General features: G+C 60.5%; 52 protein-coding genes and 1 pseudogene (2 of these 53 running past the window's edge). 18 read left to right on the top strand and 35 right to left on the bottom strand.

Annotated elements, in window-relative coordinates:
* The 5 genes from C4J91_RS01200 to C4J91_RS01220 form a co-directional block, all read right to left on the bottom strand.
* Positions 1-177, bottom strand: the beginning of a protein-coding gene (locus C4J91_RS01200; RefSeq protein ID WP_124360780.1) for a hypothetical protein. It extends 600 nt beyond the left edge of the window; only the first 177 of its 777 coding nucleotides appear in the window; it begins with the start codon at positions 175-177; its stop codon lies off the left edge, out of view.
* A gap of 310 nt (positions 178-487) precedes the next feature.
* Complete coding sequence (gene tcyN, locus C4J91_RS01205; protein WP_124360781.1) at positions 488-1,234, bottom strand: L-cystine ABC transporter ATP-binding protein TcyN; 747 nt, start codon at positions 1,232-1,234, stop codon at positions 488-490.
* A 3-nt stretch (positions 1,235-1,237) separates the two neighbouring features.
* A complete protein-coding gene (gene tcyL, locus C4J91_RS01210) occupies positions 1,238-1,903 on the bottom strand; it encodes a cystine ABC transporter permease (protein WP_124360782.1) in 666 nt (221 codons plus the stop codon).
* Positions 1,903-2,697, bottom strand: a complete 795-nt coding sequence (gene tcyJ / locus C4J91_RS01215) for a cystine ABC transporter substrate-binding protein (RefSeq protein ID WP_124360783.1) — start codon at positions 2,695-2,697, stop codon at positions 1,903-1,905. Before tcyJ ends, tcyL begins: the two co-directional genes overlap by 1 nt.
* Before the next feature lie 277 nt (positions 2,698-2,974).
* Entirely contained in the window at positions 2,975-3,970 is a 996-nt protein-coding gene (locus C4J91_RS01220) for a D-cysteine desulfhydrase (RefSeq protein WP_124360784.1), read from the bottom strand.
* A gap of 165 nt (positions 3,971-4,135) precedes the next feature.
* Here C4J91_RS01220 and epsC point away from each other — a divergent pair, with 165 nt between their 5' ends.
* The 3 genes from epsC to mgrA all read left to right on the top strand — a co-directional run bounded on the left by epsC (position 4,136) and on the right by mgrA (position 8,604).
* Entirely contained in the window at positions 4,136-5,062 is a 927-nt protein-coding gene (epsC, locus tag C4J91_RS01225; RefSeq protein WP_124360785.1) for a serine O-acetyltransferase EpsC, read from the top strand.
* A 401-nt stretch (positions 5,063-5,463) separates the two neighbouring features.
* Positions 5,464-7,425, top strand: a complete 1,962-nt coding sequence (betT, locus tag C4J91_RS01230; protein ID WP_164487677.1) for a choline transporter BetT — start codon at positions 5,464-5,466, stop codon at positions 7,423-7,425.
* A 141-nt stretch (positions 7,426-7,566) separates the two neighbouring features.
* A complete protein-coding gene (gene mgrA / locus C4J91_RS01235; RefSeq protein WP_124360787.1) occupies positions 7,567-8,604 on the top strand; it encodes an L-glyceraldehyde 3-phosphate reductase in 1,038 nt (345 codons plus the stop codon).
* A 146-nt stretch (positions 8,605-8,750) separates the two neighbouring features.
* On the opposite strand, the gene tauD is transcribed toward mgrA, so the two are convergent.
* The 7 genes from tauD to C4J91_RS01270 all read right to left on the bottom strand — a co-directional run bounded on the left by tauD (position 8,751) and on the right by C4J91_RS01270 (position 16,957).
* Positions 8,751-9,587: a taurine dioxygenase gene (gene tauD / locus C4J91_RS01240; RefSeq protein WP_124360788.1), complete on the bottom strand. Its 837-nt coding sequence runs from the start codon at positions 9,585-9,587 to the stop codon at positions 8,751-8,753.
* Positions 9,588-9,601: 14 nt separating this feature from the next.
* Positions 9,602-10,438: a taurine ABC transporter permease TauC gene (gene tauC / locus C4J91_RS01245; protein WP_124360789.1), complete on the bottom strand. Its 837-nt coding sequence runs from the start codon at positions 10,436-10,438 to the stop codon at positions 9,602-9,604.
* Positions 10,435-11,214: a taurine ABC transporter ATP-binding subunit gene (gene tauB, locus C4J91_RS01250; protein ID WP_124360790.1), complete on the bottom strand. Its 780-nt coding sequence runs from the start codon at positions 11,212-11,214 to the stop codon at positions 10,435-10,437. The genes tauC and tauB overlap by 4 nt, the downstream gene beginning before the upstream one ends.
* Before the next feature lie 13 nt (positions 11,215-11,227).
* Positions 11,228-12,205: a taurine ABC transporter substrate-binding protein gene (gene tauA, locus C4J91_RS01255; RefSeq protein ID WP_124360791.1), complete on the bottom strand. Its 978-nt coding sequence runs from the start codon at positions 12,203-12,205 to the stop codon at positions 11,228-11,230.
* Positions 12,206-12,451: 246 nt separating this feature from the next.
* A complete protein-coding gene (gene gshA, locus C4J91_RS01260; RefSeq protein ID WP_124360792.1) occupies positions 12,452-14,035 on the bottom strand; it encodes a glutamate--cysteine ligase in 1,584 nt (527 codons plus the stop codon).
* A gap of 214 nt (positions 14,036-14,249) precedes the next feature.
* A complete protein-coding gene (locus C4J91_RS01265) occupies positions 14,250-14,633 on the bottom strand; it encodes a PaaI family thioesterase (protein WP_124360793.1) in 384 nt (127 codons plus the stop codon).
* Complete coding sequence (locus C4J91_RS01270) at positions 14,633-16,957, bottom strand: Tex family protein (protein WP_124360794.1); 2,325 nt, start codon at positions 16,955-16,957, stop codon at positions 14,633-14,635. Before C4J91_RS01270 ends, C4J91_RS01265 begins: the two co-directional genes overlap by 1 nt.
* A 355-nt stretch (positions 16,958-17,312) precedes the next feature.
* Between C4J91_RS01270 and ompR the strand changes: the two genes are divergently transcribed.
* Positions 17,313-18,053 (top strand): two-component system response regulator OmpR, encoded by a 741-nt coding sequence (gene ompR, locus C4J91_RS01275; RefSeq protein ID WP_003236035.1) that lies wholly within the window; start codon positions 17,313-17,315, stop codon positions 18,051-18,053.
* A 117-nt stretch (positions 18,054-18,170) separates the two neighbouring features.
* On the top strand, positions 18,171-19,484 hold the full coding sequence (locus C4J91_RS01280) for an ATP-binding protein (protein WP_124360795.1): 1,314 nt from the start codon (positions 18,171-18,173) through the stop codon (positions 19,482-19,484).
* Between the two features lie 139 nt (positions 19,485-19,623).
* Here C4J91_RS01280 and rimK read toward each other — a convergent pair whose 3' ends face one another.
* The 3 genes from rimK to C4J91_RS01295 form a co-directional block, all read right to left on the bottom strand.
* On the bottom strand, positions 19,624-20,529 hold the full coding sequence (rimK, locus tag C4J91_RS01285) for a 30S ribosomal protein S6--L-glutamate ligase (RefSeq protein ID WP_057725432.1): 906 nt from the start codon (positions 20,527-20,529) through the stop codon (positions 19,624-19,626).
* The gene (locus C4J91_RS01290; protein WP_372238306.1) at positions 20,526-20,942 is read right to left on the bottom strand and encodes an ATP-dependent zinc protease; all 417 of its coding nucleotides are present in this window, start codon (positions 20,940-20,942) and stop codon (positions 20,526-20,528) included. The genes rimK and C4J91_RS01290 overlap by 4 nt, the downstream gene beginning before the upstream one ends.
* 78 nt (positions 20,943-21,020) lie before the next feature.
* On the bottom strand, positions 21,021-21,800 hold the full coding sequence (locus C4J91_RS01295; protein ID WP_124360797.1) for an EAL domain-containing protein: 780 nt from the start codon (positions 21,798-21,800) through the stop codon (positions 21,021-21,023).
* 116 nt (positions 21,801-21,916) lie between these two features.
* Between C4J91_RS01295 and C4J91_RS01300 the strand changes: the two genes are divergently transcribed.
* Positions 21,917-22,324, top strand: a complete 408-nt coding sequence (locus C4J91_RS01300) for an RNA-binding S4 domain-containing protein (RefSeq protein WP_124360798.1) — start codon at positions 21,917-21,919, stop codon at positions 22,322-22,324.
* Between the two features lie 137 nt (positions 22,325-22,461).
* Here the strand turns inward: C4J91_RS01300 and C4J91_RS01305 are convergent, their stop codons facing one another.
* Entirely contained in the window at positions 22,462-23,265 is an 804-nt protein-coding gene (locus tag C4J91_RS01305) for a phosphatase PAP2 family protein (protein ID WP_124360799.1), read from the bottom strand.
* Positions 23,266-23,388: 123 nt separating this feature from the next.
* Between C4J91_RS01305 and hslO the strand changes: the two genes are divergently transcribed.
* Positions 23,389-24,291: an Hsp33 family molecular chaperone HslO gene (hslO, locus tag C4J91_RS01310; protein WP_124360800.1), complete on the top strand. Its 903-nt coding sequence runs from the start codon at positions 23,389-23,391 to the stop codon at positions 24,289-24,291.
* 179 nt (positions 24,292-24,470) lie between these two features.
* Positions 24,471-26,012 (top strand): phosphoenolpyruvate carboxykinase, encoded by a 1,542-nt coding sequence (locus C4J91_RS01315; protein WP_124360801.1) that lies wholly within the window; start codon positions 24,471-24,473, stop codon positions 26,010-26,012.
* Between the two features lie 57 nt (positions 26,013-26,069).
* Here the strand turns inward: C4J91_RS01315 and C4J91_RS01320 are convergent, their stop codons facing one another.
* The 5 genes and pseudogenes from C4J91_RS01320 to C4J91_RS01340 all read right to left on the bottom strand — a co-directional run.
* On the bottom strand, positions 26,070-26,933 hold the full coding sequence (locus tag C4J91_RS01320; protein WP_256681640.1) for a DMT family transporter: 864 nt from the start codon (positions 26,931-26,933) through the stop codon (positions 26,070-26,072).
* A gap of 161 nt (positions 26,934-27,094) precedes the next feature.
* Entirely contained in the window at positions 27,095-27,451 is a 357-nt protein-coding gene (locus C4J91_RS01325) for a DUF1493 family protein (RefSeq protein WP_124360802.1), read from the bottom strand.
* Between the two features lie 286 nt (positions 27,452-27,737).
* Positions 27,738-28,220, bottom strand: coding sequence for a hypothetical protein (locus C4J91_RS01330; protein ID WP_124360803.1), 483 nt, complete (start codon positions 28,218-28,220; stop codon positions 27,738-27,740).
* Positions 28,221-28,493: 273 nt separating this feature from the next.
* Complete coding sequence (locus C4J91_RS01335; RefSeq protein ID WP_124360804.1) at positions 28,494-28,817, bottom strand: hypothetical protein; 324 nt, start codon at positions 28,815-28,817, stop codon at positions 28,494-28,496.
* Positions 28,818-29,091: 274 nt separating this feature from the next.
* Positions 29,092-29,244 (bottom strand): annotated as a pseudogene (locus C4J91_RS01340) (YhfG family protein); the annotation flags it as partial.
* A 162-nt stretch (positions 29,245-29,406) separates the two neighbouring features.
* Here C4J91_RS01340 and C4J91_RS01345 point away from each other — a divergent pair.
* From C4J91_RS01345 to C4J91_RS01355, 3 genes are all read left to right on the top strand, one after another.
* Positions 29,407-30,582: a tetratricopeptide repeat protein gene (locus tag C4J91_RS01345; protein ID WP_124360805.1), complete on the top strand. Its 1,176-nt coding sequence runs from the start codon at positions 29,407-29,409 to the stop codon at positions 30,580-30,582.
* A 270-nt stretch (positions 30,583-30,852) separates the two neighbouring features.
* Positions 30,853-32,790, top strand: a complete 1,938-nt coding sequence (locus C4J91_RS01350) for an ATP-dependent DNA helicase RecQ (RefSeq protein ID WP_124360806.1) — start codon at positions 30,853-30,855, stop codon at positions 32,788-32,790.
* A 23-nt stretch (positions 32,791-32,813) separates the two neighbouring features.
* Complete coding sequence (locus C4J91_RS01355) at positions 32,814-33,245, top strand: thioesterase family protein (protein ID WP_124360807.1); 432 nt, start codon at positions 32,814-32,816, stop codon at positions 33,243-33,245.
* A gap of 144 nt (positions 33,246-33,389) precedes the next feature.
* Here the strand turns inward: C4J91_RS01355 and C4J91_RS01360 are convergent, their stop codons facing one another.
* The 3 genes from C4J91_RS01360 to fdhD form a co-directional block, all read right to left on the bottom strand.
* The gene (locus C4J91_RS01360; protein ID WP_124360808.1) at positions 33,390-33,878 is read right to left on the bottom strand and encodes a glycine zipper domain-containing protein; all 489 of its coding nucleotides are present in this window, start codon (positions 33,876-33,878) and stop codon (positions 33,390-33,392) included.
* A 216-nt stretch (positions 33,879-34,094) separates the two neighbouring features.
* Positions 34,095-36,443 carry an FdhF/YdeP family oxidoreductase gene (locus C4J91_RS01365; protein WP_124360809.1) on the bottom strand — a complete coding sequence of 783 codons (2,349 nt, stop codon included), beginning with the start codon at positions 36,441-36,443 and terminating at the stop codon, positions 34,095-34,097.
* Positions 36,440-37,279, bottom strand: coding sequence for a formate dehydrogenase accessory sulfurtransferase FdhD (gene fdhD, locus C4J91_RS01370; protein WP_124360810.1), 840 nt, complete (start codon positions 37,277-37,279; stop codon positions 36,440-36,442). The genes C4J91_RS01365 and fdhD overlap by 4 nt, the downstream gene beginning before the upstream one ends.
* A gap of 211 nt (positions 37,280-37,490) precedes the next feature.
* Here fdhD and lysM point away from each other — a divergent pair, with 211 nt between their 5' ends.
* A complete protein-coding gene (gene lysM, locus C4J91_RS01375; RefSeq protein WP_124360811.1) occupies positions 37,491-37,931 on the top strand; it encodes a peptidoglycan-binding protein LysM in 441 nt (146 codons plus the stop codon).
* Positions 37,932-38,040: 109 nt separating this feature from the next.
* Here lysM and yrfG read toward each other — a convergent pair whose 3' ends face one another.
* A complete protein-coding gene (gene yrfG, locus C4J91_RS01380; RefSeq protein WP_124360812.1) occupies positions 38,041-38,703 on the bottom strand; it encodes a GMP/IMP nucleotidase in 663 nt (220 codons plus the stop codon).
* A gap of 87 nt (positions 38,704-38,790) precedes the next feature.
* On the opposite strand from yrfG, the gene nudE reads away from it, so the two are divergent.
* Positions 38,791-39,357 carry an ADP compounds hydrolase NudE gene (gene nudE / locus C4J91_RS01385; protein WP_124360813.1) on the top strand — a complete coding sequence of 189 codons (567 nt, stop codon included), beginning with the start codon at positions 38,791-38,793 and terminating at the stop codon, positions 39,355-39,357.
* Positions 39,354-40,190, top strand: a complete 837-nt coding sequence (gene cysQ, locus C4J91_RS01390; protein ID WP_124360814.1) for a 3'(2'),5'-bisphosphate nucleotidase CysQ — start codon at positions 39,354-39,356, stop codon at positions 40,188-40,190. Before nudE ends, cysQ begins: the two co-directional genes overlap by 4 nt.
* 127 nt (positions 40,191-40,317) lie before the next feature.
* Here the strand turns inward: cysQ and C4J91_RS01395 are convergent, their stop codons facing one another.
* Genes C4J91_RS01395 through rfbB form a run of 7 tightly spaced genes read right to left on the bottom strand, consistent with a single transcriptional unit; the run spans position 40,318 to position 47,389 of the window.
* The gene (locus C4J91_RS01395) at positions 40,318-40,773 is read right to left on the bottom strand and encodes a thioesterase domain-containing protein (protein ID WP_124365090.1); all 456 of its coding nucleotides are present in this window, start codon (positions 40,771-40,773) and stop codon (positions 40,318-40,320) included.
* A gap of 26 nt (positions 40,774-40,799) precedes the next feature.
* Complete coding sequence (locus C4J91_RS01400) at positions 40,800-42,185, bottom strand: sigma-54 dependent transcriptional regulator (protein ID WP_124360815.1); 1,386 nt, start codon at positions 42,183-42,185, stop codon at positions 40,800-40,802.
* Positions 42,182-43,990: an ATP-binding protein gene (locus tag C4J91_RS01405; RefSeq protein ID WP_124360816.1), complete on the bottom strand. Its 1,809-nt coding sequence runs from the start codon at positions 43,988-43,990 to the stop codon at positions 42,182-42,184. Before C4J91_RS01405 ends, C4J91_RS01400 begins: the two co-directional genes overlap by 4 nt.
* Before the next feature lie 36 nt (positions 43,991-44,026).
* The gene (rfbD, locus tag C4J91_RS01410; protein ID WP_124360817.1) at positions 44,027-44,896 is read right to left on the bottom strand and encodes a dTDP-4-dehydrorhamnose reductase; all 870 of its coding nucleotides are present in this window, start codon (positions 44,894-44,896) and stop codon (positions 44,027-44,029) included.
* Positions 44,893-45,438 (bottom strand): dTDP-4-dehydrorhamnose 3,5-epimerase, encoded by a 546-nt coding sequence (gene rfbC / locus C4J91_RS01415; protein ID WP_124360818.1) that lies wholly within the window; start codon positions 45,436-45,438, stop codon positions 44,893-44,895. The genes rfbD and rfbC overlap by 4 nt, the downstream gene beginning before the upstream one ends.
* Positions 45,435-46,310 carry a glucose-1-phosphate thymidylyltransferase RfbA gene (rfbA, locus tag C4J91_RS01420; RefSeq protein ID WP_124360819.1) on the bottom strand — a complete coding sequence of 292 codons (876 nt, stop codon included), beginning with the start codon at positions 46,308-46,310 and terminating at the stop codon, positions 45,435-45,437. The genes rfbC and rfbA overlap by 4 nt, the downstream gene beginning before the upstream one ends.
* A complete protein-coding gene (rfbB, locus tag C4J91_RS01425) occupies positions 46,307-47,389 on the bottom strand; it encodes a dTDP-glucose 4,6-dehydratase (protein WP_124360820.1) in 1,083 nt (360 codons plus the stop codon). The genes rfbA and rfbB overlap by 4 nt, the downstream gene beginning before the upstream one ends.
* Before the next feature lie 168 nt (positions 47,390-47,557).
* On the opposite strand from rfbB, the gene C4J91_RS01430 reads away from it, so the two are divergent.
* The 4 genes from C4J91_RS01430 (at position 47,558) to C4J91_RS01445 (ending at position 53,762) form a co-directional block, all read left to right on the top strand.
* The gene (locus tag C4J91_RS01430; RefSeq protein WP_124360821.1) at positions 47,558-50,464 is read left to right on the top strand and encodes an aminotransferase; all 2,907 of its coding nucleotides are present in this window, start codon (positions 47,558-47,560) and stop codon (positions 50,462-50,464) included.
* 120 nt (positions 50,465-50,584) lie between these two features.
* Positions 50,585-51,691, top strand: a complete 1,107-nt coding sequence (aguA, locus tag C4J91_RS01435) for an agmatine deiminase (protein ID WP_124360822.1) — start codon at positions 50,585-50,587, stop codon at positions 51,689-51,691.
* A 237-nt stretch (positions 51,692-51,928) separates the two neighbouring features.
* Complete coding sequence (locus C4J91_RS01440) at positions 51,929-52,144, top strand: hypothetical protein (protein WP_124360823.1); 216 nt, start codon at positions 51,929-51,931, stop codon at positions 52,142-52,144.
* A gap of 301 nt (positions 52,145-52,445) precedes the next feature.
* Positions 52,446-53,762 carry an OprD family porin gene (locus C4J91_RS01445; RefSeq protein ID WP_124360824.1) on the top strand — a complete coding sequence of 439 codons (1,317 nt, stop codon included), beginning with the start codon at positions 52,446-52,448 and terminating at the stop codon, positions 53,760-53,762.
* Positions 53,763-53,868: 106 nt separating this feature from the next.
* On the opposite strand, the gene C4J91_RS01450 is transcribed toward C4J91_RS01445, so the two are convergent.
* The 3 genes in view from C4J91_RS01450 to C4J91_RS01460 are tightly spaced (at most 37 nt apart) and all read right to left on the bottom strand, a layout consistent with a single transcriptional unit that may run on beyond the window.
* Positions 53,869-55,446 (bottom strand): M48 family metallopeptidase, encoded by a 1,578-nt coding sequence (locus tag C4J91_RS01450; RefSeq protein ID WP_124360825.1) that lies wholly within the window; start codon positions 55,444-55,446, stop codon positions 53,869-53,871.
* Positions 55,447-55,459: 13 nt separating this feature from the next.
* Positions 55,460-55,825 (bottom strand): hypothetical protein, encoded by a 366-nt coding sequence (locus C4J91_RS01455; RefSeq protein WP_124360826.1) that lies wholly within the window; start codon positions 55,823-55,825, stop codon positions 55,460-55,462.
* Between the two features lie 37 nt (positions 55,826-55,862).
* Positions 55,863-56,845 carry the 3' portion of a CHASE2 domain-containing protein gene (locus C4J91_RS01460; protein WP_124360827.1) on the bottom strand. The gene runs 361 nt beyond the window's last position, so 983 of the gene's 1,344 nt are visible here — the last part of the coding sequence; its start codon lies beyond the right edge, outside the window — the gene reads right to left on this strand; it ends in the stop codon at positions 55,863-55,865.

Below are 56,845 nucleotides of genomic sequence, written 5' to 3' on the forward strand. Positions count from 1 at the left end.
GCGTGAGGCGGCAAAGCAGTTGTTCCAGAACAGCTCGATCAGGTCGCCTTCTTCCATGCCGGGGTAAGGTGCGATGTCGACCTGCAATTGGGCAGCCGCATGGGCACTGATACCGTTTCGAACGGCTTGGGGCAGGGTGGGTGCGGTCAGCATGGCCGGGGTTGTAGTGTGCGTCATAAGTGATCTCCTTGATGCAGCCAGCAGCAATCGTTCCGGGCCTGGGCGCGGGTGCGCAAAGGGGCCGAAAGAACGATTCAGTGAGTAGCCGGGATAGGATCCAATCCTCTGGACGCTAGATAAGAGGGTTGGGCCGGGGGCGTCAATGGCGGCAAAAGGCTAAACGGCGGGTTCGAGGATATTCAGAAGGGTCTGACTGGAAGGGGTATTTCAAGAGGGGCGCAGCGTGGTGTTTTACCGGCAGCAATGGCGATTCGGTGTAGGAGCGGCTTTTTGTGGCGAGCAAGCCCGCTCGCCACAAAAAGCCGGGTCAATGGGCGAGAAACTTGCTCAGGAACTGCTGGGTGCGTTCTTCCCTGGGATTGGCGAACAGCGCCTTGGCTTCACCCTGTTCGACGATCACGCCCTTGTCGAAAAAGATCACACGGTTGGCTACATCCCGGGCAAAGCTCATCTCGTGGGTGACGATCACCATGGTGCGGTTTTCTTCGGCCAGGCTGCGGATGGTCGCCAGCACTTCACCCACCAGTTCGGGGTCGAGGGCCGAGGTGGGTTCGTCGAACAGGATGACCTCCGGCTCCATGGCCAGCGCCCGAGCGATCGCCACACGCTGTTGCTGCCCACCGGACAAGCGCCGAGGATAAGCCGCCTCCTTGCCCGCCAGGCCCACTTTGGCCAGTAGCTTGCGACCCAGCTCGGTCGCCGCCTCGCGTGGCATCTTCTTGACCACGATCGGGCCTTCGATGACGTTTTCCAGCGCGGTGCGGTGGGGGAACAGGTTGAAGTTCTGGAAGACAAACCCGACGTGCTGGCGCAGGCGTCGCACCAGGCCCTGTTGCTGGTTGAGTGGCTTGCTGCTGTCGATCTCGATGTCGCCCACCTTGATGCGGCCGCTGGTGGGTTCTTCGAGAAAATTCAGGCAGCGCAGGAAGGTGGTCTTGCCGGAACCGCTGGGGCCGATGATGGCCACGACTTCGCCGGCCTTGACCTCCAGGTCGATGCCGTTGAGCACCACCTGGCCGTTGAATTGTTTGGTCAGCTTTTCAACCACGATCATGCTTCAAGACTCCAGGTCGTGCCGGTTGACCCGGTCTTCCAGACGATTTTGCAGATGCGCCAGGATGCTCGCCAGGACCCAATAGATCAGGGCTGCGGACAGATACATGGTGAAAATTTCGAAGGTGCGCGCCGAGACCAGTTGCGCCTGGCGGAACAGCTCGGGCACCTGGATAGTGGCGGCCAGCGCCGTGTCCTTGACCAGCGAAATGAAACTGTTGCCCAGCGGCGGCAAGGCCGTGCGCATGGCCTGCGGCAGGATGGCCCGGCGCAACGTCTGCGCGCGGGTCATGCCGATACTCGCGGCGGCTTCCCACTGGCCACGCTCGATGGACGCGATGGCGGCCCGCAGGATTTCACAGGCGTAGGCGGCCATGTTCAGCGAAAAGCCGATCATGGCGGCCGGGATCGGGTCCAGCTCGATGCCCACTTGCGGCAAGCCGTAGTAGATCAGGAACAATTGCACCAGCAAGGGCGTGCCGCGAAAGAACGACACGTAAACCCGCGCCGTCCAACTCAGCAGCTTGAAGCGCGACAGGCGCATCAACGCCAGGCCGAAGCCCAGCAGCAGGCCGAAAAACATCCCACCCAGGCTGAGGATCACCGTGTAATACGCGCCCTTGAGCAAAAAGGGCGCGGAGTCCAGCGCGAGTTGGAAACCTGCTTCCATTATTGAGTGACGTCAGCGTTGAAGTACTTCTCGGACAACTTCTTCAAGGTGCCGTCGGCGCGCAGCTTGTCGAGGGCCTTGTTTACCGCGTCGAGCAGTTCAGGCTCGCCCTTGCGCAGGGCAATACCGGCTTCCTGGCGGGAGAAGGCGTCGCCGGCAGCGGCGGTGTCCTTGGCTTTCTTGGCGTATTCCAGAGCGGCCAGGCGGTCGATCAGGATCGCGTCGATGCGGCCGATGCGCAGGTCCTGGAATTTGGTCGGGTCGTCGTTGTAGGTCTTGATGATGGCCTTGGGTTGGTTTTCCTTGAGCCATTGTTCGTAGTTGGTGCCCAGGCCCACCCCGACTTTCTTGCCGGCCAGGTCGTCGGCGGTCTTGATGCTGTCGACGTTCTTCGCCAGGGTCAGCGCCTGGATACCGGAAATGGTGTAGGGCTTGGAGAAGTCATACTTCTTCTTGCGCTCTTCGGAGATCGTCACCTGGTTGACCACGGCGTCCAGGCGCTTGGATTCCAGGGCGGCGAGGATGCCGTCCCATGGCGTGGCTTGCAGCTTGACCTTGACGCCCAGCTCCTTGGCCAGCGCCTCGGACAGCTCCACCTCGAAGCCGCTGAGCTTGCCGCTTTCATCGACAAAGCTGAACGGTGGGTAGGTGCCTTCCAGGCCGATCTTGATCTCGCCGGCTTTCTTGATGGTATCCAGTTGCTCGCCGGCAACCGCCTGGCCAAGCATGCCTGCGCCGAGCGCCAAGCCCAATGTGCCGACCAGCAATGTGCGACGCAATACAGAAATAGTCATGAAGAGCCCCTGTGGTTTTTTATGGTGAGCGAAGCCGGTGACGCAGTAGCCGTATCCTGCCTTAAAGCGCGGTGCGCGTCTTCGCCTTCGGCGTGATGATAAAGCCGGTTTTTAAGACTTGAAAATAATATAAATCATGTTTGATATTCGTTTTTGAAATATAAGCGAATCCAATGTGGGAGGGGGCTTGCTCCCGATAGCGGTATATCAGTCAACTCCTCGGACACTGACCCACCGCTATCGGGAGCAAGCCCCCTCCCACATTTACAGCGTTCGGTCAGTTGAACACCGAATCGTACGCAAACAACGCCGGCGCTCCGCCGGTATGCAGGAAAATGATCGGCCCGTCTGCGAAACGCTGACGCCCGATGCCGTCCAGCAGGCCGGCCATGGCCTTGCCCGTGTAGACCGGGTCGAGCAACAGACCTTCCTGACTGGCCAGAAGTTTGATCGCCGACAACGTACCCGCATTCGGTTCGCCATAGCGCGGGCCGAAGTATTCGTCCCACAGGATCACCTTGAACGCCTCGGGCACGTTCATGCCGAGCAGTTCGGCCGTACGCTCGGCCAGGCCTTGCACTTTCGGGCGTTGGGCTTCGTCGGTGCGCGACACGGTGACGCCGATCACCGGCAGGTTCGGCAGCGCTTCGCTCAACGCCAGTGCCAGGCCGCTGTGGGTGCCTGCGCTGCCGGAGGCCAGTACCACCGCCGCAAAGTCGAGGCCGCTGTCTTCGATCTGCGCCGCCAGCTCCAGGCCCGCGCGCACATACCCCAACGCGCCGAGGGCGTTCGAGCCGCCGATAGGCACCAGGTAGGGCTTCTTGCCGTTACTGCGCAGGCGATCGGCGAGGGCGTTGAGTTGGTCGTCGGCATTGTCGAGGTTTTCCACCCGCTCCACCTTGGCGTCGAACAGCTCCAGCAACAGGCGGTTGCCGTTGCCCAGGTAGTTGGGGTCTTCGGTGCCGGTGGGGTTTTCCAGCAGGGCGACGCAGCCCAGGCCGAGCCTGGCGGCCAGCGCGGCGGTCTGGCGCACATGGTTGGACTGGATAGCGCCGGCGGTGACCAGGGTATCGGCGCCCTGGGCGATGGCGTCAGCGGCGAGGTATTCAAGTTTGCGCAATTTATTGCCACCCATGGCCAGTGGGGTGGTGTCGTCGCGCTTGACGTAGATATCCCTGCCCAGCCAGGCCGACAGCCGCTCGAGTTTTTCCAGGGCGGTGGCGCCGCCCAACAGTTCCAGACGGTTAAAGCGGTCGAGCTGTTGTTTGATCATGGCTATGCACGGTGGCTGAGTGATGGGGCGACTATAGGCAGGCACTTTTCATCGGGCAACCGCCAATCGCTTATGTCAGATGGTTCTTAGCCTCGCACCATTGGTTCTTAAGCGCTGCCAGGGCCATACCGTAAAGTGAGGGCCATTTCGTCAGGAGTGAATACCGTGAGTGAGCGTTCCAGCCATTGGCAACTACAGACCATCGTCAGCCAACTGCGCAGCGCCCGGGACCAGTGGCGAACGCGCAATGGCCGCTTGAGTGGCGAACATGGTGGCCGCGAATTACCGTCTCGCCAGGCGGTGGCGCAGATTCTCGAAGCCTTGTGCGGCGCACTGTTCCCGATGCGCCTGGGCCCGGTGGACCTGCGCGAAGAAAGTGAAGACTTCTACGTCGGGCATACCCTCGATGTCGCCCTCAACGCCTTGCTCGCCCAGGCCCGCCTGGAGCTGCGCTACGCCGCGCGCCAGGGCGGCCAGGATGACCGTGAGGTCGACGCCCAGGCCATTCGCCTGATCCAGGATTTCGCCCTGGCCTTGCCGGCGTTGCGCAGCCTGCTGGACACCGACGTACTGGCCGCCTACCACGGAGACCCGGCCGCGCGCAGCGTGGATGAGGTGCTGCTGTGCTACCCCGGCATCCTGGCGGTGATTCACCACCGCCTGGCCCATCATCTGTACCGCGCCGGTTTGCCCTTACTGGCGCGGATCAGCGCGGAAATCGCTCATTCGGCCACCGGTATCGATATCCACCCCGGCGCGCAGATCGGCCCGAGTTTCTTCATCGACCATGGGACCGGCGTGGTGATTGGCGAGACGGCGATCATCGGTGAGCGAGTGCGCATCTACCAGGCGGTGACGCTGGGCGCCAAGCGCTTCCCGGCGGATGAAGATGGGCAATTGCAGAAAGGCCATCCGCGCCACCCTATTGTGGAGGACGATGTGGTGATCTACGCCGGCGCGACTATTCTGGGGCGGATTACCATCGGCCAGGGTTCGACCATTGGCGGTAATGTGTGGCTGACCCGCAGCGTGCCGGCCGGGGCGAATATTACCCAGGCCAATCTGCAGCATGATGATGGCGCGCAAAAGTAACGAACCTGCGCAAATCCCCTGTGGGAGGGGCTTGCCCCCGATAGCGGTGCACCAGCCAATACCTGTGCTGGCTGACCTGCTGCTATCGGGGGCAAGCCCCCTCCCACATTGTGACTGCATTCCAAAATCATCCCGTCATTGCTGAACGAATTCCGCCCCTCACGCGTCATACCAGTCCCTAAGCTAGTGTAGGAATCACCTACCACTCGGCCCCGAAATTAGTCCCAAACCGCCTATTCATGTTTAACTTGAACGTTCGTTCAAGTTAAACCGGTGGTTCGCTGCCCGCTCACAACAGGAGGCTTACCTTTGCTGAGTCCGTTATTGACAGCCACATTTCACACCTCGGGGGTGCATGGTTCATGAGTGCATCGTCTACCCCGTCCAGCGGTCAGGTGCGCATGAATGCGCCCGTCTTCTACTTTGCCGCCACGGCTATTCTGCTGTTCGGCATCACTGTCATCGCTATCCCGCAACAGGCCGGTGCCTGGCTGCTGGCGGCGCAGAACTGGGCGGCCAATACGGTCGGCTGGTACTACATGCTGGCGATGACCCTGTATCTGGTCTTCGTGGTGGTCACCGCGTTATCGGGCTACGGCAAGATAAAACTCGGTGCCGACCACGACGAGCCCGAATTCAGTTACCTGTCCTGGGCCGGCATGCTGTTCGCCGCCGGGATCAGCATCACGCTGTTCTTCTTTTGCGTGTCCGAGCCGTTGACCCACCTGGTGCAACCGCCCCAGGGCGAGGCGCTGAATGCCGATGCGGCGCGCCAGGCCATGCAGATCCTGTTCCTGCACTGGGGCCTGCACGGCTGGGGCGTGTTCGCGTTTGTCGGCATGGCCCTGGCGTACTTCGCCTACCGGCATAACCTGCCGCTGGCGCTGCGTTCGGCGCTGTACCCGTTGATCGGCAAGCGCATCAATGGCCCGATCGGTTACGCGGTGGATGGCTTCGGCATTATCGCCACGGTGTTCGGCCTGGGCGCCGACATGGGTTTTGGCGTGCTGCACCTCAATTCCGGCCTGGATTACCTGTTCGGTATTGCCCATACGCAGTGGATCCAGGTGGGCTTGATCACCTTGATGATGGGCGCGGCGATCATCGTCGCCGTGGCCGGTGTCGACAAGGGCGTGCGGGTGATGTCCGACATCAACATGTTGCTGGCCTGCGCGCTGCTGCTGTTTGTGTTGTTCGCCGGGCCCACCCAGCATTTGCTCAACACCCTGATCCAGAACATCGGGGACTACCTGGGCGCCTTGCCGACCAAGAGTTTCGATGTGTACGCCTACGACAAACCCAGCGACTGGCTGGGTGGCTGGACGGTGTTCTACTGGGCCTGGTGGATCGCATGGTCGCCGTTCGTGGGCCTGTTCATCGCACGCATTTCCCGTGGCCGCACCATCCGCGAATTCGTGTTCGGCGTGCTGCTGATCCCGCTGGGTTTCACCCTGGCGTGGATGTCGATCTTCGGCAACAGCGCCATCGACCAGGTGCTCAACCATGGCATGACCGCGCTGGGCCAGTCCGCCATCGATGAACCGTCGATGAGCCTGTACCTGCTGCTGGAAACCTACCCGTGGAGTAAAACCGTGATTGCGGTCACGGTGTTCATCAGCTTTGTGTTCTTCGTGACCTCGGCGGATTCCGGCACCGTGGTGCTGTCGACCTTGTCGTCCAAGGGCGGCAACGCCGATGAAGACGGACCGAAATGGCTGCGCGTGTTCTGGGGCGCGATGACCGCCCTGGTCACCAGCGCCTTGCTGTTTGCCGGCAGTATCGATTCGTTGAAATCAGCGGTGGTGCTGACTTCGCTGCCGTTCTCGCTGATCCTGTTGCTGATGATGTGGGGGCTGCACAAGGCGTTCTACCTCGAATCGCAAAAGCAGATCGCGCAGTTGCATTCGTTGGCGCCGGTGTCGGGCTCACGCAAGGGCACGGGCGGTTGGCGCCAGCGTTTGAGTCAGGCCGTGCATTTCCCGTCGCGGGATGAGGTGTACCGCTTCCTTGAGACCACGGTACGTCCGGCGATCGAAGAAGTGACGGCGGTGTTTGTCGAAAAAGGCCTCAACGTCGTCACCCAGCCCGACCCGTCCAACGACAGCGTCAGCCTGGAAATCGGCCACGGCGAAGAGCATCCGTTTGTTTACCAGGTGCAGATGCGCGGCTATTTCACGCCTTCATTTGCGCGCGGCGGCATGGGGTCCAAGCAGCTCAACAATCGCCGCTATTATCGGGCGGAAGTGCACTTGCGTGAGGGCAGCCAGGACTACGACCTGGTGGGCTATACCAAGGAGCAGATCATCAACGACATCCTCGACCAGTACGAGCGGCACCTGCAGTTCCTGCACCTGGTGCGCTGAGAAAACGTACGGCGCACCGTTCCTCTCAAGTAGGTCTTTGCTGTAAAAGGGAAAGGCAGACTTAAGCGATTCAGCGGGCTGAAAGGCCTGGGAATAACCCTATTCCCAGGCCTTGTTTGCCCCAAGCCTAGAGAGGATTCGATGACGTACATTGCTGCCGAAAACCGCTATGAATCTATCCCTTATCGCCGCGTAGGCCGCAGTGGATTGGTGCTGCCGGCACTGTCCCTGGGGTTGTGGCACAACTTTGGCGACAGCACCCCGATCGCCACCCAGCGCGCCCTGCTGCGCACCGCGTTCGACTTAGGCATCAACCACTTCGACCTGGCCAATAACTACGGCCCGCCCTACGGCAGCGCCGAGATCAACTTCGGCCGCTTGCTGCGCGAAGACTTCAAGCACTACCGGGACGAGCTGATCATTTCCAGCAAGGCCGGTTGGGACATGTGGCCCGGCCCCTATGGTCAGGGCGGGGGTTCGCGTAAATACGTGCTGGCGAGCCTGGACCAGAGCCTGCAACGCCTGGGCGTCGACTATGTGGATATTTTCTATTCGCACCGTTTCGACGCCGACACGCCGCTGGAAGAAACCGCCAGTGCGCTGGCCACCGCCGTGCAGCAGGGCAAGGCGTTGTACATCGGTATCTCGTCCTACTCCGGTGTAAAAACCCGTGAGATGGCAGCGCTGCTCAACGAGTGGAAAGTGCCGCTGTTGATTCACCAACCGGCCTACAACCTGCTCAACCGCTGGGTGGAAAAAGACCTGCTCGACACCACCGAAGAACTCGGCGCCGGGGTGATTGCCTTCACCCCGTTGGCCCAGGGTTTGCTCACCGATAAATACCTCAACGGCGTACCGGCCGATGCTCGGGTGAATCGACCGGGGGGTGGTTCGCTGCAGGCCAAGCACCTGTCCGACGCCAACATTGCCCATGTTCGCGCCCTCAACGAAATCGCCCAGCGTCGCGGCCAGAGCCTGGCGCAAATGGCGCTGGCCTGGACCCTGCGTGATCCACGGGTAACCAGCGCGCTGATCGGTGCCAGCCGACCGGAGCAGATCATCGAGAACGTCGGGGCGTTGAAGAACCTGAGTTTCAGTGCAGAGGAATTGGCGGAGATCGATCGGTTTGCCCAGGAAGGTGGGATCAACTTGTGGGAAAAACCATCCACCGCCGAATAACCTGACACAGCTGGGTTAAAAATGTGGGAGGGGGCTTGCTCCCGATGGCAGTGGACCAGTCAATAGATACAGTGACTGACCCACCGCTATCGGGGGCAAGCCCCCTCCCACATTTGATCCTCAGTGTTGCTTGAAGTGTGTATGACTCAGAACGGCACATCGCCCAGGATGGTTGCCCTATGCATCACCCGCCGCTGTGGCCGGTAGTCATCCACTGCGTAATGCTGGGTCACGCGGTTGTCCCAGAACGCCACGTCATTTTCCTGCCAGCGCCAGCGGAGGGTGAATTCCGGGCGTGTGGCATGGGCGAACAATAGTTTGAGAACCGCCGCGCTTTCGGCCGATTCCAGTTCATTGATCCGGGTGGTGAAGCCTTCGCTGACGAACAGCGATTTACGCCCGCTCACCGGGTGCGTGCGGATCACCGGGTGCGACAGGGGCGGGTTTTTTCGGCGGGCTTCTTCCCAACGGGCTCGGTCGTCGGCGGTGTTGCCAAAGCGCTCCAGTGGGAAAGACTGGGTGAAGTCGTGGGTGGCAGTCAGCCCATCGAGCAATGCTTTGAATGGCTCGGACAGCGCTTCATAAGCCGCAATCCCACTGGCCCACAAGGTATCGCCACCGAACGCCGGCAGCAGTTTGGCGCTGAGCACCGCGCCCAGGGCTGGCGTGGGCAGGAAGGTCACGTCGGTGTGCCATACGGCGTTATCACGCACATCGGTGACCGCCGTGTCGAGGATCAACACTTCGGGCTGCTCCGGCACGTTGGGGTAGATCGGGTGGATGTGCAGGTCGCCGAAATTCGCCGCGAACCGTGCCTGTTGCTGCGGGGTGATCGGCTGGTCCCGGAAGAACAGCACCGAATGCTTGAGCAGGGCGTGTTCGATGGCGTCGCGCTGTTCGGCGCTCAGTGTTTGGGTGATATCGACGCCACTGATCTGGGCGCCGAGTGCGATGCTTAGTGGGGTAACGGTCAGGCTGCTCATTTATTCATCATCACTCAGTGTGCCTGGCCATGCCACGGCACCAATTTACGCTGCAGGGCGCGCAGGCCCATTTCCATGGCGAAGGCGATCAGCGCGATCACCAGAATGCCGAGGACCACGACGTCGGTGACCAGAAACTGCGCCGCCGACTGCACCATGAAGCCCAGGCCGCTGGTGGCGGCGATCAGCTCGGCGGCCACCAGGGTCGACCATCCCACACCCAGGCCGATGCGCACGCCGGTGAGGATGTCGGGCAGGGCGCTGGGCAGGATCACATGCCGGATCAACTGGGCCCGGGTCGCGCCCAGCGACTGTGCGGCGCGCAACTTGGCCGGGTCGACCGTGCGTACGCCGGTCGCGGTGGCGATGGCAATCGGCGCAAAGATCGCCAGGTAAATCAGCAGCACCTTGGACAGCTCACCGATGCCGCACCAGATCACGATCAACGGCAGATAGGCCAGCGGCGGGATCGGCCGGTAAAACTCGATCATCGGGTCGAGAATGCCGCGGGCGATACGGTTGGCACCGATGGCGATGCCCACCGGAACGGCCGTCAGCACCGCAAAGCCCAAGCCGAGGCCGATGCGGCTCAGGCTCGCGCCCAGGTGCTGCCACAAGGTGGAATCCATATACCCCGTGGTCGCCAGCAGCCAGCCTTTTTGCAACACCGCAGACGGCGGCGGCAGAAACAGCGGCTCGATCAAACCGCTGGCGGTCACCGCCCACCAGATAGCCAGCAAGGCCAACAGGGTCAACAGGCTGATCCAGCGCGTGCTCAGGCGGCGCCGTACGGGAACGATGGCGTGTATCACGGGCTTGGCCGCCGTGGCGGCGAGTTCGTAGCTGCTCATGCGCACACCTGCCGTTGCGAGAACACTTTGCCCAGCACGTGTTCGCGGGTTTCGATAAAGCGCGGGTCGGACTTGATTGCCCGTGCCGATTCGCCCGCCGCGTAGCGTTGGCCGAAGTCCAGGTGCAGGCGCTCGACGATCTGGCCGGGGTTGGGCGCCAGCAGGATCAAGTCGGTGGCGAGGAACACCGCTTCTTCGATGTCATGGGTGATCAGAAACACCGGCTTGGCCGTGCGTCGCCAGACTTGCAGCAGCAGTTCCTGCATCTGTTCGCGGGTAAAGGCGTCGAGGGCGCCGAAGGGCTCGTCCATCAGCAATACACGAGGGTCGGCCGCCAAAGCGCGGGCAAGGCCGACGCGTTGCTTCTGGCCGCCAGAGAGTTGCCAGATGCGGCGGCTGTCGAAACCGCCCAGGTCCACCAGCGCGAGCATTTCCCGGGCGCGTACTTCACGTTGCGCCTTGGGCACGCCGGCCAGTTCCAGGCCGAAGGCGACATTGGCCAGTACGTCCTGCCAGGGCAGCAGGGCATCGTCCTGGAACACCACGCCGCGCTCGGCGCTGGGCCCCTTGACCGGCACGCCATCGAGGGTGATGCGCCCGGCCGAGGGCTCGACAAAGCCGGCAATCAGGTTCAACAGCGAAGTCTTGCCACTGCCGGACGGGCCGAGGGCCACCAGCAATTGCTGGGGCCCAAGCTCGAGTGAAATATCCGCCAGTACCGGTTCCGGAGCGCCTGGGTACTGTGCGCTGATGCGCTCCAGCTGTAGCAAGGCCATCGCGATGAACTCCTCAGTTAGTGATGAATTTGGCGCTGATGTAAGGGGCGTAGTCTGGGAGCACGGCATCGACCTTGCCCTGTTCCTTGAGGAACGCCGCAGTATCGGTGACGGCCTTGGTGGTCGGCGCGCCCAGCAGGGTCACCTGGTCAGCGGCCAGCGGGTAGACGTTGCCTTGCAGCAGCAACGGAATGTCGCTGGCCTTGGCACCGGAGAGCTTCACCAGTTTGTCGACGTTGCCTTTGTCGGCGAGCCAGGCTTGTGGGTCTTTGCGGTACGCCGCGTAGGCATCCAGGGTGACTTTGGCGAAGGCTGTGACGATTTCCGGATGCTTCTCGGCAAAATCCTTACGCACGATCCAGGCATCGAAGGTCGGTGCACCGAACTTGGCCAGCTCGCCGGAGGTGATCAACACCTTGCCGTTTTCCTTGGCTACGCCCAGGGCCGGGTCCCACACATAGGTGGCGTCGATATCACCGCGCTTCCAGGCGGCGATGATGGCCGGTGGTGCGAGATTGAGGATGGTTACTTTCGAGGGGTCGATGTTCCAGTGCTTCAGCGCGGCCAACAGGCTGTAGTGACCGGTGGACACGAACGGCACGGCGATCTTTTTACCGATCAGGTCCTGCGGGCTGTTGATCCCCGAACCATCGCGCGCCACCAGGGCTTCGGCCCCGCCGATCTGGGTGGCGACGAGGAAGGTCTGCACCGGTACCTTGCGGGTGATTGCGGCGGTCAACGGGCTGGAACCGAGGTAACCGATTTGCACGTCGCCCGAGGCGATGGCGGCGATGATATCGGCGCCATTGTCGAATTTGCGCCAGTCGATTTTGGCGTTGGTGGCGTTTTCATAGGCGCCATCGGCTTGGGCGACTTTCGCCGGGTCTACGGTGGTCTGGTACGCGACGGTCACATCCGCCGCCTGGGCAAACAGGCTGGCACCGGCCAGGGACAACGCCGCCAGCAAGCGCAGGGGGGTCAACAGTTTCAAAGGGAAGCTCCTCGATCAGGCGGCCGGGGGTCGGCGTGTGAGGAGACTAAATGATCTAAGAATCCGAAAATAAATAACATTTTCGAATTAGCTTAGTCGGAGAAGAATTGAAGCAAATCTTTGAGCATATGAGAGACAAATGTGGGAGGGGGCTTGCCCCCGATAGCGGTGGATCAGTCACTGATGGAGCGACTGACACTCTGCTATCGGGAGCAAGCCCCCTCCCACAATGGATCGAGTTGGACCTTAGTTACTGATCGCCAGAATGCTCGCCTGGTACGAGCCGACAAACACATCGAAATCGCCCACCTCGTTCTGCTCGAGCTCCGCCTGCTGGGCCAGCGACGTACGCGCCAGTTCTTCAAAGCGCGCCTGTTCCTCAGCGGGAAGCGGCTCCTTGCGGAAATACTCAGCATGCACCTCGCTCTGATGCAGGGAGAACTGCGCAAAGCTTTCCTTGCGCTCGGCCATCGCTGCCAGCACCTGAGCCGACGGCGTCAATGACGGGTCATTGATCTTCGCCAATTGAGCGTCCAGTGCCTGGCTGTGCTCAGTGATGCCGTGGCTTTCATCGAGCAGGGCGGCCAGGGGTGCGATGTGCTCCAACAGCTCGGTGGCCCACTCTTTCATATCCACCGCTTGGCCCTCACGCTGCAATTGCAGGCCCGGACGGCGACCTTCCTTGACCACGCTGAGGAAGTTGGAGGTGGCATTCCCACATTCATTATTGGCGAACAGCGGGCTGTCATTCAGCGCGCAATACAGCAGGAACGCGTCGAGAAAGCGCGACTCTGGAAGGTCGATACCCATCGGCAGGAACGGGTTGATGTCCAGGCAGCGCACTTCGATGTACTGGATGCCTCGCGCCATCAGGGCCTGGATCGGCCGTTCGCCGGTATAGGTCACGCGCTTGGGGCGGATGTTGGAGTAGTACTCGTTTTCGATCTGCAGGATGTTGGTGTTGAGCTGTACCCACTCACCATCCTTGTGCGTGCCGACTTCGACATAGGGCGCGTAGGGCGTTGCCACCGCTTCGCGCAGGCTATCGGTGTAGCTGGCCAGGTCGTTGTAGCACGGCGTGAGGCCGGCCTGGGCGTTGCTCTGGTAACCCAGGTCGCTCATGCGCAGGCTGGTGGCGTACGGCAAGTACAAGGTGTCGGCGTCGAGCACTTCAAGCTGGTGCGAGCGACCGCGCAGGAAGCCCGCGTCCAGGGCCGGCGAGGCACCGAACAGGTACATCAACAGCCAGCTGTAGCGCCGGAAGTTACGGATCAGCGCGATATAGGCGGTGGACTGATAGTCGCGGTCGGTGCCGACAAACCCTTCGGCTTCCTTGAGCAGCGGCCACAGCTGTTCCGGCAGCGAGAAGTTGTAGTGGATGCCGGCAATGCATTGCATGGTCTTGCCGTAGCGCAGGGCCAGGCCCTTGCGATAAACGTACTTGAGCTGCCCGATATTGGAGGTGCCGTAGTAGGCAATCGGAATATCTTCCTCGGCCGGCAACGGACACGGCATCGAGGGGCTCCATAGGTACTCGCTGCCCAGCTTGGTGTAGGCAAAGCGATGGATCTTGTCCAGGCTGCTCAGGGTATCGGCCGGGTTGGGCAGCGCGGGGGTGATGAACTCCAGCAGCGATTCCGAGTAATCGGTCGTGATCTGTTCGTGAGTCAACGCGGCGCCCAGGGCTTCCGGGTGCGGCGTCTGGGCCAGGCGGCCCTCGCTGGTGACGCGCAGGCATTCACGCTCGATGCCATGCAGGCAGTGCTCTAGCAGGGAGAGGTGTTCGCGCTTGCCGAGCAGAGCCAGGCGGCGGTTGAGAAGTTCGCTCAAGTTGGATTCCTTCACGCGTCAGTCGCCCCAATATGGGGGTGGGCAAGACGGTCTACAAGGGTGAAGTTGAAACTGGCGTGATCGCCTGGTTCTGAGTCGATTTGACCCGCTCTGAATATGCCGACTTCACTCCATGAATTGGGCTACAGCGCAGCGAGAAAATTCCGACGCTGTTGTCACAGCGCCGAAATTAACTCAAATCATGGGCGGGGAGCTATAGGACAGCGAACGTGCCCTGCGCTTTTGCGACAAGTCTGTCGCCTTGGTACACGTCGGCTTCGACTACTAATGTGCGCCTGCCGGCGTGGATCACCCGGCTGGTGCACAGTACGTCACCGTCTTCCACGGCGCGGATATAGTTGATTTTGCACTCGATGGTCGCGCTCTGCTGGTCGAACCCATGGGCGCTGGAGCAGGCCAGGCCCATGGTGATGTCCACCAGGCTGAAAATCGCGCCGCCATGCAACTTGCCGCCGCGATTGCGCAAATGCGGCGCCAGGCTCAGGGCCACCTCGGCAACGCCCTCATCCAGGCGCTGCAGGCGGCAGCCGATCAGTTCGCTGAACGCGCTCTGGGTCAAACCGGCCGGAATATCCATCAGCGCTTCTTCAACTGCTTGGCGTTGGCGAACAGCGAGGCCATGGCGTTGTTGCTCGGTGCGGCTGTCGCGGTTTCCTTGCGCGGCGCGGTGTTCTGCGACGAGCGCGGGGCCGAGCCAGGACGAGCCCCACGGGCGCCGTCGATTTTCTCGCCGGGGGTGTCGCTCATGCGCATCGACAGGCCAACGCGTTTGCGCGGGATGTCGACTTCCATCACCTTGACCTTGACCACATCACCGGCTTTCACCGCTTCGCGGGGATCCTTGATGAACTTCTCTGAAAGCGCGGAGATATGCACCAAACCGTCCTGATGCACGCCGATATCCACGAACGCGCCAAAGTTGGTCACGTTGGTCACCACACCTTCGAGGATCATGCCCAGTTGCAGGTCCTTGAGGTCTTCGACACCGTCCTGGAACTCAGCGGTCTTGAATTCGGGGCGGGGGTCGCGGCCGGGTTTTTCCAGCTCTTGCAGGATGTCGGTGATGGTCGGCACGCCGAAGGTTTCGTCGGTGTACTTCTTCGGGTCCAGACGCTTGAGGAACGCCGCGTCGCCGATCAGCGAGCGGATGTCACGGTCGGTTTCGGCGGCGATTCGTTGCACCAGTGGATAGGCTTCCGGGTGAACCGCAGAGGCATCCAGCGGGTTATCACCGTTCATTACGCGTAGGAAACCGGCGGCTTGCTCGAAGGTTTTCTCGCCCAGGCGCGCAACCTTTTTCAGTGCGGCGCGGGTTTTGAAGGCGCCATTCTCGTCGCGGTGGGTGACGATATTCTGCGCCAGGGTAGCGTTGAGGCCAGAGATACGTGCGAGCAGCGCCACGGAAGCGGTGTTCACGTCCACACCCACGGCGTTCACGCAGTCTTCCACCACTGCATCCAGGCCACGCGCCAGCTTGAGCTGCGACACGTCGTGCTGATATTGGCCGACACCGATGGATTTAGGGTCGATCTTCACCAGCTCGGCCAGTGGGTCCTGCAGGCGACGGGCAATCGACACGGCGCCGCGGATCGACACATCGAGGTCCGGGAATTCCTTGGACGCCAGTTCCGAGGCCGAGTACACCGAAGCGCCTGCCTCGGAGACCATGACCTTGGTCATCTTCATGGCAGGGTATTTTTTGATCAGCTCGGCGGCCAACTTATCGGTTTCGCGGCTGGCGGTGCCGTTGCCGATGGCAATCAGGTCCACGGCATGCTTGGCGCACAGGGCGGCCAGGATGGCGAGGGTCTGGTCCCACTTGTTGTGCGGTACGTGCGGGTAGACGGTGGCGTGGTCCAGCAGCTTGCCGGTGGCGTCGACCACCGCGACCTTGCAGCCGGTGCGCAGGCCCGGGTCCAGGCCCAGGGTGGCGCGTGGGCCCGCCGGAGCGGCCAGCAGCAGGTCATGCAGGTTGTGGGCGAATACGTTGATCGCCTCGGTTTCGGCGCCGTCGCGCAGCTCGCCGAGCAGGTCGGTTTCCAGGTGGGTATAGAGCTTGACCTTCCAGGTCCAGCGCACGACCTCACTGAGCCACTTGTCCGCAGGACGATTCTGATTCTGAATGCCGAATTGTTGACCGATCATGCCCTCGCACGGGTGCATGGTGCCCGGCAGCTCGTCGCCGACTTTCAGCGCGGAGCTGAGAATGCCCTCGTTACGGCCACGGAAGATCGCCAGGGCGCGGTGGGACGGCATGCTCTTGAGGGGCTCGTCGTGTTCGAAGTAATCGCGGAACTTGGCGCCTTCTTCTTCTTTGCCGGCGATGACGCGGGCGCTGAGGATGGCTTCCTGTTTCAGGTAGGTACGCAGTTTTTCCAGCAGGCTGGCGTTTTCCGCGAAGCGCTCCATCAGGATGTACTTGGCGCCTTCCAGGGCAGCCTTGATATCGGCGACGCCTTTTTGCGCGTCGACAAAGCGCGCGGCTTCGGTTTCCGGGGTCAGTGACGGGTCGTTGAACAGGCCGTCGGCCAGGTCGCCCAGGCCCGCTTCCAGGGCGATCTGACCCTTTGTGCGACGTTTCTGTTTATACGGCAGGTAAAGGTCTTCGAGGCGGGTCTTGGTGTCGGCGAGCTTGATGTCGCGTTCCAATTGCGGGGTCAACTTGCCCTGTTCCTGGATGCTGGCAAGGATGCTGATACGCCGCTCGTCGAGTTCTCGCAGGTAACGCAGGCGTTCTTCCAGGTGCCGCAGCTGGATATCGTCAAGGCTGCCGGTCACTTCTTTTCGGTAACGGGCGATGAAAGGCACCGTGGAGCCTTCATCCAGTAGCGCGACGGCCGCTTCGACCTGTTGTGGGCGTACACCGAGTTCCTCGGCGATGCGGCTGTTGATGCTGTCCATAAAACCACCTGAAATTCTGAAAAGCAGCTCGCAGACCCGGAAAACAAGGCCTTGCGAGGCTGGTTGAGCGGCCCGACTGGCGCCGCTGCCTGGGTCAAGAGGCAGTCTGTTGACCCTCGAAATCGAAAAAACACGACAAGCGAGTAAAAAAAGCCTGGCAGTAAACGGTAACGATCTGACGTTGCCCTGCACGAAGGCGCCGCATTATAACCAGCGTTCTGCCCTTGGGGGCTACTGCGCCAGTGCTCGTAGAGCGCGGCTTGGCTGGCAGTAGAGGAAAAATCTGCTAACAATGCACACGGTGCGTATAACGGCAGCTAGGCCATAATGCGCGCCGAGATAAGAGGAGCATCTAATGAGCAGCACTGCACAAACTGCTGAAGGCGAAAAAATTCTCATCGTTGACGACGATCCGGGGCTGAGCAGCCTGCTGGAGCGTTTTTTCAACTCCAAAGGCTACCGGGCCCGCGCGGTGCCGAACACCGAGCAGATGGACCGCCTGTTGGGGCGCGAAGTGTTCAATCTGGTCGTGCTCGACCTGATGCTGCCCGGCGAAGACGGCCTGACCGCCTGCAAGCGTCTGCGCGGCGCGAACAACCAGATCCCGATCATCATGCTCACTGCCAAGGGTGATGAGCTGAGCCGCATCAAGGGCCTTGAACTGGGCGCTGATGACTACCTGGCCAAGCCGTTCAACCCGGACGAGCTGATGGCACGGGTCAAGGCCGTATTGCGTCGCCAGGCCCCGTCGGTACCGGGTGCGCCGGGCAGCGAAGACGAAAGCGTGACCTTTGGCGACTACGAGTTGTCCCTGGCGACCCGCGAGCTTAAGCGTGGCGACGAAGTGCACATGCTCACTACCGGCGAATTCGCGGTGCTCAAGGCTCTGGTGATGAACGCTCGCCAGCCGCTGACCCGCGACAAGCTGATGAACCTGGCCCGTGGCCGAGAATGGGACGCCCTGGAGCGCTCCATCGACGTGCAGATCTCCCGACTGCGCCGGATGATCGAGCCGGACCCTTCCAAGCCGCGGTATATCCAGACGGTGTGGGGTGTGGGTTATGTGTTTGTGCCGGATGGCACCGCAACCAAGTGACCGATGATTTGCAGGGGGCGGGCATCCGGCGTTTGATTCCATGAGGATCGACGGGGTGTCCGGCGTCTGCAATTCTGCGAGCGCCGCTCGTTCCTGCAAGGTGTCTAGCTGTCTCCTATGAAAACCCCGCTGTGGTTCCCGCAAAGTTTCTTCTCCCGCACCCTTTGGCTGGTGCTGATCGTCGTTCTGTTTTCGAAGGCACTCACACTGGTTTATCTCTTGATGAACGAGGACGTGCTGGTGGATCGGCAGTACAGCCATGGCGTCGCCTTGACGTTGCGCGCCTACTGGGCCGTAGACCCTGAGAACCGTGAAAAGGTAGCCAAGGCCTCAACCCTGATCCGGGTTGATGGGGCCGGCGTGCCTGAGGGCGAACAGCATTGGCCCTACAGTGAGATCTACCAGCGCCAGATGCAGGCCGAACTGGGCGACGACACCGAGGTGCGGCTGCGCATGCATGTGTCGCCTGCGCTGTGGGTGAGGGCGCCCAGCCTGGGAGATGCCTGGATCAAGGTACCGCTGTATCCGCACCCGTTGCGCGGGCAGAAAATCTGGAACGTATTGGGCTGGTTCCTCGCCATTGGCTTGCTTTCAACCGCGTCCGCGTGGATTTTCGTGCGCCAGCTCAATCAACCGCTCAAACGCCTGGTGTTCGCGGCCCGCCAATTGGGCCAGGGGCGCAGCGTGCGCCTGCCAGTCAGCGATACGCCCAGTGAGATGACCGAGGTGTACGGCGCGTTCAACCAGATGGCGGAGGATGTCGAGCAGGCCGGGCGCGAGCGCGAGCTGATGCTGGCGGGCGTGTCCCATGACCTGCGTACACCGTTGACGCGATTGCGCTTGTCCCTGGAGTTGATGGGCAACCATACCGACCTCACCGATGACATGGTGCGCGACATCGAGGACATGGATGCGATTCTGGACCAGTTCCTGGCATTCATCCGTGATGGGCGCGACGAGGTAGTGGAGGAGGTTGACCTGACCGATCTGGTACGTGAAGTGGTCGCGCCCTACAACCAGAGTGGTGAGCAGGTGCGTCTGCGCCTGGAGCCGATTCAACCGTTTGCGTTGCGCAGGGTGTCGATGAAGCGCCTGCTGAACAACCTGATCGGCAATGCCTTGCATCATGCCGGTTCGGATGTGGAAGTGGCGGCGTACGTGTCTGGCGACAGCGCTGCGCCCTATGTCGTGCTGAGCGTGATGGACCGCGGCACCGGTATCGACCCGGCGGAACTGGAGGCCATCTTCAACCCCTTCACCCGTGGCGACCGTGCCCGGGGCGGTAAAGGTACCGGCTTGGGCTTGGCGATTGTGCGGCGGATTGCGTCGATGCATGGCGGCAATGTCGAGTTGCGCAACCGCGAAGAAGGCGGCCTGGAGGCACGGGTGCGCCTGCCGCTTGGGTTGATGTTGCCCAGGGATGCGGTCTAACAGACAATATGAATCAAATGTGGGAGGGGGCTTGCTCCCGATAGCAGAATGTCAGTCATGCAGATGTAACTGACCCACCGCTATCGGGAGCAAGCCCCCTCCCACATTTGAGCTGATGTTGTGTCAGGAGCAGAGCTTTTCAGCCCTTTCCCTTGGTCCGGGTCATGTTCGGCCCGCCATTTTTTTCCAGATGCTCAATGATGATCCCCGCCACATTTTTGCCAGTGGTGGTCTCGATCCCTTCCAGGCCCGGCGATGAGTTCACCTCCATGACCAACGGGCCATGGTTGGAGCGCAGGATATCCACGCCCGCCACGGCCAACCCCATGACCTTGGCTGCACGCAGCGCGGTCATGCGCTCCTCCGGGGTGATCTTGATCAGGCTCGCGCTGCCGCCACGGTGCAGGTTGGAGCGAAACTCACCCGGTTTGGCCTGACGCTTCATGGCGGCAATCACCTTGTCGCCCACCACGAAGCAGCGGATATCCGCACCGCCCGCTTCCTTGATGTACTCCTGCACCATGATGTTCTGCTTGAGGCCCATGAACGCCTCGATCACCGATTCCGCCGCCGTTGCGGTTTCGCACAGCACCACGCCGATGCCCTGGGTGCCTTCCAGCACCTTGATCACCAGCGGCGCGCCATTGACCATTTCGATCAGGTCGGGAATGTCATCCGGGGAGTGGGCAAAACCGGTGACCGGCAGACCGATCCCCCGGCGCGACAGCAGCTGCAGCGAGCGCAACTTGTCCCGCGAGCGCGCGATGGCCACGGATTCATTCAGCGGGAAGACCCCCATCATTTCAAACTGGCGCAGCACCGCGCAGCCGTAGAACGTCACCGAGGCGCCGATGCGTGGGATCACCGCATCGAAACCTTCCAGCGGCTTGCCCCGGTAGTGGATCTGCGGCTTGTGGCTGGCAATGTTCATATAGGCCCGCAACGTGTCGATCACCACCATTTCATGGCCACGTTCAGTGCCGGCCTCGACCAGGCGGCGGGTAGAATACAGACGCGGGTTTCGCGACAGCACAGCGATCTTCATGCAGCACCTGGGGCAGAAATAGTAGAGACCGGGAACACCGGCTTGTCTTGAACGTACTTGACGCCCGGGCTGACCACCAACTGGCCGTCAATCAGCGCCTTGGAGCCCAGCAACAGGCGATAACGCATGGCTTTGCGGCAAGCCAGGGTGAATTCCACCCGCCACACCCGATCGCCCAACGCCAGGGTGGTGCTGATCACGTAGCGCACCTGTGCATGGCCGTTGGAGCTCTTGATGGTTTTCATCGTTACCAGGGGCGCTTCGCAGCGGCGGTGACGCAGTTGCACCACGCTGCCCAAGTGGGCGGTAAAACGCACCCACTTTTCGCCATTACGCTCGAATGGCTCGATTTCAGTGGCGTGCAAGCTCGAGGTACTGGCGCCGGTGTCGATCTTGGCGCGCAGGCCAGCCACTCCCAGGTCGGGAAGCGCCACCCACTCTCGCAGACCCACAACGGTCAAATGGTCAAATGTCTTCAATATGGGTACCGGTCAATGTGCCCAGGCGTCAGGCGAAACCTTGGCCAGGGCATTGAATGCGGGCTTGGCGAACCAATAGCCCTGCATTAGAAATATTCCACAGTCGGAGAGGAAGTCCCGCTCGCCGGCACTTTCGATGCCTTCGGCGATGACAGTAACCCCCAACTGCTCACAGATTGTGACAATCCCCCGGACGATCACCTGACGGACTCGGTCTTGATCGACATCGCGAATCAGCGCCATGTCGAGTTTGATCAGGTCCGGTTGGAAATCGGCCAGCAGATTCAGCCCCGAATAGCCCGCGCCGAAATCATCGATGGCGGTCTTGAAGCCGAATTCGCGGTATTCACGCAGAATATTCGTCAAATGGCGATTGTTATCTACATGCTCGCTTTCCAGTGTCTCGAAAATCAGGCGGTCCAGCGGAAAATTGTGCGCGCGGGCGGCCTCCAGGGTGCTGCGGATACACAGTTCTGGACGGTATACGGCATTGGGCATGAAATTGATGGAAAGGTGAGTCTGCATGCCCAGGGCGGCAGCGCCGGCAATTGCCTGGGTGCGGCAGCGCTGGTCAAAGCGGTAGCGATTGGTTTCGTTGATATGTGCCAGCACCGATAACGCGTTCTCACCCTGGGTGCCGCGCACCAAGGCTTCATTGGCAAATATCGAATGGTCACGCAGGTCTACGATAGGCTGGTAGGCGAAAGCGAAATCGAACCCCAGGGGCTCGCTTTGCTGGCAACCCACGCACCGCTGGTTGGGCGAGGTGAGTGAAACGGGAAAGTCGGTCACAGCGTGTCCTCGCGAAAACAGAGTGCTACCTGGCGTATCTTAGGTGAGCCTCAGGGTTTATGCGTCGAAGCGTTTCAACGGTAAGGTTGCGACATTTTTCAGAGCGAGGAATTCAAGTGGCTCAAAAACAGGAAGAGGAAGAAAAGGTCCGCCTGGACAAGTGGCTGTGGGCCGCGCGTTTCTACAAAACCCGTGCCCTGGCCAAGGCCGCTATCGAGAGCGGCAAGGTGCACCATCGCGGTGAGCGCTGCAAGCCGGGGAAGGAACCGCGTGTCGGCGACGAGTTTCAGATTCGTACAGGGTTCGATGAAAAGACTGTCGTGGTTCAGGCGCTTTCCGCCGTGCGCCGGGGTGCGCCAGAAGCGCAGACGCTGTATGTGGAGACCCAAGCCAGCATTGCCAAGCGCGAGAACGCTGCGGCCATGCGCAAGGCGGGAGCTTCGGGTTTGACCACCGACGGCAAGCCGAGCAAAAAGCAACGCCGTGACTTGTTCAAGTTTCGCGGCAGTGGCAATGATGATTGACTGCGCAAATCTCCGACCCAAAGGAGATCAAAATGTGGGAGGGGCTTGCCCCCGATTGCGGTAGATCAGCTACCTATAAGCTGACTGATCCACTGCCATCGGGAGCAAACCCCCTCCCACATTTTTAGCCGGCGGTGTTAACGGGCTGAACGTATCACACTCAATCGCCCGATCACCGGCAATTTGCCGAGCAACCCGAAAACCGGAGCTGTCATCCGCAACAGGAACCCCGACACCTTCGCTGCAAACGGCGTGTAGTAACCCCAACCCAATGCCAACAGCGCCAGCAAAACCCCGCCGATGTAATCGTCCTGGCCCCAGTGCGCGCCTGCTACCAGTCGCGGCATCATGAACAACAGCGCCAGGCCCCATATCGCCAGTACCTGGCCGCTGCGCCTGGCGAACACGGTCATGAACATCGCCCAGATCAACAACACCGACGCATGATCGCCGGGAAAGCTCTGGCTCGATCGGTCTTTCAGTTCCCAGGTTTTCTCCAGCCCAGGGAAAAAATCACTCATCTGCACTGCGCCGCCGATCACCATCGACGGGCTGCTGTGCTGCCAACCCATCTGCGCCGCGAGTTTGGAAAACAGCATGCGGATAAACAGCAGCAACAAAAGAATGCTGAGGAAGCCAAAGAACGCTTGGCGAACCTGCACGGCCTTGAACACCCAGTCGCCGCGTATCAGCAGCGCCAACAGAATTACCCCGACGACCGCATCAAACGGCCGCAGGCTCGCCACTGCCCACACATGCAACCAAGTGGAGTTGCTCGCCAGCGGACCGTTGAGCAGATGAAACAGCCACTCGTCGAAAACCACACACAGCATCTGCCCAGTGGGCCACAGCCAAAAACACAGCAGCCCGATAGCGACTAGATTGCAAAGAGCCCATCGCCGGAGGTTCCAGTTCGCTTGGAACAAACCCGGATTGTTCATAAACTGTCCCTCATCGCTCTATCAAGCTCCTTGTTTTAGGAGAATCCGCACCAATATGGCGCTAAAGCGTTTAATTTTATAAACGTTGTAATCATTTTGTCATCACTTCAGATACCCAGACCTATGACTGATCTACCGGATACCGACTTCACCCAACGCTTTATCTTTGACGAGAACGACGCCCGCGGCGAATTGGTTTCGTTGGAGCTCAGCTATGCCGAAGTCCTTGCCAAACACGCGTATCCGGAGCCGGTCGCGCAGTTGCTCGGTGAGTTGATGGCCGCGGCTTCGCTGCTGGTGGGCACGATGAAATTCGATGGCTTGCTGATCCTGCAGGCGCGTTCCGAAGGTCCGATCCCGATGCTGATGATCGAGTGTTCCAGCGAGCGCGAGATCCGTGGCCTGGCCCGTTATGACGTCGACCGGATTACACCGGATGCCACATTTTCCGAGCTAATGGCCGATGGCGTGCTGGCGATCACCGTTGACCCCACCGAAGGCCAGCGCTACCAGGGCATCGTTGACCTCGACGGCGAGACCTTGGCGGACTGCTTTACCAACTATTTCGTAATGTCCCAGCAAGTCGGCACCAAGTTCTGGCTCAACGCCGACGGCAAGCGCGCTCGCGGCCTGTTGTTGCAGCAATTGCCGGCTGACCGCATAAAGGATGAGGATGAGCGCACGGATAGCTGGCGCAAGCTGACCGCTCTGGCGGGCACCCTGACCGCTGAAGAATTGCTGGCACTGGACAACGAGACCATCTTGCACCGCCTGTACCACGAAGAGACCGTGCGCCTGTTCGACGAACAGTCCCTGCGCTTCAATTGCAGCTGCTCCCGCGAGCGCTCGGCCAATGCCCTGGTCAGCCTGGGCCTGGAAGATGCGCAGAATCTGGTGGTGGAGCACGGTGGCCATATCGAGATCGACTGCCAGTTCTGCAACGAGCGTTATCTGTTCGATGCTGCCGATGTCGCCCAATTATTCGCCGGCGCAGGCATCGACACCCCTTCCGACACCCGCCACTAAAACGTTTAAGCACAGGTAAATCACCTGTCAAATGCCGGATTAGAGGCGTTCTGACGGGAGGGCCCTACTTTTTTTGGGCTTTTCTGGCATAATCCGGCCCACTTTTTTCGCGGTAGTAGTGCGCAACTTTCTACTACAAAACGTTTGGAGCACTCGGCCATAGGCCGACGGGGAACCTCATGACGCAAGCCAATAACGCCGTATACACCGATCTGAGTGTTGACGATCTGGTCAAAGAAGCCCTGCAGCGCGGTGAAGGCGTGCTTGCCGATACTGGCGCGCTGGTCGTAGAAACCGGTCACCGCACCGGTCGTTCGCCGGTCGATCGTTTCATCGTTGAAGAGCCGACCACCCAGGCCGCAATCGCCTGGGGCCCGATCAACCGCAAGTTCCCAGCCGACAAGTTCGATGCCCTCTGGGCTCGCGTCGAGGCCTTCAACAATGCGCAAGAGCATTTCGTTTCCCACGTTCACGTAGGGGCTGCCGAAGACCACTACCTGGCCGTGAAAATGACCACCCAGACGGCCTGGCAGAACCTGTTCGGTCGCTGCCTGTTCATCAACCCGGCGCAGTACAACCCGGCCGGTCGTGAAGAGTGGCAAGTGCTCAACGTCGCCAACTTCGAGTGCGTGCCAGAGCGTGACGGCACCAACTCCGACGGTTGCGTGATCCTTAACTTCGCCCAGAAAAAAGTGCTGATCGCCGGCATGCGTTACGCCGGTGAAATGAAGAAAGCCATGTTCTCGGTGCAGAACTTCCTGCTGCCGGCCGCCGACGTACTGCCGATGCACTGCGCCGCCAACATCGGTGAAGCAGGCGATGTGACCCTGTTCTTCGGCCTGTCCGGCACCGGCAAGACCACCCTGTCCGCCGACGAAAGCCGTTACCTGATCGGTGACGACGAGCACGGTTGGGGCGAAGGCGTGGTGTTCAACATCGAAGGCGGTTGCTATGCCAAGTGCATCGACCTGTCCGAGCAGAACGAGCCGGTTATCTGGAAGGCCATCAAGCACGGCGCCGTGCTGGAAAACGTCGTCATCAACGAAGCCGGGCATGCCGACTACGCCGATGTCAGCCTGACCCAGAACAGCCGCGCCGCCTACCCGCTGGAACACGTTGCCAAGCGTTCCGAGAAGAACCTGGGCGGCGAGCCCAACGCGGTGATTTTCCTGACCTGCGACCTCACCGGCGTGCTGCCGCCCGTGTCGATCCTCAGCGAAGAACAAGCGGCCTACCACTTCCTGTCCGGCTACACCGCACTGGTGGGCTCGACCGAAATGGGTTCGGGCAGCGGCATCAAGTCGACTTTCTCCACCTGCTTCGGCGCACCGTTCTTCCCGCGCCCGGCCGGTGAATACGCTGAGCTGCTGATCAAGCGCATCCGTGGTTTCGGCTCCAAGGTCTACCTGGTCAACACCGGCTGGACCGGCGGCGGCTACGGCGTCGGCAAACGCTTCAACATCCCGACCACGCGCGGCGTGATCGCAGCGATCCAGAGCGGCGCGTTGATCGGTGCCGAAACCGAACACCTCGACACCATCAACCTCGACGTGCCATTGGCCGTGCCGGGCGTTGAAACTGGCCTGCTGAACCCACGTAACACCTGGGCAGACAAGGCTGCCTACGATGAAGCGGCGAAGGCGTTGGCTGGATTGTTCATCGAGAACTTCAAGAAGTTTGAAGTGAGCGATGCGATCAAGGCTGCAGGGCCTAAGTTGTAAGATCCGATCGTTGTGAAAAAGCCGCCTCTTGAGGGCGGCTTTTTTGTGCGCGAAAGGTCAGTCGGCGATATGTAAAACCACTGCCCCGACCAGCACCAGCACAACCCCCAGCACCTGCACCGCCGTCAGCCGCTCCTTGAAAAACACAAACCCCAGGATCGCTGCAATCCCACCTGACAGCGTACTGATCACCGTCACCACCGAAACCGACCCTGCCATTGCCCCCCACGAAAACGCCGAGAAACCACCGAGGTTCATCACGCTCGCTCCGGTCAATGTCGCGCAGTTTTTCAGCGGCGGGATTTTCAAGCCGTCCTTGATCTTCAGCACCATCATCACCATTACGCACACCCCAACCAGATAGCCCAGCCACAGCATGGTGATGGGTCCCAGCGCCGGCAGCGTATAGCGGCCTTGCAGCCAGAAACTGGTGCCGTACAGCAGCGCGGCGAGCATGGCGTAGGCGATGGACAGGCGCGGGTTGTTGTGGGGTACGCCGTTGTCCTTATGGAGGCTGGAAAGGATCACGCCGACGACGCACAGGCCGATACAGCCGAGTTGGATCAGGCTGATCTGCTCGCCGCTGGCCCAGGACAGCAAGGTGGTGACTACGCCGTATGAGGTCACGAGTGGCGCAACGATGGCGGCTTTGCCCAGGGCGAAGGCTTTGGACAGTGCGAGGGCGCCGGACACGGTGAGCAGCGCGGCCGCGATACCCAGGAGCCAGACGCTCAACGGTGCATTGAGGGATTTGGAAAAGAAGGCAGGAAAACTGACCAGCAGCAGGGTCATGATCAAAAAGCCGAGGGCTTGGCCGAAATACACCGCGCGTTTAACACCAACGGCCCGGGCGTTGAGGCCCACCAGAAAGTCCGTGCCGCCCCAGAGCAGGGCGGCCAGCAGGCCCATCGTTACGTCCATGTAAGGTCCTTGTTATGCATACCGTTCGCCAGGTTAGCGCAGATCCAAATGTGGGAGGGGGCTTGCCCCCGATTGCGGTGTAACAGTCAAAAGTTGGCCGCCTGACACACTGCTATCGGGAGCAAGCCCCCTCCCACACTTGATTCTCGGTGTACTTCAGTTCAGCTCAGGTTTTCCAGCGTTTGCGTGTCCCAGCTGTGGGTCTTGATCGCCAGGTAGAGCATACCAATGGTCAGCGGGACTTTGTCGCCATGCCCCTTGGCCCGGCGCTTGAGGAACACGTCGAAGACCGGTGGGTTGAAGTAACGATAAGTGTCGTAGTCGCCCAAGTCGAGGGCGAACTCCTGCTCCAGTGAGTCCATCAGTTGCTTGGCCTCGCTGCCGTCACAGCCCAGGTCGAAATTGAGTGAGGTTTGCAGATGGATGGTCTTGTGTTTCGGCAGGCCGATTTCTTCGTGCAGCAGTTGCAGAAGTTGCTGCATGACGGGGTCTTCGGGGAAGTTGGGGGCGAGGTTCATGGTGGGGGCACGCAGGAGTGGGTGAGGGGGACGGTTGCGTTGGTGGCGATACTTGTTTTGGCTTTTTAACAAAATGATGCCTGTTACAAAAGCGATGACCGGCAGGCTCTCTGTTTGTGTCTCCCTTATCCAAGAGGTGGCGCAGAATAAGATTGTCGGACCGCTCACCACGAGTATGAGCCCAAAAGCCTTTCTGAATACGGGCCGCTTGATTGTTTTGTCGGCTAAAGCGGGAAGTGCCAAGAGTAGAATCAGATTTATCCATTGGATGTACATGGTTATCGTATTAGCCACCCTGAAATTGTCGGACCATTGACGAGAGAGATCGCTGAGGGCCGATGCCTCCGTTGACCTGAGCGTCGATCCCTATAACGACGTCACCGGCGTGATAGCTACGAATGAGGCCTTTGATAGTCAGACCTACGGCTGCTCCTGCGGCGAGTCCAACTGCTGGAGATGCCAGACTCATTGGCGCTGATACCGCGCCGCTGATTAATCCTGCAACGATTTCCCCGCGAATGTTGAGCAAGTCGGCATGTTGCCGGGTGATTGGCTTCGAGATGCCGATGGTGATTTTGCAAGGCAAATCACGGGCAAGCATTTTGTCGTATAAATCTACGAGCCGCTGGCGCAGCTCATTTGCGAATGTGCCTGCTTCCAGTAGGCATAGATTTGCCAGTGCGTGCCGGTTGGCTGGTAAGGCTATAAGGCGAAGCACCGTGAAGGTGATGCCATAATGGCCGATGTATTGAGTCCTTTCGATGTTCACGGGTGTCCGCCGAGAAAGTTGAGACCGCGCTATTTTCATTCAGCTACGGGTAACTTCTGTAGACGTTAGGTGGGTATTTGGAGCAGTTTGGGAAGGGGATGTCGCGGTGTTTGGAAGTTTCTTACAGCGGTTTCCGGCATTTGTGCCTTGGCAGCGACGCCATAGGTAAAACTGGTCAAATGTGGGAGTCCGGCTTGCCCGCGTTGACGTTGGGTCAGGTGTGGAAATGTCGCCTGATACTCCGCTATCGCAGGCAAGCCAGCTCCCACAGGGTTAGCTGTGTGGCTGGCCAGTTTGTGTTGGACTGCCGGCCGCCGGCTGTAGCTGCACGTGTTGCGCCGCTTCCAGCAAATCACAGCCGTCCTGGACGAGCAGGTACAAGGCGTTGGTGATGTGGGAGATGTCTTTGAGGTCGGCGTGTTCGAAGGTCAGGCAGGAGAAGGTTTCCAGTAGGTCCGTAGCTGCGCGGATGCGTTGGTGGGCGGCGGACTGGATGTCTTCGGCTTTGGCTTCGGTGTCGATGACGAGGGGGTAGGTATCGGTGAAGTTAGTGCGCAGAATGCGATAACGATTGGTTGGGAGGTTGGGCTTTGTCATTTCAGTTCCAATACAGATTCAAAGAAATACACCAAACGAGTTGGCACGTTTGTCCCTGCTGTTTTTCGGATGACCAAACCCGGTCGCTGATTTGGCAGCGACGGAACGAACCTTAGAAGTGAGTGTGTTCTCGGGCAATAAACGAATGGTTTAACTGTTCATGGCCTCAGATCATTCCCACGCTCCTGCGTGGGAATGCATCCCGTGACGCTCTGCGTCACCAACACCTGAGGTTCAAGCCGTGCAGTGCTGAGGCGTCGAGTTCGCGAGGCAGATACCAGGCAAGGACCGCGGCTCTCGTCGGCAGAGCATTGTCGACATCGGACGGTTGGGTGTCGAAGCCTGCCAGACGCAAGCTGGCAAGATAGTTGGAGCGTTGTATCTGCTTGTAGTAAGCCTGTTTCTGCTTGAACGTCATCTCTTCCACGGCGCAGTTCTCCAAGACAGAGGCTGGTTTCATCGTGCGGTCAGTGTTCGCTATAACCACGTCACATTCCTTATAAAAAATCCGCCAGCGCGCTGAATTCAGCGTATGTTTCACCGCAAAATCTTGTAGGGCAATTCCGCCCACTACTTAAAGGGAATTAGCATGGGTTTGCTTCGTGTCGCTTCGGCGATGTCATTGTGTGCGGTGGCTTTTTCCGTTCAGGCCGAGCAGTTGCCGATCGAGGTGCTGAGTGCGGTGGTCAAGGACCAGAAAATCGCCGACGCCGAGGTGCTGCTGCAACGCAACGGTGCGCAGAACGTGGTGGGCCGCACCAACGCTCAAGGGCAGGTGACGCTGACCAGCGAGGCGGCTGACGACGCCAGCAATCTATTGATCATCAAAAAACCGGGCTATTCCAACCTGGTGGTGAAATGCCCGTGCAAGGGCATGACCTACGCTATCAGCCCTGTGATGGAAAACCTCGATGGCTTGCGCGTGGTGCTGAGCTGGGGCCAGACGCCGGAAGATCTCGACTCCCATATGATCTTCCCCGGCAACAATATCTACTTCGAGAACAAGACCGGCACCGACGCCGAGCTGGACGTGGATGACACCGACAGCTACGGCCCGGAGACCATCACCCTGCAGAAAAAACACTACGGTGAAAGCTACGTTTACGCCGTGCATGACTACAGCAACGGCGGCAATCCAGGCTCGCGTCAGTTGTCCAACAGTGAAGCCAAGGTGTTCGTATACATGGGCCAATCGCTGGTGCGCACCTACTACGTGCCGAAAAACCGCAGCGGTAACCTGTGGACCGTGTTCCGCATGACCGGCAGTGGCGACTTCCAGGACATCAACACCTTCAGCGGCGTGACCGTGAATGCCGCCAATGTACTCAACGAAGTCAAACCATTACTGGACGACAGCGTTGCGGTTACCGCAGTGGCCGTCAGCTCTTCCGCACAGACCGACGCGAAGCGTCTGAACGTGCAGGGTGAAGCTGCTTACCAGGCGGGTAATCTGGACCAGGCGATTGATCTGTTCCGACAGGCCATTGATCTGGATAACGGCTTCGGTAAAGCTTATGGCAACCTCGGCTTGGCGTATCAGAAGGCTGGCAACACCGCCGAATCGATCTGGGCCAACCGCAAGGCCATCGCCCTGGCGACGGGGGCCAATGCGGCAACCGTACGCGCGGGTGCCTACTACAACATTGCGCGAATCTACGAAGCGGCGGGCCAGTTCCCGGATGCGCTGCGTCACTACCAATTGGCCAAGGAGCAGAAGGCCAATCCGGTGTACGACACGGCGATTGAGCGGGTGCAGAACCGCTGATTCGGTTCTAGCGCGGTTTTAAAATGTGGGAGGGGGCTTGCTCCCGATAGCAGCGGATCAGTGAGTTATTTGTAGCTGATCCACCGCCATCGGGGGCAAGCCCCTTCCCACATTTGGTTGTTGGTGTTCCTACAGTCGTATTTGGCCCAAGGCCATTGCTGCACCCTGTGTATCATCCTGTCTCTTTTTTCCATGCGACCTTTCTCGATCCGCTGAACTTAATGGGCTACGTTTTTAAGCCACGTTCAACGGTCAATGGAGTGACAGCCTATGCACGACACCCTCCAGCAGGTCTTTGGTTATCCACAGTTTCGTTTGGGCCAGCAAGAGACGGTCAGCGCCGTGCTGGCCGGTCGTTCGGCGGCCGCTATTTTCCCCACCGGGTCGGGCAAGTCCCTGTGTTATCAACTGTCAGCCGTATTGCTGCCACACCTGACACTGGTGGTGTCGCCGTTGTTGGCATTGATGCAGGACCAGTTGGGTTTCCTGCGGCGTCACGGCATTTCAGCGGGCAGCATCGACTCGGCGCAAAGCCGCGAGGACGCCAATGACGTGATGGCTCGCGCACGTTCCGGCGAATTGAAAATCCTGATGATTTCCGTGGAGCGCTTGAAAAACGAGCGTTTCCGCAACTTCCTGCAAAGTGTGCAGCTCTCGCTGCTGGTGGTGGATGAGGCGCACTGCATTTCCGAATGGGGCCACAACTTCCGTCCGGACTATCTGAAGCTTCCCGACTACCAGCGCCAGTTCAAGATCCCACAAGCGCTGCTGCTGACGGCTACGGCCACGCCCAAGGTAATTGCCGATATGCAGGCCAAGTTCGCCATTGCGCCGCAGGATGTGATTACCACGGGTTTTTACCGGCCCAACCTGAACTTGTTGGTAGAGCCGGTGAGCGGCGCGGACAAACGCCGCCGTCTCGTGCAATGGATGAGCGAGCGGGCCAATCAGCCGAGCATCGTCTACGTCACCCTGCAAAAAACCGCCGAGCAGATCGCCGAGCACCTGAACCGTAACGGCATCCAGGCCGAGGCGTATCACGCCGGTTTGCCCCACGACAAACGCGAGGGCATCCAGCAGCGTTTCATGGGCGGGCGCTCCAATTGCATTGTCGCCACCATTGCGTTTGGCATGGGCATCGACAAAAGTGATATCCGCAATGTGGTGCACTTCGACCTGCCCAAATCCATCGAAAATTACAGCCAGGAAATCGGCCGCGCCGGGCGCGATGGCCAGCCTTCGGACTGCCTGGTGCTGGCCAATCGCGACAGCGTCAATGTGCTGGAAAACTTCGTGTACGGTGATACGCCGGAGCAGGAAGGTATCCGCCGGGTGCTGGAAGAGGTGCAGGCCGCGCGAGACGAGGGCCAATGGGAGTTTTTACTCAGGTCTTTATCGGACCACAGTAACATTCGCGAGCTGCCGTTGAAGACGCTGCTGGTGCAGTTGGAGCTCAAGGGCGTGATCGCGCCGCGCTACGCGTTTTATGCCGAGTACCGTTTCAAGTACCTGATCGAACCCGATGCCTTGCTGGCCCGATTTTCCGGGGAGCGGCAACAGTTTGTCGCGGCGATCATCCAGGTGTGCAAACGTGCGAAAACCTGGGCGACGGTGGATTTCGACGCGCTCTACCTGCAGCACAACGCCGAGCGCAGTCGCGTGGTGAAGGCGTTGGATTACTTCCAGGAGCAGGGCCTGATCGAATTGGAAAGCAAGCAGATGACCGAGGTCTACAGCTTGCTGAACACCAATTTTGACCCACAGGTGCTGAGCGCCGAGTTATACACAGGCTTCAAGCAGCACGAGGTGACAGAAGTGGCGCGGATTCACGCCATGCTTGATCTGTTCGCCACCGAGCAGTGCCTTGGGCAACGCCTGGCGCGCTATTTTGGCGACGAAAATGTACCTGAGCGTTGCGGGCATTGCTCGGTGTGCCATGGGCACGTCGCCCATCTACCGCCGCCGCCGCGCCTGCCGCCGCTTGTGGATAAGAACTTCATGGGGCTGTGCGGCGATTTTATCCACAGGCATCATGAGCACACCGGCCAATTGCCGGGTGCGGAACGGTTGACGCGCTTTCTGGGTGGGATCAGCGTGCCGTTGTTCACCAAGTTGAAGGCGCGGGGTATTCCCGGGTTCGCTGTGCTGGAGGACTACCCCTACGCCGAGGTTCGTGAGTGGGCCGAAGCTCATTTGAATGACCTGTAAACTCCTTCTAACGAGAGGTGCCCATGCCTGACTCAGTGCCCCAACGTGCCGATTACGCACACTTCCAGCCGATCATTACGCGCTGGCACGACAATGACGTGTACGGCCATGTGAATAACGTCACCTACTACAGCTTTTTCGACACGGCGGTGAATACCTACCTGATCGAACAGGGTGGGTTGGATATTCATGACGGGGAAGTGGTCGGGTTTGTAGTCAGTTCGGCGTGCGATTACTTTGCGTCGATCGCTTTCCCTGAGCGCATTGATATCGGCCTGCGGGTGGGCAAGTTGGGCAATAGCTCAGTGCAATACGAGTTGGCGGTATTCAAGGCAGGCGAGCAGGAAGCCTGTGCGGCGGGGCGTTTTGTGCATGTGTTTGTCGACCGGGGCACGAACCAGCCGGTGACGATTCCGGGGAGGTTGCGCGAGGCGTTGCAGAGATTGGTGGTCTGACTCGGTCCTGCAAACACCGCTGAACCAAATGTGGGAGGGGGCTTGCTCCCGATAGCGGTGGATCAGTCACTGTATGTATTGACTGATCCACCGCTATCGGGAGCAAGCCCCCTCCCACATGGGATTTTCTGTGTTCGTCAGGCCTTAGTCATCATAACGATGATGGCGCTTGTGTTTGTTCTTGCGATGCCCATAGGCATGACCGCGGCCAGGGTGGCCATCGCGGTAGTAGCGACGGTCGTCGCGGCCACGGTAACGACGGTCATCGTCATCGCTCTTGTTGCCCATGTAGTTGCCCAGCGCGCCACCTGCGCCACCGCCGGCAGCTGAGCCGATCAGTGCGCCGGTGCTGCCGCCGACACTGCGGCCTACCACGTTGCCGCCGGCAGCGCCCAGTGCGCCGCCAATGGCGGCTTCGCCACGGCTGCGTTTGTCGGCGCCGACCGCGCTACCGCCCGCGCCACCCAGCGCTGCGCCGATGGTCGAACCGGTGTTGCCGCCCAACTGCTGGCCGACAACCGAGCCTAGAACCCCGCCCAATGCGCCGCCCACACCGGCTTCGGTGGTGCCACCGGCCATGGCTGCGCCACTGACCAGGCCAAGGGACAACAAGAGAATCGAGGAGAACTTCATTCAGGGAAACCTCAAGGGGATGACGGCGCGATCCTGAGGTTGTATCGAGCCGCTGACAATCGAAATCCGACCAGCGGCAGCAGTTGTATACAATTTGCTAAGTTGCTGTTTTGTATAGGGAACTTAAGTTGTTTTTACGAGTCTTTAGTTACTTGGGAAAGGCCGCTTTTATATAAAAAGCGGCCTTTTTTGTGCCTGCAAAATGTGTAGCACACGTCAGGCCGAGCGCGCCATGATCAACCCATTATCGCTCGCCGCTTCCAAACGAATCGCCACAAACTTCGACGTTGGCGTATGGCTACCGTCGCCCGTGCTTTCTAATGGCACCAGAGGGTTCACTTCCGGATAGTAAGCAGCGGCCTGCCCGGCCGGAATATCGAACGCCAGTAGGGTGAAGCCCTTGACGCGCCGCTCTCGGCCGTCTTCCCACAGCGAAATGATGTCCGCCTTCTGCCCCGGCTTGAAGCCCAGGCGGATGATGTCGGCTTCGTTGACGAACAGCACATCCCGTTGGCCTTTCACGCCGCGATAACGGTCGTCTAGCCCATAGATAGTGGTGTTGTACTGATCGTGGGAACGCATCGACTGCATGATCAGGTCCGGCACACGCCCTGTGGCGTGGGTGCGTTCGTGAATCAGGTCTTTGGGCAGGACGTTCGGTCGGAAGTTGGCGCGGCCCGATGGGGTGTTCCAGCGGCGTGCGCCGGCGGAGTTGCCCAAGTAGAAACCGCCCGGGTTTTTGAGCTTCTCGTTGAAGTCCTTGAAGCCTGGAATGGTGTCGGCGATCAGGTCGCGAATGCGTCTGTAGTCAGCCACCAGCCAATTCCAATCTACCGGTTTGCTGCCCAGGGTCGCGGCGGCAATGCCCGCCACAATCGCGGGCTCCGATTTCATCAGCTTCGACAGCGGCTGCAACTGGCCGTTGGAGTCGTGGACCATGCTGAACGAGTCTTCCACAGTCACCGCTTGCGGGCCCTCGGCCTGGATATCGATGTCGGTACGGCCCAGGCATGGCAGGATCAGTGCGTCTTTGCCGTGCATCAGATGGCTGCGGTTGAGCTTGGTGCTGATCTGCACGGTCAGGTCGCAATTACGCAACGCTTCGAACGTGCGGGTGCTGTCCGGCGTGGCCTGGGCGAAGTTGCCGCCCAGGCCGATAAACACCTTGGCGCGGCCTTCAAGCATCGCGTGGATGGCTTCGACCACGTTGTGGCCATTGGTGCGCGGCACCTGGAACTGGAAGCGGCGCTCCAGTGAGTCGAGGAATGCCACCGGTGGGCGTTCGTTGATGCCCATGGTGCGGTCGCCCTGCACGTTGCTGTGACCGCGCACCGGGCACAGGCCGGCACCTGGGCGGCCGATATTGCCGCGCAGCAACATCAGGTTGGCGATTTCCTGGATGGTCGGCACCGAGTGACGGTGTTGGGTGATGCCCATCGCCCAGCACATGATCACGTTCTTGCCTTTGGCATACATGCGCGCGGCTTGCTCGATCTCCACCAGCGTCAGGCCGGACTGCTCGACGATTTCCTCCCACGAGGTGTCGTCGATCTGGCCCAGATAGTCCAGCACGTTGATGGTGTGTTCGTTGAGGAAGTCGTGATCGAACACCGCTTCCTTGCCTTCGGCCAAGGCTTGACGCTCCCACAGCAGCAGGAACTTGGCCATGCCGCGCAGAATGGCCATGTCGCCGCCCAGCGCCGGGCGGAAATAGGCGGTGTTGGTTGGCTTGTCGCCGTTGGTGAGCATTTCCAGCGGATGTTGCGGGTGCTGGAAGCGTTCCAGGCCACGTTCTTTCAGGGGGTTGATACACACCACCTGAGCGCCGCGCTTCACCGCTTCGCGCAGCGGCTCGAGCATGCGCGGGTGGTTGGTGCCGGGGTTCTGGCCCCAGACGAAAATCGCGTCGGCATGTTCGAAGTCATCAAAGGTCACAGTGCCTTTGCCCACGCCCACACTCTGGGCCAGGGCGACGCCGCTGGCTTCGTGGCACATGTTCGAGCAGTCCGGGAAATTGTTGGTGCCGTAGGCGCGCACAAACAGCTGGTACAGGTAGGCGGCTTCGTTGCTGGCGCGACCCGAGGTGTAGAACTCGGCCATGTCCGGGCTGGGCAGGGCATTGAGGTGCTTGCCGACCAGGTCGAACGCGGCGTCCCAACTGATGGGCTGGTAGCGATCGGTCGCGGCGTCGTAGCGCATAGGCTCGGTGAGACGGCCTTGGTACTCCAGCCAGTAATCGCTTTGTTCCAGCAGCGCGGTCACGCTGTGTTTGGCGAAGAATGCGGCGTCCACGCGGCGCTTGGTGGCTTCCCAATTGACCGCCTTGGCGCCGTTTTCGCAGAACTTGACCATGCCACTTTCCGGCGAGTCGCCCCAGGCACAGCCTGGGCAGTCGAAGCCGCCGTTCTGGTTGGTCTTGAGCATCATGCGCAGGTTTTTCAGCGCGTTGTCGCTGGTCAGCCAGGCGTGCGCCACGCTGATCAATGCACCCCAGCCGCCTGCCGGGCCTTTATAGGGCTTGTAGCGTGGGGTTGGGGTTTGGTCGGCTTGGTGGTGAAGGCTCATGGCTGGTACTCCATCGCTGGGCTGTAGACCCGCGGCGCGCTTTTCTGCGGCAGGTGGATGAGATTGAGGTTATGCCGACGCGCCCATTGCAGGGCAAGGCCGGTGGGCGACGACAGGCTGACCAGGGTCTGGATGCCCGCGCGCAGGACTTTCTGGATCAATTCGAGGCTGCAGCGGCTCGTGACAATTGCCAGGCCACCGTCGGTCGGAATCTGTTGGCGGATCAGTGCGCCAATCAATTTATCCAGAGCGTTATGCCGGCCGATGTCTTCGCGGCCCATCAGCAATTCGCCCTGATTGTTCATAAATATGGCTGCGTGCACCGCGCCACTGTGTTGGCCCAAGGGCTGGAAGGCGCTGATGCGCTGGCGCAGGCCATCAAGCCATGCGGCGGGTGGCAAGGGTGCGCCGGGCAGCACCTGCAGGTCGGGCAAAGCCTGCTCCACGGCCTCGACGCCGCACAGCCCGCAGCCGCTGGTGCCCGCTAATTGGCGGCGCTGCTGCTTGAGGTTCCAGAACGCCCGGCTGGAAATCTGTACCTGGGCATACTGGGCAGAGCCCGAGCCGCTGAGCTTCAGGTCATAGATGTCGCTGACGTCGGTGATAATGCCGCTGCCAAGGCTGAAGCCGACAATGAAGTCTTCCAGGTCGGTCGGCGTCACCAGCATGACGGCCTGGCTGATGTCGTTATAGGCAATCGCCAACGCCACCTCTTCGGCCAGCGCAGTACTGCCGACGCCTGTGTGTTCGAGATTGCTGTACTCATAGCTCTGGCTGGCGGCGGGCGCGGGCATTTCAAGGGCGGGCGCCGCGCAGGTTGGGCGCTTGGCGTTCATGAGGCAATTACCACTGACGGATTGATCAGTGTTCAGACTAGGCGCGACAAAGGGTCGCGTCTAATTGCCAGTATTGATGTAGTGATAGACGGCGTCGATCAAGGCTCGGTTTTGCGCGGTCGTCTGCTCGTCTTCGGGAGCGCTGGAACCCAAATCCTTGGGACTGGTCTAGTCTTGGGCATCAGGAACTTAAACCCAAGGAGAGCGCACTATGAGTATTTTCAGCTTTATCAAAGAAGCCGGCGAAAAGATCGTCGACCTGTTGACGCCGGGTAATGCTAATGCGAGTGAGCAGTTGAAGGAGCATGTGAGCAAGGTGGGCCTGGGTAATCCAAACGTGCAAACCACCGTGGATGGCGACAAGGTCACCGTGACCGGTGAAGTGGCCACCCAGGAAGAGAAAGAGAAAATCCTGCTGGCACTGGGCAACATCGCCGGCGTGGCGAGCGTGGATGATCAGATCACCGTCACGGGTCCTACGGTTACCGCTGCGCGTTTCGTCGTGGTGAAAAAGGGCGATACCCTCAGCGCGATTTCCCTGGCTGTGTACGGTAATGCCAACCAGTACAACAAGATTTTCGAGGCCAACAAGCCGCTGTTGTCGCACCCGGACAAAATCTACCCAGGCCAGACCCTGCGTATTCCTGAGTAATACGCACAACAACCCTGTGGGAGGGGGCTTGCCCCTGATGGCAGTGTGTCAGTCACTGGATGTGTTTCTGATATACCGCTATCGGGAGCAAGCCCCCTCCCACATGGGTTCAGAGTCCGGCTATTAGATCGCGGTAGTCCTCGACAGCCGCAAACTCTGCGGTGTCCTTGGGTCCCTTTTTGCTGTCGGGCTCTTTGACTGCCAGCAAATGCCCCACACCGAACTCCCTGGCGCTGCGCAGGATCGGCAGGGTGTCGTCGATAAACAGGCTGCGGGCCGGGTCGAACTGGATATCAGCGTGCAGCGCTTCCCAGAACTGCTGGTTTTCCTTGGGAAAACCATAATCGTGGGAGCTGATCAGTTGCTCGAAGTACGGCGCCAGCTCAATGCGCTCCAACTTCAATGACAACGAGTCGCGGTGAGCATTGGTGATCAGGATCACGCGTTTGCCGGCCTGTTTGATCGCCGCCAGAAATGTATCGGCGTCCGGGCGCAGGGCGATCAGGTGGGCGGTTTCAAGCTTGAGTTCGCGCACTGGGATCTTCAGTTCGGCGCTCCAGAAATCCAGGCAATACCATTGCAACTGTCCGGCGTTACGCTCGAACAGGGGCTGCAGTTCCATTTCGGCCATGGCCCGGCTTACGCCATGCAATTCGGCATAACGCTGGGGCAGGTGCTCCATCCAGAAATGGTTGTCGTAGTGCAGGTCGAGCAAGGTGCCGTCCATGTCCAGCAGGACGGTGTCGATGGCGTGCCAGGGCAAAGAGGGCATGGGGCGTTCTCATGTAAGTAAAGATATCCGACACAGACAATCGGAAAAGCCACGGTATAGTAACCCGATCACGCCAAGGAGCCGTTCATGCGCCAGAAACCCACCGTCCTCGCCCGCGAAATAGTCGCCAGTAGCCGTTTGTTCCGCGTGGAGGAAGTGCAATTGCGCTTTTCCAATGGCGTTGAACGGACCTACGAGCGCCTGGTGGGCCGTGGTGCCGGTTACGGCGCAGTGATGATCGTCGCGATGATCGACGAAGACCATGCCTTGCTGGTGGAAGAATACTGCGGTGGCACCGACGAGTATGAGCTGTCCTTGCCTAAAGGCTTGATCGAGCCCGGCGAAGATGTGCTTGCGGCGGCTGATCGCGAACTCAAGGAAGAAGCCGGCTATGGCGCACGCCAGTTGGAACACATCACTGAGCTTTCACTGTCACCCGGCTATATGAGCCAGAAAATCCAGGTGGTGCTGGCCACCGAGCTTTATGAAGAACGCCTGGAAGGCGATGAGCCCGAGCCCATGCGCGTGGAGCGGGTCAACCTGCGTGAGCTGTCTGCACTGGCGCAAAACGAGCAGTTCAGTGAGGGCCGGGCGCTTGCCGCGCTGTACCTGGTGCGAGACCTGCTGACCCAGCGTGGAGTGTTTACCTTATGAGCGAACTGTTTCTGGGCCACCCTCTTATCGCGCCCGTCATCGAACTGGCTCGCCAGGCCGGTGAAGCCATCCTGCCGTACTGGCGTGCCGACGTTGCGGTTACCTCCAAAGCGGATGATTCTCCGGTGACGGCCGCCGATCTGGCTGCGCACCATCTGATTCTCGCTGGTCTCACGGCGCTGGACCCCAGCATTCCGGTGCTGTCCGAAGAAGACGCCGATATCGACCAGAGCGTGCGCGCCGGTTGGCAGCGTTGGTGGCTGGTGGACCCGTTGGATGGCACCAAGGAATTCATTGGTGGCAGTGAAGAATTCACCGTCAATATCGCCTTGATCGAACAAGGCCGCGTGGTGTTCGGCGTGGTGTCGATGCCCACCAGTGGTCGTTGCTACTTCGGCGGCGCGGGCCTGGGGGCTTGGCGTTCGGATGTGAATGCCGCGCCCAGGCAGATTCAGGTGCGCCAGACGCCGGCCGCGGGTGAAGCCTTTACCGTGGTTGCCAGCCGCCGTCATACCAGCCCAGAGCAGGAGCGTTTGCTGGAGGGGCTGAGCCAAGGCTTGGGGGAGCTGAAACTGGCGAATATCGGCAGTTCCTTGAAGTTCTGCCTGTTGGCCGAGGGCAGTGCCGACTGCTATCCGCGCCTGGCGCCGACCTCGCAGTGGGACACTGCGGCGGCGCAAGGCGTGCTGGAAGGGGCGGGGGGCGAAGTGCTGGAGTTGAATGGCAGGCCGTTCAGCTACCCGGCGCGGGAGTCGTTGTTGAACCCGTTCTTCCTGGCGTTGCCGGCCAAGGCGGCGTGGCGTGAGCGCCTGTTGACCCTGGCCAGATCTTAAGACCACAGCAAAACAAAATGTGGGAGGGGGCTTGATCCCGATGGCAGTATGTCAGTCAATATCTAAGTGACTGATCCACCGCTATCGGGGGCAAGCCCCCTCCCACATTTGCTTTGTGTGATGGCGGCTAGCGGTGCAGGACGTACTGGCCGGTGAAGGTCACTGCACGTTCTTCACTGCCCTCATTCACAATCCACGTCTCCAGCGTCAACCGCGCACGGCCATAGCGCTTGTACGTTGCGACAAAACGCTTCCACACTTTCTCCTCCGGCGCTGGGCAAATCACCGTCGCGTCCTGCGTCACCGGCAACGGATAGCTGATCTGCCCTTCCTGAATCACGATATGCCCGTCTTCGATCCCTTCCTCGCGCAGTTTCAGGTGCAACCAACCCCAACCCGCCAGCACGGCGCCGCAGTAGAGGCTGCCGCCAAACATGGTGCTCTTGTGGTTGATATTGGCTTGCAAGGGTAAATGCAGTTGCAGTTGGCCGTGTTGCCAGTCGAGCACCTTGAGGCCCATTTCCCGGGTGAGGGGGATGTCGTGATGGAGGATGGATTCCAGGTAACGGCTGTCGCGGCTCATGGCGGTCTCTTGGCGGGTGGGCAGGGTCATTCGTCGTCTGCGCTGTGGCTGGCGCTGTCGGCGAAGTTCAGGCCATGCTTGCGCAGTTTGTCGTGCAGGGTTTTGCGGGGCACGCCGAGGGCTTCGGCGAGGCTGCGCATGGAGCTGTGGGGGCGGGTCAGTTCGGCGGCGATCAGGCTTTTTTCGAATTGTTCGACTTGCTCGCTCAAGCCGCCGGGCGTGGAGGTCAGTATGCTGGCCGATGGATTGTCCAGCGTACTGTCCAAGGCCAATTCCAGGCCCAGGGCAAAGCGTTCGGCGGCGTTTTGCAGCTCGCGTACGTTACCCGGCCAACTGTGGCGCAACAGCAGCGCGCGCTGGCCCGGTTGCAGCTCATGCAGGGGCAGGCCGTGGCGGCTGCTGGCTTCGTCGGCGAAGTGCTGGAACAGCATCAGCGCATCTTCACCACGCTCGCGCAGTGGCGGAATGCGCAGCGGCGCGACATTCAGGCGGTAATACAAGTCGGCCCGGAAGCGGCCCTGGTCGGCCGCCTGGCGCAGGTCTTCCTTGGTGGCGGCGATGATGCGGATATCCAGTGCAATCAACTGATTGCCGCCCAGGCGCTCCACCACACGCTCCTGCAGCAGGCGCAACAGCTTGACCTGTACATCCAGGCTCATGCTTTCGATTTCATCGAGGAACAGCGTGCCGCCATTGGCGAATTCGAACTTGCCGATACGGCGCTTCTGCGCGCCGGTAAACGCGCCCGGTTCATGACCGAACAGCTCGCTTTCCACCACCGATTCGGCCAGGGCCCCGGCGTTGATCGCCACGAACGGGCCGCTGCGGCGGCTCGACAGATCGTGCAAGGCGCGGGCGACCACTTCCTTGCCGGCGCCGGTTTCGCCAAGGATCAGCACATCGGCCTTGGTCGCCGCCAGTGCGCCGATTTGCTCGCGCAGGCGCAGCATCTGCGGCGAATGCCCCACCAGGCGCGTGCTCAGTTGCTGCCGGTCACTGAGGGCCAGGCGCAGGCTGCGGTTGTCCAGCACCAGTCGGCGCAGGGCCAGGGCGCGGCGCACGCTGTCGAGCAAGGCGTCGCTGGCGAAGGGCTTTTCGAGGAAGTCATAGGCGCCGGCACGCATGGCCTGCACCGCCAGCGGCACGTCACCGTGGCCGGTGATCAGCAGCACTGGCAGGTCAGGGTCCTGGCCGTGCAGTTCGGCGAGCAGTTCCAGGCCGTCCATGCCGGGCATGCGGATATCGCTGACCACCACGCCCGACCAGTCCCGCGACAAGCGCGCGGTGAGGCCGCTGGCTTCGCCCAGGGGCAGCACTTTCAGCCCGGCCAGGTCCAGGGTCTGGCACAGCGCCTGACGCAAATGGGGATCGTCGTCGATCAGCACCACCTGAATCTGGTTATCGATACTCATACACTGCGGTCCTCGGAAGGTTGCAGACTGACGCCCGGCGAGCCGGCACGCAATTTCAAGGTTAACAGCGCGCCGCCTTCCTTGTGGTTGGCAAACAGCAGTTCGCCGCCGAAGGCACGCATCAGGGTGTCACAGATCGCCAGGCCCAGGCCCAGGCCCTGGGTGCGCGTCTTGGTGGTGTAGAAGGGCTCGCTGGCGCGGCCCAACGCTTCCATGCAAAAGCCCGGGCCGTTGTCGCGAATGTACAGGTTGACGCCCAAGTCGGTGGTTTGGGCACTCAGCCACAGTTTGCGCGGCGGGCCTTTTTCGGTAAGGGCGTCGAGGGCATTGGCCAGCAGGTTGCCCAGCACCTGGCGCAGACGGGTTTCGCCGGCTTGTACCCATAAGGTCGCTTCGGGTAAGTCGCGGATCAATTCCACTTCCATCGAGCGCCGCCGTTTGGCCAGTAAGGCCAGGGCATCGTCCAGCGCGGGTTGCAGCGCCACGCTTTCCGGCGCGTGGCGGTCACGGCGGGCGAACGCGCGCAAGTGGGCGATGATCGAGGCCATGCGCCCGGTCAGTTCGCTGATCAACTTGAGGTTGCCGCGCGCATCGGCGGTGCGTTCATGGTCGAGCAGGATTTCAGCGTTTTCCGCGTAGCTGCGAATCGCTGCCAGGGGTTGGTTCAGTTCATGGCTGATACTGGCCGACATGGTGCCCAGCGCCGAGAGTTTACCGGCCTGCACCAGGTCATCCTGGGCACGTACCAGTTCCTGCTGGGCGTGTTCGCGCTCCAGCACTTCCTGTTTCAGGCGCCGGTTCAGGCCTTCCAGGTCGCTGGTGCGCTCGGCCACGCGCATTTCCAGCTCGCGGCGGGCCTTGGCTTCGAAGGCGATGCGCTCCAGGTAATGCCGGCGGCGCTGCATCATCAAGCCGAGCAGTAGCATCAGCACCAGCAACGTCGCGCCGCCTACGGCCACCACGGTACGCACCGGGCGGTTGATCAAGGATTGGGGGGCGAGGATTTCCACATTCCAGCCGGTCTCGGCGATGGCGGTGGATTGGCGCAGCCAGGCGCTGCTGCTGAGGTTCAGCGGCTGAGGATCACGGGTGGGATAAGGCTGAATGGCAATAATGGCCTGGCGCTCTGCGGCGGTCAGCGGCCGGGTGGCGCGGAACCGCCATTGCGGGCGCGAGGTGAGGATTACCACGCCGTTGTGGTCGGTCACCAGGAGTTGTTCCGGGGTGTTGCCCCACAAGCTCTCGGTGTGGTCCAGATCTACCTTGACCACCAGCACGCCGATGATGTTCTCACCATCGCGTACGGCGGCGGCGAAGAAGTAGCCGCGCTTGGCCGAGGTGGTGCCTAGCCCGAAAAAGCGCCCCAGGCGCCCGGCCATGGCTTCGCTGAAATAGGGGCGAAAGGAAAAGTTGCGCCCGACGAAGCTGTCTTGTTTGTCCCAGTTGGACGCGGCGAGGGTCTTGCCGGTGGTGTCCATCAGGTACATCACCTCCACCCCGGCCTGGGCGGCGACGTCCTTGAGCAGCGAGTTGGCGTTGACCAGGTTGGTGCTGACGTGAGGCGCATCCAGTGCGGTGCGCAGGGCCGGCAGGTCACCGAGGATCTGCGGCAGCACTTCATAGCGGTGCAGGGTGCCCAACAGGTTGGCGACGTACAGGTCGAGGGTCTGACGGTTCTGCCCGGCCAGCTCGCTGCGGTAGTAGCGCTCGGCCAAGTGCTCCAGCGGCCAGAGCAGCGGCGCCAGGCACAACGCCAACAGGGCGAGGCTGCGCCAGCGGGGTCTTCGCGGAAGGGGTGGGGTCATGGGAATCGTGCGCCTGTGGGTACAGGCGCATTATGCCTAGTGCTGCCCGGCAAGACACTCGTGCAATGCGTCTTGCCACTGCGACTGGCTGACCTGCCATTGCTGTTGCAGACGGCTGCAATCCAGGCGCGAATTCAGCGGGCGCCGGGCGGGTGTCGGATAGGCGCTGGACGGGATCGCTTCCAGCTCGGCGCAGGCTTTGCCCGCAGCGCGAAGGGCTTGGCCAATGGCCTCGGCAAAGCCGAACCACGACGTTTCGCCTTGGGCCGTGAGGTGGTAAACCCCCCAATCCCCGGCGTTACCGGCTTGCCAGCGCTCAATCAACGCACGCGTACTATTGGCGATGGTCCCGGCCCAGGTTGGCGCGCCGATCTGGTCGGCGACGATGCGCATCTGCGGCTTCTCCTGCAGCAGGCGCTGCATGGTCAGCAGGAAATTCTTGCCGTGGCTCGAATACACCCAACTGGTGCGCAGAATCAGGTACTTCCCGCCCACGGCCGCAATCGCCTGCTCGCCCGCCAGCTTGCTCTGACCGTAGACGCCCAGTGGGTTGGGCGAATCGCTTTCGGTGTACGGGGCCGGTTTGCTGCCGTCGAACACGTAGTCGGTCGAGTAGTGAATCAGCGGAATGCCTAGGGCCTTGGCTTCTTCGGCGAGGATGCCCGGGGCGATGGCGTTGATGGCGAACGCAGCGTCCGGCTCGCTTTCGGCCTGATCGACCGCCGTGTGGGCGGCGGCGTTGATGATCAGGCTTGGGCGGTGAGCGCGCACTTGTTGGCGAATCTGCTCGGCGTGGGCCAGGTCAAGCTGGTCGCGGCCGAGGACGATGAGCTCACCGAGGCCTTGGAGCCGCTGTTGCAGCTCTTGGGAGACTTGGCCGTGTTGGCCGGTGATCAGTATTTTCATGGGAACAAGTCGGCTTCCATCAGAAGTTTACCGACCTGGTCCTTGGCAGACAGTCGCGGCGGCTCGGACAGCGCCCAGTCGATAGCCAGCGTCGGGTCATTCCAGAGAATGCTGCGTTCGGCGCTCGGTTGATAGTAGTCGGTGGTTTTGTATAGAAACTCGGCATAGTCACTCAGCACCACAAACCCATGGGCGAAACCCTCCGGCACCCACAGTTGGCGATGATTCTGCGCGGATAAACGTACGCTCACCCATTGGCCGAAGTTCGGTGAGCTGCGGCGGATGTCGACGGCAACATCCAGCACTTCACCGTAAGTGACACGGACCAGTTTGCCCTGAGTGTGTTCAAGCTGATAGTGCAGCCCGCGCAGCACGCCTTTTTGCGAGCGTGAATGGTTGTCCTGCACGAAGTCACGTTTGAGCCCGGTGGCGGCTTCAAAAGCGCGAGCGTTGAAGCTTTCGTAGAAAAAACCGCGCTCATCACCGAATACTTTTGGCTCGAGAATCAGCACGCCAGGTAACGAGGTTTCAACGACATTCACTTGGTTTCTCCGGCCAGCGAGTAGAGGTATTGACCGTAACCGGTTTTGCCGAAGTACTTGGCACGTTCCAGCAGATAGTCACGATCAATCCAGCCGTTCTCGTAGGCGATTTCTTCCAGGCAGGCTACTTTCAGGCCCTGGCGGTGCTCGATGGTCTGCACGTAGGTCGAGGCTTCCAGCAGGCTGTCGTGAGTGCCGGTATCAAGCCAGGCGAAACCACGACCGAAACGCTCAACGTGCAGATCGCCGCGCTTGAGGTAGGCGTTGTTGACGTCGGTGATCTCCAGCTCGCCGCGTGGCGAAGGCTGGACGGCCTTGGCGATGTTGATCACGTCGTTGTCGTAGAAATACAGGCCGGTGACGGCATATGGCGACTTGGGCTTGGCAGGTTTTTCTTCGATGGACAGGGCGCGGCCTTCCTTGTCGAAGTCGATTACGCCGAAACGCTCTGGGTCTTTGACCCAATAACCAAATACTGTGGCGCCGCTGGTGCGTTCTGCCGCAGTGCGTAGTTGGTCGCCAAAATGCTGGCCGTGGAAAATGTTATCTCCCAGGATTAGGCAGACAGGGTCATTACCGATGAAGTCTTCACCAATCAGAAATGCCTGGGCCAGGCCATCCGGTGTGGGTTGCTCGGCATAGCTGAAGTGCACGCCAAACTGGCTGCCATCACCCAACAGGTTGCGATACTGCGGCAAGTCCACCGGGGTGGATATGACCAGGATGTCCTTGATGCCCGCCAGCATCAGCACAGAGATCGGGTAATAAATCATCGGTTTGTCGTACACCGGCAACAGCTGTTTCGACACGCCCAGCGTAATGGGATGCAAACGGGTGCCGGAGCCGCCGGCCAATACGATGCCTTTCATCATGCGATCAAATCCTTCAAGTCGGTGTTGCCCAATCGTTGGCCTTGATAACTACCGTCCTGGACCCTGCGGCACCATTCCAGATTGTCGAGGTACCACTGCACGGTTTTGCGTAGACCCGTTTCAAAAGTCTCTTCAGGCGTCCAGCCCAGTTCACGTTCGATCTTGCTCGCATCGATCGCATAACGTTGGTCGTGACCGGGGCGGTCTTTGACGAAGGTAATCAGATCGCTGAACTTCTCCACCTCGGCCGGGCGTTGTGGCGCCAGCTCTTCAAGCAGGTTGCAGATGCTGCGTACCACGTCGATGTTCTTTTGCTCGTTGTGCCCACCGATGTTGTAGGTCTCGCCAACCACGCCTTTGGTCACGACTGTCAGTAGCGCCCGTGCATGGTCTTCGACATACAGCCAGTCGCGTACCTGCAGCCCATCGCCATATACCGGCAGCGGCTTGCCCGCGAGGGCGTTGAGAATCACCAGCGGGATCAACTTCTCGGGGAAATGGAACGGCCCGTAATTGTTGGAGCAGTTGGTCAACAGTACCGGCAGGCCATATGTACGCTGCCACGCGCGTACAAGGTGGTCGGACGCCGCCTTGCTGGCTGAATAAGGCGAGCTGGGGGCGTAAGGCGTGGCCTCGGTAAACAGGTCGTCCACGCCGTGCAGGTCGCCATACACTTCGTCAGTAGAAATGTGATGAAAACGAAACGCACGCCTGGCGGGCTCGTCGAGCTTCTGCCAATAAGCACGGGCGGCTTCCAGCAGGCTATAGGTGCCAACGATATTGGTCTGGATAAAGTCCGATGGGCCATCGATAGAGCGGTCTACATGGGACTCGGCCGCCAGGTGCATGATCGCCTGTGGCTCGAAGCGCGCCAGTACGGCGCTGACTGTCGCCTGGTCGACGATGTCGGCCTGGACGAACTCATAGCGGCTATTGGACGCGACGCTGGTCAGCGACTCCAAGTTGCCGGCGTAGGTGAGTTTGTCCAGGTTGAGCACTTCGTGCTCGGTATGTTGAATCAAGTGCCGGATCAAGGCAGAGCCGATGAAGCCAGCGCCGCCGGTGATGAGAATACGCATATCGGAGGCCCTTTCCTTAGACGGACATTAAGCGAGTGAAGCATAGCTTGAGTTGTGTAGCAGGGGTGGCGCAAGCACGGTGTATGTTGGGGGTTGCCTAACCCTTTCATCAATGGCGATATAGGCCCTGTCAAAAACAGACACCTGACAAAACGCAGAGGTTGTCCCATGTTGCTCGCTACCTTGATTCACCGCGCCAGCTTAGCCTGCCCGCAAGTAGGGCCTACCCACGCGGCGAGGTTGCTTGAGCAGCATTATGGCCTCACGGGCAGATTAACTTCATTGGGTAGCCAGCAAGACCTCAATTACAAAGTTGAAAGCCCCCTGGGCCGCTTCGTTCTGAAAATCTGCCGGGGTGACTACGCCGCAATCGAGCTACTGGCCCAGCATGCAGCCCTCAACGAGCTGCAGGCCCACGTACAGGTGCGCGTGCCCAAGGTCATCAAGGCCCTCAATGGCGACGAACTGCTGAGCGTCACCGTCGATGGGCAAACCCTGCACCTGCGGCTACTGGACTACATCGACGGCCAGCCGCTGACCGATTTGCCTCACCTGGGTCGCGATGTGATCGCAGGGTTCGGCGACCTGTGCGGGCGAATGAGCCTGGCACTGTCAACGTTCACTCATCCCGGCCTGGATCGCACCCTGCAGTGGGACCCACGCCACGCGCAGGAGCTGATTACCCATCTGCTGGCGACCTTGCCCGAGCTTCCCCATCGCACTGCACTGGAGCAGGTCGCCGGGCGGATCGAAGCGCATATCCGCCCTCTGGCTGCACACCTGCCCTGGCAGGCCGTGCACATGGACGTCACCGATGACAATGTGGTTTGGCAGCGCGATGCGCAGCGGCATTGGAAGGTCCAGGGTGTGATCGATTTCGGCGACCTGGTACACACCTGGCGCATCGCTGACCTGTCGGTGACGTGCGCTGCGCTGCTGCATCACGCTGAGGGCGACCCGTTTGCCATCCTGCCGGCGATCCAGGCCTGTCACGCGATCACGCCGTTGCAGCATGAAGAGTTGTGCGCGCTGTGGCCGTTGATCGTCGCCCGTGCGGCGGTGTTGGTGTTGAGCAGTGAGCAGCAGCGACGTCTGGACCCTGATAACGCCTACCTGTTGAAGAACGCCGAGCACGAGTGGGAAATTTTCCATGTCGCCACGTCGGTGCCGTTCGAACTGATGGAAGCGGCGATCCTGAGTAGCGTCGGCGAGGCGTTGCCTGCCTTGGCCAGCCAGGACTTTGCCCCCTTGCTGCCGGGGCTGGTCGGGCGGGAGTTCGCGCTGATCGACCTGGGTGTGCTCAGCCCGCATTTCGACGCGGGCAATTGGGAGACGCCGGGCATGGATCGGCGGCTGCTGAATGAAGCCGCAGCGGTGCATGGACTGGCAGCCAGCCGTTATGGGCAATATCGCTTGTCGCGCACCCGCCCGGACAGTGCTGGGGAGCCGGACACCTTCGCTCTTCATGTCGAATTGAGCCTGCCCCATGGCACAGTGCTTGAGGCACCTTTCGCCGGGACACTGCGCGAGGGCGCCGACGGCTTACTGTGTGTGTACGAAGAGCGCCTGAATCTGCGCGTATGGGGCGTGACAACGCGGCTCAAAGCCGGTGCGCAGGTGGTGAAGGGGCAAATACTCGGTGAAGTCCACGGGCCGTTGATCGTGCAGCTGTGTCGTGCCGACCTGGAGCCCCCGCTGTTCTGTACCCCTTCCCGGGCGTCGGCGTGGCAGGCGTTGTGCCCGTCACCGGCGGCGCTGCTCGGGCTTGCCTGTGATGCCGAACCGGAGCTGGACCCCGAAGCCCTGCTGGCCCGGCGCGACGCCAGCTTCGCCCGTTCGCAGAAGCACTATTACGTCGACCCGCCCCGTATCGAGCGGGGCTGGCGCAATCACTTGATCGACATGCAGGGCCGCTCCTACCTGGACATGCTCAACAACGTGGCGGTGCTGGGCCACGGCCACCCGCGCATGGCAGCGGTGGCGGCGCGGCAATGGTCACTGCTCAACACTAATTCACGTTTTCACTACGCGGCGATTGCCGAATTTTCCGAGCGTCTGCTGGCGCTGGCGCCGGCGGGCATGGACCGGGTGTTCCTGGTCAACAGCGGCACCGAGGCCAATGACCTGGCGATCCGCCTGGCCTGGGCCTACAGCGGCGGGCGCGACATGCTCAGCGTGCTGGAGGCCTATCACGGCTGGTCGGTGGCGGCGGACGCGGTGTCTACCTCGATTGCCGACAACCCCCAGGCGTTGAGCAGCCGCCCCGACTGGGTGCACCCGGTGACGGCGCCGAATACCTACCGGGGTGAGTTTCGCGGGCCAGACAGTGCGCCTGACTATGTACGAAGCGTGGAGCATAACCTGGCGAAAATCGCCGCTGGCCAACGCCAACTGGCGGGTTTCATCTGCGAACCGGTGTATGGCAACGCCGGTGGCATTTCGTTGCCGCCCGGCTATTTGCAGCAGGTGTATGGGCTGGTCCGCGCCCAGGGCGGTGTCTGCATTGCCGATGAGGTGCAGGTAGGTTATGGGCGCATGGGGCATTTTTTCTGGGGCTTTGAAGAGCAGGGCGTCGTGCCGGACATCATTACCATGGCCAAGGGGATGGGCAACGGGCAGCCGCTGGGCGCGGTGATCACCCGTCGAGAGATTGCCGAAGCCCTGGAGGCCGAGGGCTATTTCTTCTCGTCATCGGGCGGCAGCCCGGTGAGCTGCCGTATTGGCATGGCGGTGCTGGATGTGATGGAAGAGGAAAAGCTGTGGGAAAACGCCCAGGTAGTGGGCGGGTATTTCAAGACACGCCTGCAAGCGTTGATCGAGCATCACCCGTTAGTAGGTGCGGTACACGGTTCCGGCTTCTATCTGGGCCTCGAGCTGGTACGTGACCGACACACCCTGGAACCCGCGACGCAAGAGACTGCGCTGTTATGCGACCGTCTGCGCGAACTGGGAATCTTCATGCAGCCGACCGGCGACTACCTGAACATCCTCAAGATCAAGCCGCCGATGGTCACGACCCGGCGCAGTGTGGATTTCTTCGTCGACATGCTATCGAAGGTGCTGGATGAGCTGTAGTCATTCGATTGTTATCGACTAAATTACGTTATATGGCTTAATTATTATTCCTGTTCACTATTAATGCCGATATTTATCCGTTATAAAGTCGGCTTTCACCCCATTCGGAGTCCTCATCGCATGACCACCCTGCACAGCACACCTCGCGCCGATGGCTTCCATATGCCCGCCGAATGGGCGCCACAGACTCAAACCTGGATGATCTGGCCCGAGCGCCCGGACAACTGGCGGCTCGGCGGCAAACCGGCGCAAGCGGCCCACGTGGCGGTGGTCAAGGCCATCGCACGGTTCGAGCCGGTGACCGTTGCGGTTTCCGCCGGCCAGTATGAAAACGCTCGTAGCCGCCTGGATGTGCCGAATATCCGCGTGGTGGAAATGTCCAGCGACGACGCCTGGGTACGGGACACGGGGCCGACTTTCGTGATCAACGACAGCGGTGAAGTACGCGGGGTGAACTGGGATTTCAACGCCTGGGGCGGTTTCGATGGCGGCCTGTATGCGCCGTGGAACCGTGACGCACAGGTGGGCGGCAAGATTCTCGAGATCGAGCGCGCGTCGCGTTATCGCACCGAAGGTTTTGTGCTGGAGGGCGGTTCGATTCACGTCGACGGCGAAGGCACCCTGATCACCACCGAAGAATGCCTGTTGAACCGCAACCGCAACCCGCACTTGGATCGCGCCGCCATCGAAGCGGTGCTCAGCGCCAACCTGGCTGTGGATAAGATCATCTGGTTGCCGGATGGCCTGTTCAACGACGAAACCGACGGCCATGTGGATAACTTCTGCTGCTATGTGCGCCCAGGTGAAGTGCTGCTGGCCTGGACCGATGACCCGCAAGACCCGAACTACCCGCGCTGCCATGCCGCCATGGACGTACTGCAAAGCAGCACCGACGCCCGCGGCCGCTCGTTCACGGTGCATAAGATGCCGATTCCGGGGCCGCTGTATGCCACCGAAGAAGAATGTGCCGGTGTCGATCCGGTAGACGGCAGCCAGGAACGTAATCCGAGCGTGCGGTTGGCCGGTTCCTACGTCAACTTTCTGATCGTCAACGGCGGCATCATCGCACCGAGTTTCGATGACCCGCTGGACCATCAGGCCAAGCAGATCCTGCAGAACCTGTTTCCACAACACGAAGTGGTGATGGTGCCGGGCCGTGAACTGTTACTGGGGGGTGGCAATATTCACTGCCTGACCCAGCAGCAGCCAGCACCGCAGAGAAATTGAGTGCAGTTGTAACAGCGCCTTGAGGGCGAGCGAGCACTGCGCGAGCGCAGTGTTCCAAGCAAGCCCGCGACCCAGCACGGTCGCGGGCTTTTTTGTGCCTGAATACCTGTGAATGCGGGAGATTGGCATAGCTCTTGTATCGGCAAACACACCACAGAGCGCCAAGGTGATGACCGCATGGTTCTGTCACAAACCTTGAGTAAGTTAGCCGCTCACGCAGCAGGAGAGAGCGCTGAAATGAATGCCGAAATCAACCCGATGTACACGCGCACGTTCCACCCGGTGCGGGTCGACGGCGACGCAATCCACGCGCTGGCGCTCTGGTTGAAGGAAAACGGCGCGCGCCAGGGCAGGCAACAGCCCGACTTGCGCAGCGTGATGAGTGAACGCTACCCAGCGGGCTTGTTCACGGAGGATGAGGTGCAAGTATTGTGCGCGCTGGAGCGTAACTGAAAGCGCCGACGAATCAATATGGGAGGGGGCAAGCGCTTTTTTGTAGGAGCGCTATAGGTCTGTGCTTAGAATTATTTAGCCTAAATACAGGCGGTTCACGAAATTGACACATAGTTCAACGCGCGCATAGGATTGCGTCCAACGCCTGTGGCTAACAGCCATGACTCATCCAATAAGAAAAGGCCCGCGGCAGTTCAGTCGTCCGCGGGCCTTGTTTTTTCTGGAGAAAGTCGACACCAGAAAGCGATACGGGGCCTGGTGTCATAGCGCGTACTCAACCAGTAATAAGGAATATAAGAAAATGTTGAAGCAACGGATGAGTCTGATCGCTCTGGGGATTTTGAGCGCATCGACAGCCATGGCGAACGACCAGGAGCAATCCAAGGGTTTCGTTGAAGACAGCCACCTGAACATCGCAGCACGCAACGCCTACATCAGCCGGGACTACAAAAACGGCAAGCAGGACAAGGCCGAGTGGGGCCAGGGCTTTATCGGCAAATTGGAATCCGGTTTCACCCAAGGCACCGTCGGCGTGGGTGTGGACGTGATTGGTCAGTACGCGATTCGCCTGGATGGTGGCCAAGGCCGCGCCGGCGCCGGCGGTATCGACTTCTTCAAGCAGGGCAACGGTACGGTTGATGCCAACGGCAAGCCGAACCCAGGCCCGGCCCCCCACGACCTGGCAAAGGGCGGCGCGGCCGTGAAATTCCGCGTTTCCAACACCGTGCTCAAGTACGGTGATCAGTTCCCGGCCGTGCCTGTGTTGCAGTACGACAACTCCCGCCTGTTGTCGGAAACCTACACCGGTACCTCGATTGTTTCCAAAGAGATCGCCGGTCTGCAACTGGACGCCGGTCACTTCACCAAAGAAGCCCGCAAGAGCATGGAAGGCACCGACAGCGGCCGCCTGAAAAGCATCAACTACATCGGTGGTAGCTACAAATTCACCGAAAGCCTGTCGGCAGCGTTGTATGCCTCCGACATGCAGGACGTACTGAAGAAGCAATACGTCAACGTCAACTATGTGCTGGCGCTGCCAGAGAAACAGTCGCTGACCTTTGACTTCAACGGCTACAAAACCAAGCTGGACCGCAGCTTCGCCCTGGAAAACCAAAAAGACGCTGACGCTCGCGACAACAAAATCTGGAGCCTCGGCGCTACCTGGGCCGTTGGCGCGCACAGCTTCACCATCGCGCACCAGCGCAGCACCGGTGACACCGGCTACCTGTACGGCGGCTACCGCAATGCGGGCGGCATCGGCGACGGCGGTAATACCATCCTGCTGGCCAACTCCTACTGGTCCGACTTCAACGGCAAGGACGAGCGCTCTTGGCAAGCGGGCTACGGCATCGACTTCACCACCTTCGGTGTACCGGGCCTGACCTACAACATTGCCTATGTACGCGGCACCAACATTGACGACGGCACTGGCCGTGGCGATGGCACCGAGCGTGAAATCTGGAACCAGTTCAAGTACGTGGTCCAGAGCGGCCCGGCCAAAGACCTGAGCCTGCGCGCTCGCGCCTCGTGGTTGCGCGTTTCCAACAACGCCAGCGAATACAACGTGGGCGGTAACGAAATCCGCCTGTTCGCCGACTACCCGATCAATGTTTTCTGATTGATCGCAGGTCGCGCCTGATGCCAGGCGAGAAAAACCCCGACTGGTTCGGGGTTTTTTTATTTCTGACGACGAGCATTTCCCGCTAGGCGGTGGGCATTGAACGTCAGGCCTTGATCGGCGCGAGCTTCTTGCAGTTCTCCTTGCGTGTCGGGTATTGCTCACACTTGCGCAGCACGGTTTGCACCTGCTGCACATTCTGCAGTTGCTGGTTGGCCAACAGTTTTTCTGTGATGAACAGTTCCTCCGAGCCCAGATTGCGTTCGGCCTTGTCGATCATCTCCAGTGCCGATTGCCCGTCGCCCCGCTTGAGGTGGTAGCTGATCATCAAGTCATAGGTGGAAGGGCCGGCCAGGGACCAGTCCTTGATCGCTTGCAACTCTCTCACCGCCTCGCTGTTTTTACCCTGGGCCAGGCGCAGGGTATAGGCAGTGCGCCGAATGCTCGGCTGGTCCTTGACGGGCGAGGCCAGGGCCTTGCGAACAAACCTTTCGGCATCCGGTACCTTGTTTTTCTCCAGGGCATCGATTGCGAAGTACGCGTCTTTGTAGCCCTGCAAGGCCTCCGCCACTTTGGGCGTAGCCTTCATCTTCGACCAGCTTTGCGGGTTGACCCGGGCGCGGCGTTCCTGGCGATATTCGCGCTGCAAATATTGGCGCAGCTCGGTGTCGCGGTCCGTGGCCGACATATGCGAGCGGTTGAAGTACTGCGTGGTTGCGGTGATGCCGGTGGTCAAGCCGTCCTTGACCAGTACGTCGAGCTCCTTGGTGAACTGGTTGAGATTGAACTGTTGCAGCGAATCCTGCATGGCATTCTTACGTGCCGTGAGGAACCCAGTGAGCAAGGGTTTCTGTTTGCCCTGGAAGTCGTTGAGACGCTCCAGACTATGGGTGGCGGCGCGCGGCGCGTAGCCGGCGCGGATCATCAAGTCGGTGCCAAGCAGGTCGGCCTGGTCTTCCTGGCTACGGCCCCAGGCGGTGCTCCACACTTGGTCGGAAAACGTATTGGCCAGCGCGGTGTACAGCACCGTGTTGCCGATGGTCTTCTGGGTACCGGCCGGGTCTTTGCTGAACAGCTTCATGGTACCGGCGCTACGGTCGACGCCAGTATCGGCTGCCATGGTAGCCAAGGCGACCGTGGAGGCGACGGTGGTAAACATGTCTTTCTGCTGCTGGAAGGCCGCCATGCGGTCATGGTGATGCAGCAGCACATGGCTCATTTCGTGGCCAAGCATCGCCGCGATTTCGTCTTCGCTGGCAACGTTGTCCAGCATGCCCAGCGGTACGAACAGGTTGCCGTAAGGGTCTGCCGACGGTCCGAACCCATAACTGTCGGTGATCTTCACCTGTAGCGGCGGAACTTCGCCCGGCCAGCCCTTGGATAAGCGCGTGACAATGACCTGCAAGTAGCCTTGCAGCATCGGGATATCCACCAGGTTCTGCTGGCGTGCTTCGACAGCCGGCACCGCCCGCCCGTCGTAGCTCAGGCGCTGTTGGCTCTGGCGTTGTGGGTCCAGCTTGTAGTACTGGCGCACGTCGATGTTGTCCACGTAGTGGCCTTGGACCCGCGACTGGGTCGACGGCCCTACCAGATTCAGGAACGCCTGGTCCGCGCCCTTCAAGGTGGCGCAACCACTGAGCACCGAACTGGCCAATAGGCTGGCTGCTACTAGATATTCCCTCACCGCAACGCTCCCTTTATTGATTGCAACCGGCACCAAAACCTATGGTGGAATTATTGCGGGCGTCCCTGGCCTGGCTTTTCGTCAGGCCGAGACAGGGCAGGTCGACCACGTTCAGCGGCGGTTCGATACGCAGGTCCATGGTGTCCAACCAGACCTTCTGGCCTGCCAGTTCTACCTGCACCAGGTCCAGCGCCTGGTTGTACTGCAGCACCGGCATGGGTTGGGTAGGCGCATCTTTTTTCGCCAACTCGCGCTGTGGCTTGCCCTGCTCGTCGAGCACCGTCACCGGATCGGCGAGGAACGCCTGGATACTGTGGGCTTCCGCCCAGGCACCCTGGGTAAAGAGGGCTGCGAGCAAGACGATGAGGCTTCTTTTCATCCTTGATTTCCTTGAGTCAAATGGCAAAGCGGCACGCTCAACGATCGCGGTCGAAGAAGGCTTCGATCCGCTCGCTGAACAACACCAACGACAGCAATACAATGCCCAGCACGTTGACCGGGGTGATGTCATTGAGGCTCAGCAGCACACTGACCAATCCCAACATTGACATCACCAACAGCCACGACGGGCACGGCGAGGTGAAAAACCAGATTTCCTGGCGCCGCCAGCGGCTCCAGGTGCGATGGCCCGCCAGGCGTCGTGCGTGCAGCGCCTTGAGCACAGCGATCAATGCCAGCAGCCCGAGCTCCAGCAAGTCCAGCCAATTAAAAGGCAGGTGGGGGAAGTCGGCGGGTTCATGGTCGTAGTTCATACCTGCATTGATCAGGTTATCCAGGGCCATGGCGTGCAGGTAAACGCCGGGGAGCTGGCCGTGTACCGGCGACTCCACCAGATCCCCCGTGGACGCGATATTGGCGCCGATCAGCACCAGGCGGTCGTGGAGTAACTCGGCGATCAAGGCTTGGTCGTCCGGGTCACTGACTTCCAGGTCACTGGCCGATAACGTTAGCGTATAAGGGCACAGCGCCTGGGCGGAGTCATCCAGTTTCCAGAACACGGCCTGGAAGAACTGCGCCACCCCGTCCAGCAAGAAATGCCGCGCCGCTGCGCAGTGGCGAATATCGGCAATACGCGCCTGGTCCGCTGCCAGCTTCAGCCCCCATTGCACCGCGATGGGCTGGCGCTGCGCAGCGGTTTGTACATCCACAGGCGGCGACGTGCAGTCTTGGGTGGCACAGAACGCGCGGTATAGCGCCAAGGCGGGAGTTTCCATCAGCCCGGCCTGTGTGTGCTTAGCCAGTGGGTACTTGTCGTCCACCCCTTCCCACGCTACCAGTGCTGGCCGGCTGACCTGCATAAAAGGCGCCAGCGTATTGGCCTGGCCTGCCTCCGCGCGCGTCAGCCCAGTATTGGCCAACCACAGCGGAATGCCCTGGCGTTGATAACGCTCAAATACAT

Source organism: Pseudomonas sp. R3-52-08 (genome assembly GCF_003851745.1).
Taxonomy (GTDB): domain Bacteria; phylum Pseudomonadota; class Gammaproteobacteria; order Pseudomonadales; family Pseudomonadaceae; genus Aquipseudomonas.

What these genes read in the sequence shown, in the direction of transcription:
- C4J91_RS01430 (WP_124360821.1), top strand. Translation starts at nt 47,558, where the DNA reads ATGTTGCTCGCTACCTTGATTCACCGCGCCAGCTTAGCCTGCCCGCAA.
- ompR (WP_003236035.1), top strand. Translation starts at nt 17,313, where the DNA reads ATGAGCAGCACTGCACAAACTGCTGAAGGCGAAAAAATTCTCATCGTT.
- C4J91_RS01445 (WP_124360824.1), top strand. Translation starts at nt 52,446, where the DNA reads ATGTTGAAGCAACGGATGAGTCTGATCGCTCTGGGGATTTTGAGCGCA.
- C4J91_RS01270 (WP_124360794.1), bottom strand. Translation starts at nt 16,957, where the DNA reads ATGGACAGCATCAACAGCCGCATCGCCGAGGAACTCGGTGTACGCCCA.
- betT (WP_164487677.1), top strand. Translation starts at nt 5,464, where the DNA reads ATGAATGCGCCCGTCTTCTACTTTGCCGCCACGGCTATTCTGCTGTTC.
- rfbA (WP_124360819.1), bottom strand. Translation starts at nt 46,310, where the DNA reads ATGATGAAAGGCATCGTATTGGCCGGCGGCTCCGGCACCCGTTTGCAT.
- C4J91_RS01335 (WP_124360804.1), bottom strand. Translation starts at nt 28,817, where the DNA reads ATGACAAAGCCCAACCTCCCAACCAATCGTTATCGCATTCTGCGCACT.
- C4J91_RS01220 (WP_124360784.1), bottom strand. Translation starts at nt 3,970, where the DNA reads ATGATCAAACAACAGCTCGACCGCTTTAACCGTCTGGAACTGTTGGGC.
- C4J91_RS01325 (WP_124360802.1), bottom strand. Translation starts at nt 27,451, where the DNA reads ATGAACCTCGCCCCCAACTTCCCCGAAGACCCCGTCATGCAGCAACTT.
- fdhD (WP_124360810.1), bottom strand. Translation starts at nt 37,279, where the DNA reads ATGAACGCCAAGCGCCCAACCTGCGCGGCGCCCGCCCTTGAAATGCCC.
- C4J91_RS01405 (WP_124360816.1), bottom strand. Translation starts at nt 43,990, where the DNA reads ATGACCCCACCCCTTCCGCGAAGACCCCGCTGGCGCAGCCTCGCCCTG.
- C4J91_RS01265 (WP_124360793.1), bottom strand. Translation starts at nt 14,633, where the DNA reads ATGGATATTCCGGCCGGTTTGACCCAGAGCGCGTTCAGCGAACTGATC.
- C4J91_RS01305 (WP_124360799.1), bottom strand. Translation starts at nt 23,265, where the DNA reads ATGAACAATCCGGGTTTGTTCCAAGCGAACTGGAACCTCCGGCGATGG.
- C4J91_RS01345 (WP_124360805.1), top strand. Translation starts at nt 29,407, where the DNA reads ATGGGTTTGCTTCGTGTCGCTTCGGCGATGTCATTGTGTGCGGTGGCT.
- nudE (WP_124360813.1), top strand. Translation starts at nt 38,791, where the DNA reads ATGCGCCAGAAACCCACCGTCCTCGCCCGCGAAATAGTCGCCAGTAGC.
- tauC (WP_124360789.1), bottom strand. Translation starts at nt 10,438, where the DNA reads ATGAGCAGCTACGAACTCGCCGCCACGGCGGCCAAGCCCGTGATACAC.
- rfbD (WP_124360817.1), bottom strand. Translation starts at nt 44,896, where the DNA reads ATGAAAATACTGATCACCGGCCAACACGGCCAAGTCTCCCAAGAGCTG.
- rimK (WP_057725432.1), bottom strand. Translation starts at nt 20,529, where the DNA reads ATGAAGATCGCTGTGCTGTCGCGAAACCCGCGTCTGTATTCTACCCGC.
- mgrA (WP_124360787.1), top strand. Translation starts at nt 7,567, where the DNA reads ATGACGTACATTGCTGCCGAAAACCGCTATGAATCTATCCCTTATCGC.
- C4J91_RS01395 (WP_124365090.1), bottom strand. Translation starts at nt 40,773, where the DNA reads ATGAGCCGCGACAGCCGTTACCTGGAATCCATCCTCCATCACGACATC.
- C4J91_RS01315 (WP_124360801.1), top strand. Translation starts at nt 24,471, where the DNA reads ATGACGCAAGCCAATAACGCCGTATACACCGATCTGAGTGTTGACGAT.
- C4J91_RS01350 (WP_124360806.1), top strand. Translation starts at nt 30,853, where the DNA reads ATGCACGACACCCTCCAGCAGGTCTTTGGTTATCCACAGTTTCGTTTG.
- tcyN (WP_124360781.1), bottom strand. Translation starts at nt 1,234, where the DNA reads ATGATCGTGGTTGAAAAGCTGACCAAACAATTCAACGGCCAGGTGGTG.
- tcyJ (WP_124360783.1), bottom strand. Translation starts at nt 2,697, where the DNA reads ATGACTATTTCTGTATTGCGTCGCACATTGCTGGTCGGCACATTGGGC.
- C4J91_RS01440 (WP_124360823.1), top strand. Translation starts at nt 51,929, where the DNA reads ATGAATGCCGAAATCAACCCGATGTACACGCGCACGTTCCACCCGGTG.
- C4J91_RS01455 (WP_124360826.1), bottom strand. Translation starts at nt 55,825, where the DNA reads ATGAAAAGAAGCCTCATCGTCTTGCTCGCAGCCCTCTTTACCCAGGGT.
- tauD (WP_124360788.1), bottom strand. Translation starts at nt 9,587, where the DNA reads ATGAGCAGCCTGACCGTTACCCCACTAAGCATCGCACTCGGCGCCCAG.
- lysM (WP_124360811.1), top strand. Translation starts at nt 37,491, where the DNA reads ATGAGTATTTTCAGCTTTATCAAAGAAGCCGGCGAAAAGATCGTCGAC.
- tauB (WP_124360790.1), bottom strand. Translation starts at nt 11,214, where the DNA reads ATGGCCTTGCTACAGCTGGAGCGCATCAGCGCACAGTACCCAGGCGCT.
- C4J91_RS01320 (WP_256681640.1), bottom strand. Translation starts at nt 26,933, where the DNA reads ATGGACGTAACGATGGGCCTGCTGGCCGCCCTGCTCTGGGGCGGCACG.
- C4J91_RS01355 (WP_124360807.1), top strand. Translation starts at nt 32,814, where the DNA reads ATGCCTGACTCAGTGCCCCAACGTGCCGATTACGCACACTTCCAGCCG.
- C4J91_RS01365 (WP_124360809.1), bottom strand. Translation starts at nt 36,443, where the DNA reads ATGAGCCTTCACCACCAAGCCGACCAAACCCCAACCCCACGCTACAAG.
- cysQ (WP_124360814.1), top strand. Translation starts at nt 39,354, where the DNA reads ATGAGCGAACTGTTTCTGGGCCACCCTCTTATCGCGCCCGTCATCGAA.
- C4J91_RS01400 (WP_124360815.1), bottom strand. Translation starts at nt 42,185, where the DNA reads ATGAGTATCGATAACCAGATTCAGGTGGTGCTGATCGACGACGATCCC.
- C4J91_RS01360 (WP_124360808.1), bottom strand. Translation starts at nt 33,878, where the DNA reads ATGAAGTTCTCCTCGATTCTCTTGTTGTCCCTTGGCCTGGTCAGTGGC.
- aguA (WP_124360822.1), top strand. Translation starts at nt 50,585, where the DNA reads ATGACCACCCTGCACAGCACACCTCGCGCCGATGGCTTCCATATGCCC.
- rfbB (WP_124360820.1), bottom strand. Translation starts at nt 47,389, where the DNA reads ATGCGTATTCTCATCACCGGCGGCGCTGGCTTCATCGGCTCTGCCTTG.
- hslO (WP_124360800.1), top strand. Translation starts at nt 23,389, where the DNA reads ATGACTGATCTACCGGATACCGACTTCACCCAACGCTTTATCTTTGAC.
- yrfG (WP_124360812.1), bottom strand. Translation starts at nt 38,703, where the DNA reads ATGCCCTCTTTGCCCTGGCACGCCATCGACACCGTCCTGCTGGACATG.
- tcyL (WP_124360782.1), bottom strand. Translation starts at nt 1,903, where the DNA reads ATGGAAGCAGGTTTCCAACTCGCGCTGGACTCCGCGCCCTTTTTGCTC.
- C4J91_RS01280 (WP_124360795.1), top strand. Translation starts at nt 18,171, where the DNA reads ATGAAAACCCCGCTGTGGTTCCCGCAAAGTTTCTTCTCCCGCACCCTT.